General features: G+C 39.1%; 51 protein-coding genes and 1 pseudogene (1 of these 52 running past the window's edge). 29 read left to right on the plus strand and 23 right to left on the minus strand.

Annotated elements, in window-relative coordinates:
* Nucleotides 1-192: 192 nt before the first annotated feature.
* Both H8B06_RS11830 and H8B06_RS11835 read right to left on the minus strand, forming a co-directional pair.
* Complete coding sequence (locus H8B06_RS11830) at nt 193-1,749, minus strand: TlpA family protein disulfide reductase (protein WP_190994493.1); 1,557 nt, start codon at nt 1,747-1,749, stop codon at nt 193-195.
* Nucleotides 1,750-1,752: 3 nt separating this feature from the next.
* Complete coding sequence (locus H8B06_RS11835; RefSeq protein WP_190994494.1) at nt 1,753-2,136, minus strand: hypothetical protein; 384 nt, start codon at nt 2,134-2,136, stop codon at nt 1,753-1,755.
* Nucleotides 2,137-2,978: 842 nt separating this feature from the next.
* Here H8B06_RS11835 and H8B06_RS11840 point away from each other — a divergent pair.
* From H8B06_RS11840 to H8B06_RS11850, 3 genes are all read left to right on the plus strand, one after another.
* Nucleotides 2,979-3,491 carry a helix-turn-helix domain-containing protein gene (locus tag H8B06_RS11840; RefSeq protein ID WP_190994495.1) on the plus strand — a complete coding sequence of 171 codons (513 nt, stop codon included), beginning with the start codon at nt 2,979-2,981 and terminating at the stop codon, nt 3,489-3,491.
* A 364-nt stretch (nt 3,492-3,855) separates the two neighbouring features.
* Nucleotides 3,856-4,635, plus strand: a complete 780-nt coding sequence (locus H8B06_RS11845) for a hypothetical protein (protein WP_190994496.1) — start codon at nt 3,856-3,858, stop codon at nt 4,633-4,635.
* Between the two features lie 164 nt (nt 4,636-4,799).
* The gene (locus H8B06_RS11850) at nt 4,800-6,626 is read left to right on the plus strand and encodes a hypothetical protein (RefSeq protein ID WP_190994497.1); all 1,827 of its coding nucleotides are present in this window, start codon (nt 4,800-4,802) and stop codon (nt 6,624-6,626) included.
* A gap of 2 nt (nt 6,627-6,628) precedes the next feature.
* Here H8B06_RS11850 and H8B06_RS11855 read toward each other — a convergent pair whose 3' ends face one another.
* Nucleotides 6,629-6,916, minus strand: a complete 288-nt coding sequence (locus H8B06_RS11855; protein WP_190994498.1) for a type II toxin-antitoxin system RelE/ParE family toxin — start codon at nt 6,914-6,916, stop codon at nt 6,629-6,631.
* Between the two features lie 510 nt (nt 6,917-7,426).
* On the minus strand, nt 7,427-7,978 hold the full coding sequence (locus tag H8B06_RS11860) for a hypothetical protein (RefSeq protein WP_190994499.1): 552 nt from the start codon (nt 7,976-7,978) through the stop codon (nt 7,427-7,429).
* 671 nt (nt 7,979-8,649) lie between these two features.
* Here H8B06_RS11860 and H8B06_RS11865 point away from each other — a divergent pair.
* Both H8B06_RS11865 and H8B06_RS11870 read left to right on the plus strand, forming a co-directional pair.
* Nucleotides 8,650-10,254, plus strand: coding sequence for a DUF4062 domain-containing protein (locus H8B06_RS11865; RefSeq protein ID WP_190994500.1), 1,605 nt, complete (start codon nt 8,650-8,652; stop codon nt 10,252-10,254).
* Between the two features lie 74 nt (nt 10,255-10,328).
* A pseudogene (locus H8B06_RS11870) lies at nt 10,329-10,967 on the plus strand (AAA family ATPase).
* Between the two features lie 177 nt (nt 10,968-11,144).
* Here H8B06_RS11870 and H8B06_RS11875 read toward each other — a convergent pair.
* Both H8B06_RS11875 and H8B06_RS11880 read right to left on the minus strand, forming a co-directional pair.
* Nucleotides 11,145-12,074: an RpnC/YadD family protein gene (locus H8B06_RS11875; RefSeq protein ID WP_190994501.1), complete on the minus strand. Its 930-nt coding sequence runs from the start codon at nt 12,072-12,074 to the stop codon at nt 11,145-11,147.
* 113 nt (nt 12,075-12,187) lie between these two features.
* Nucleotides 12,188-12,361, minus strand: a complete 174-nt coding sequence (locus H8B06_RS11880; protein ID WP_190994502.1) for a hypothetical protein — start codon at nt 12,359-12,361, stop codon at nt 12,188-12,190.
* 159 nt (nt 12,362-12,520) lie between these two features.
* Between H8B06_RS11880 and H8B06_RS11885 the strand changes: the two genes are divergently transcribed.
* The 5 genes from H8B06_RS11885 to H8B06_RS11905 all read left to right on the plus strand — a co-directional run bounded on the left by H8B06_RS11885 (nt 12,521) and on the right by H8B06_RS11905 (nt 17,478).
* Nucleotides 12,521-12,697, plus strand: coding sequence for a hypothetical protein (locus H8B06_RS11885; protein WP_190994503.1), 177 nt, complete (start codon nt 12,521-12,523; stop codon nt 12,695-12,697).
* Between the two features lie 376 nt (nt 12,698-13,073).
* A complete protein-coding gene (locus tag H8B06_RS11890) occupies nt 13,074-14,651 on the plus strand; it encodes a CocE/NonD family hydrolase (RefSeq protein ID WP_317170897.1) in 1,578 nt (525 codons plus the stop codon).
* Between the two features lie 306 nt (nt 14,652-14,957).
* Nucleotides 14,958-15,524, plus strand: a complete 567-nt coding sequence (locus tag H8B06_RS11895) for a hypothetical protein (RefSeq protein ID WP_190994504.1) — start codon at nt 14,958-14,960, stop codon at nt 15,522-15,524.
* A gap of 65 nt (nt 15,525-15,589) precedes the next feature.
* Nucleotides 15,590-17,020, plus strand: a complete 1,431-nt coding sequence (locus H8B06_RS20670; RefSeq protein ID WP_223857644.1) for a hypothetical protein — start codon at nt 15,590-15,592, stop codon at nt 17,018-17,020.
* Nucleotides 17,017-17,478, plus strand: a complete 462-nt coding sequence (locus tag H8B06_RS11905) for a hypothetical protein (RefSeq protein ID WP_190994505.1) — start codon at nt 17,017-17,019, stop codon at nt 17,476-17,478. The genes H8B06_RS20670 and H8B06_RS11905 overlap by 4 nt, the downstream gene beginning before the upstream one ends.
* Before the next feature lie 270 nt (nt 17,479-17,748).
* Here H8B06_RS11905 and H8B06_RS11910 read toward each other — a convergent pair whose 3' ends face one another.
* Together H8B06_RS11910 and H8B06_RS11915 are read right to left on the minus strand one after the other, a co-directional pair.
* Nucleotides 17,749-19,146 carry a hypothetical protein gene (locus tag H8B06_RS11910; RefSeq protein ID WP_190994506.1) on the minus strand — a complete coding sequence of 466 codons (1,398 nt, stop codon included), beginning with the start codon at nt 19,144-19,146 and terminating at the stop codon, nt 17,749-17,751.
* 704 nt (nt 19,147-19,850) lie between these two features.
* Complete coding sequence (locus tag H8B06_RS11915) at nt 19,851-20,813, minus strand: RpnC/YadD family protein (RefSeq protein ID WP_190994507.1); 963 nt, start codon at nt 20,811-20,813, stop codon at nt 19,851-19,853.
* Between the two features lie 254 nt (nt 20,814-21,067).
* Between H8B06_RS11915 and H8B06_RS11920 the strand changes: the two genes are divergently transcribed.
* Nucleotides 21,068-21,631, plus strand: a complete 564-nt coding sequence (locus H8B06_RS11920; protein WP_190994508.1) for a hypothetical protein — start codon at nt 21,068-21,070, stop codon at nt 21,629-21,631.
* Between the two features lie 15 nt (nt 21,632-21,646).
* Here the strand turns inward: H8B06_RS11920 and H8B06_RS11925 are convergent, their stop codons facing one another.
* The 5 genes from H8B06_RS11925 to H8B06_RS11945 form a co-directional block, all read right to left on the minus strand.
* Nucleotides 21,647-21,865: a hypothetical protein gene (locus H8B06_RS11925; protein ID WP_190994509.1), complete on the minus strand. Its 219-nt coding sequence runs from the start codon at nt 21,863-21,865 to the stop codon at nt 21,647-21,649.
* 317 nt (nt 21,866-22,182) lie between these two features.
* Nucleotides 22,183-22,725 (minus strand): hypothetical protein, encoded by a 543-nt coding sequence (locus H8B06_RS11930; RefSeq protein ID WP_190994510.1) that lies wholly within the window; start codon nt 22,723-22,725, stop codon nt 22,183-22,185.
* Between the two features lie 4 nt (nt 22,726-22,729).
* Entirely contained in the window at nt 22,730-23,203 is a 474-nt protein-coding gene (locus H8B06_RS11935) for an RNA polymerase sigma factor (protein WP_190994511.1), read from the minus strand.
* Nucleotides 23,204-24,128: 925 nt separating this feature from the next.
* On the minus strand, nt 24,129-25,766 hold the full coding sequence (locus H8B06_RS11940; protein ID WP_223857645.1) for a RagB/SusD family nutrient uptake outer membrane protein: 1,638 nt from the start codon (nt 25,764-25,766) through the stop codon (nt 24,129-24,131).
* A gap of 77 nt (nt 25,767-25,843) precedes the next feature.
* Complete coding sequence (locus H8B06_RS11945; RefSeq protein ID WP_190994513.1) at nt 25,844-28,846, minus strand: SusC/RagA family TonB-linked outer membrane protein; 3,003 nt, start codon at nt 28,844-28,846, stop codon at nt 25,844-25,846.
* Nucleotides 28,847-29,217: 371 nt separating this feature from the next.
* On the opposite strand from H8B06_RS11945, the gene H8B06_RS11950 reads away from it, so the two are divergent.
* The 15 genes from H8B06_RS11950 (at nt 29,218) to H8B06_RS12015 (ending at nt 44,401) form a co-directional block, all read left to right on the plus strand.
* On the plus strand, nt 29,218-30,594 hold the full coding sequence (locus H8B06_RS11950; protein WP_190994514.1) for a porin family protein: 1,377 nt from the start codon (nt 29,218-29,220) through the stop codon (nt 30,592-30,594).
* 33 nt (nt 30,595-30,627) lie between these two features.
* On the plus strand, nt 30,628-31,896 hold the full coding sequence (gene urtA / locus H8B06_RS11955) for an urea ABC transporter substrate-binding protein (protein ID WP_223857646.1): 1,269 nt from the start codon (nt 30,628-30,630) through the stop codon (nt 31,894-31,896).
* 9 nt (nt 31,897-31,905) lie between these two features.
* Nucleotides 31,906-33,576: an urea ABC transporter permease subunit UrtB gene (urtB, locus tag H8B06_RS20675; RefSeq protein ID WP_223857647.1), complete on the plus strand. Its 1,671-nt coding sequence runs from the start codon at nt 31,906-31,908 to the stop codon at nt 33,574-33,576.
* A 34-nt stretch (nt 33,577-33,610) separates the two neighbouring features.
* The gene (gene urtC / locus H8B06_RS11965; RefSeq protein ID WP_190994515.1) at nt 33,611-34,708 is read left to right on the plus strand and encodes an urea ABC transporter permease subunit UrtC; all 1,098 of its coding nucleotides are present in this window, start codon (nt 33,611-33,613) and stop codon (nt 34,706-34,708) included.
* Nucleotides 34,709-34,713: 5 nt separating this feature from the next.
* Complete coding sequence (gene urtD, locus H8B06_RS11970) at nt 34,714-35,475, plus strand: urea ABC transporter ATP-binding protein UrtD (protein ID WP_190994516.1); 762 nt, start codon at nt 34,714-34,716, stop codon at nt 35,473-35,475.
* Complete coding sequence (gene urtE / locus H8B06_RS11975) at nt 35,472-36,185, plus strand: urea ABC transporter ATP-binding subunit UrtE (protein ID WP_223857648.1); 714 nt, start codon at nt 35,472-35,474, stop codon at nt 36,183-36,185. Before urtD ends, urtE begins: the two co-directional genes overlap by 4 nt.
* Before the next feature lie 37 nt (nt 36,186-36,222).
* Entirely contained in the window at nt 36,223-36,978 is a 756-nt protein-coding gene (gene ureA, locus H8B06_RS11980; RefSeq protein ID WP_190994517.1) for an urease subunit gamma, read from the plus strand.
* 43 nt (nt 36,979-37,021) lie between these two features.
* Entirely contained in the window at nt 37,022-38,734 is a 1,713-nt protein-coding gene (gene ureC, locus H8B06_RS11985) for an urease subunit alpha (protein ID WP_190994518.1), read from the plus strand.
* A gap of 103 nt (nt 38,735-38,837) precedes the next feature.
* Nucleotides 38,838-40,640 carry a sensor histidine kinase gene (locus H8B06_RS20915; RefSeq protein WP_190994519.1) on the plus strand — a complete coding sequence of 601 codons (1,803 nt, stop codon included), beginning with the start codon at nt 38,838-38,840 and terminating at the stop codon, nt 40,638-40,640.
* 1 nt (nt 40,641) lies between these two features.
* Nucleotides 40,642-41,316 carry a response regulator transcription factor gene (locus H8B06_RS11995; RefSeq protein WP_190994520.1) on the plus strand — a complete coding sequence of 225 codons (675 nt, stop codon included), beginning with the start codon at nt 40,642-40,644 and terminating at the stop codon, nt 41,314-41,316.
* A 2-nt stretch (nt 41,317-41,318) separates the two neighbouring features.
* On the plus strand, nt 41,319-41,456 hold the full coding sequence (locus H8B06_RS12000; protein WP_190994521.1) for a hypothetical protein: 138 nt from the start codon (nt 41,319-41,321) through the stop codon (nt 41,454-41,456).
* Nucleotides 41,453-41,626 (plus strand): AAA family ATPase, encoded by a 174-nt coding sequence (locus H8B06_RS20685; protein WP_223857649.1) that lies wholly within the window; start codon nt 41,453-41,455, stop codon nt 41,624-41,626. Before H8B06_RS12000 ends, H8B06_RS20685 begins: the two co-directional genes overlap by 4 nt.
* Before the next feature lie 45 nt (nt 41,627-41,671).
* Nucleotides 41,672-41,794 carry a hypothetical protein gene (locus H8B06_RS20825; protein WP_262891603.1) on the plus strand — a complete coding sequence of 41 codons (123 nt, stop codon included), beginning with the start codon at nt 41,672-41,674 and terminating at the stop codon, nt 41,792-41,794.
* A 630-nt stretch (nt 41,795-42,424) separates the two neighbouring features.
* Nucleotides 42,425-42,943: a hypothetical protein gene (locus tag H8B06_RS12010; protein WP_190994522.1), complete on the plus strand. Its 519-nt coding sequence runs from the start codon at nt 42,425-42,427 to the stop codon at nt 42,941-42,943.
* Nucleotides 42,944-43,129: 186 nt separating this feature from the next.
* Nucleotides 43,130-44,401 (plus strand): ATP-binding protein, encoded by a 1,272-nt coding sequence (locus H8B06_RS12015; protein ID WP_223857650.1) that lies wholly within the window; start codon nt 43,130-43,132, stop codon nt 44,399-44,401.
* A 295-nt stretch (nt 44,402-44,696) separates the two neighbouring features.
* Here H8B06_RS12015 and H8B06_RS12020 read toward each other — a convergent pair whose 3' ends face one another.
* Nucleotides 44,697-45,983 (minus strand): TlpA family protein disulfide reductase, encoded by a 1,287-nt coding sequence (locus H8B06_RS12020; protein WP_190994523.1) that lies wholly within the window; start codon nt 45,981-45,983, stop codon nt 44,697-44,699.
* A 445-nt stretch (nt 45,984-46,428) separates the two neighbouring features.
* Here H8B06_RS12020 and H8B06_RS12025 point away from each other — a divergent pair, with 445 nt between their 5' ends.
* Nucleotides 46,429-47,301, plus strand: coding sequence for an HD domain-containing protein (locus H8B06_RS12025; RefSeq protein WP_190994524.1), 873 nt, complete (start codon nt 46,429-46,431; stop codon nt 47,299-47,301).
* Nucleotides 47,302-47,420: 119 nt separating this feature from the next.
* Here H8B06_RS12025 and H8B06_RS12030 read toward each other — a convergent pair whose 3' ends face one another.
* The gene (locus H8B06_RS12030) at nt 47,421-48,377 is read right to left on the minus strand and encodes a lysophospholipid acyltransferase family protein (protein ID WP_190994525.1); all 957 of its coding nucleotides are present in this window, start codon (nt 48,375-48,377) and stop codon (nt 47,421-47,423) included.
* A gap of 371 nt (nt 48,378-48,748) precedes the next feature.
* Here H8B06_RS12030 and H8B06_RS12035 point away from each other — a divergent pair, with 371 nt between their 5' ends.
* Nucleotides 48,749-49,249, plus strand: coding sequence for an energy transducer TonB (locus H8B06_RS12035; RefSeq protein WP_190994526.1), 501 nt, complete (start codon nt 48,749-48,751; stop codon nt 49,247-49,249).
* A 92-nt stretch (nt 49,250-49,341) separates the two neighbouring features.
* Here the strand turns inward: H8B06_RS12035 and H8B06_RS12040 are convergent, their stop codons facing one another.
* Nucleotides 49,342-50,289, minus strand: coding sequence for an NADP-dependent oxidoreductase (locus H8B06_RS12040; protein ID WP_190994527.1), 948 nt, complete (start codon nt 50,287-50,289; stop codon nt 49,342-49,344).
* A gap of 85 nt (nt 50,290-50,374) precedes the next feature.
* On the opposite strand from H8B06_RS12040, the gene H8B06_RS12045 reads away from it, so the two are divergent.
* Nucleotides 50,375-51,205 (plus strand): AraC family transcriptional regulator, encoded by an 831-nt coding sequence (locus H8B06_RS12045; RefSeq protein ID WP_190994528.1) that lies wholly within the window; start codon nt 50,375-50,377, stop codon nt 51,203-51,205.
* Nucleotides 51,206-51,384: 179 nt separating this feature from the next.
* Here H8B06_RS12045 and H8B06_RS12050 read toward each other — a convergent pair whose 3' ends face one another.
* From H8B06_RS12050 to H8B06_RS12080, 7 genes are all read right to left on the minus strand, one after another.
* A complete protein-coding gene (locus tag H8B06_RS12050) occupies nt 51,385-51,849 on the minus strand; it encodes a MaoC family dehydratase (RefSeq protein WP_190994529.1) in 465 nt (154 codons plus the stop codon).
* 164 nt (nt 51,850-52,013) lie between these two features.
* On the minus strand, nt 52,014-52,970 hold the full coding sequence (locus tag H8B06_RS12055; RefSeq protein ID WP_190994530.1) for a TolB family protein: 957 nt from the start codon (nt 52,968-52,970) through the stop codon (nt 52,014-52,016).
* A gap of 209 nt (nt 52,971-53,179) precedes the next feature.
* Nucleotides 53,180-54,694, minus strand: a complete 1,515-nt coding sequence (locus H8B06_RS12060; protein ID WP_190994531.1) for a sensor histidine kinase — start codon at nt 54,692-54,694, stop codon at nt 53,180-53,182.
* A gap of 109 nt (nt 54,695-54,803) precedes the next feature.
* The gene (locus H8B06_RS12065; protein ID WP_190994532.1) at nt 54,804-54,971 is read right to left on the minus strand and encodes a hypothetical protein; all 168 of its coding nucleotides are present in this window, start codon (nt 54,969-54,971) and stop codon (nt 54,804-54,806) included.
* A gap of 397 nt (nt 54,972-55,368) precedes the next feature.
* Nucleotides 55,369-55,785, minus strand: coding sequence for an LIC_13387 family protein (locus H8B06_RS12070; protein WP_190994533.1), 417 nt, complete (start codon nt 55,783-55,785; stop codon nt 55,369-55,371).
* Between the two features lie 100 nt (nt 55,786-55,885).
* The gene (erm, locus tag H8B06_RS12075) at nt 55,886-56,686 is read right to left on the minus strand and encodes a 23S ribosomal RNA methyltransferase Erm (protein WP_190994534.1); all 801 of its coding nucleotides are present in this window, start codon (nt 56,684-56,686) and stop codon (nt 55,886-55,888) included.
* A 564-nt stretch (nt 56,687-57,250) separates the two neighbouring features.
* A protein-coding gene (locus H8B06_RS12080; protein WP_190994535.1) for a hypothetical protein crosses the window boundary here: on the minus strand, nt 57,251-57,671 show its end. It continues 602 nt past the right edge of the window; 421 of the gene's 1,023 nt are visible here — the last part of the coding sequence; its start codon lies off the right edge, out of view — the gene reads right to left on this strand; its stop codon occupies nt 57,251-57,253.

The following is a 57,671-nucleotide window of genomic DNA, read 5'->3' on the forward strand; positions in this document are numbered from 1 at the left end:
CCACCGAACCTCTAACAACGCTCAGATCCACCGCCATTATCTTAAATGAATCATCAAACTTTCTATGCATCTCTACAAATTTAAAATTACTTATTAAATCTGTCTCGCACTAAAGGTAGCAACTCCACTGTTTGACCTGTGCATAACCTAAGACACTTGTCAATAAAAAAACGAGTAGCAATATATTTCTGTTCATTTTTGTTGATTTATAGATTGGATGTCAGTCATATCCTGTATTCTGTAAACAGGCAGTTTTCTTTTGGCTGGTGCTATCTGTATTCCGTACCGTGAGAGCATCTGCTCCATTTTAGTAGGATCGTTAAGATCTGCTAGGGAAAATTCGTCCTTTACCAACATTTTGCCTGTGGTTTCATTTATGTAAATGGGGCTTGCAACGCCCGCTATCTTATTGTTGTACCTGTCCAGCAAATCGGCCAACGTTATCATCTGCTTCTCCGGCTGTACCAAACTGTCTATGCTGAGCTTTTCGGATGACTCCCGGATTATCCAGCAGTCCATTTCAATAGAATCCCATTTCCCGCACAGCCCGAGATCAAGATTGAGCGACCGGACGATATAGTCGTTTGTGCGGCTATCGGTATAATCTTTCGGCGCAATAAGTTGATAGCAAACGATGTTATCCGGGGCTTTCCCGGAATTGCCGGCAAACAGCTTCGGCCGACCGGTGTCTACTGTGATCCTGTTGGTCGGTAATCCGAGTGACTGCGCATAGAGCCGTATGAGCGGATAGTTACTGAAGGTGATCCACTGCCTATTGTCCGTTACTAAACGGGAAGCCATTGTCCCGACCCCGTCCAGTCGTTTACTTAACGTATGCGAGACGGTCCACACATCCGCCTCCAAAGTGAATGGAGTAAGCGGTTTTCGATAGTCATACGCTATCATATCTGCCTTTTTCTCCATGTCCACCGTTTCCCCTCTTAAAACTGCGGCAATATCTGTTAAAATATTCTGCGGATGTCCGGTTATTGCTTTGACCATTCCATCTGCTATCCATACCTGGTGGGGTACCATACGGTGTGGAAAGAAGCGTTTAAGTGATTCGTTTGATTGCGTATGGATAGAAGGCAGGTTTAGTTTCCGTTTATCCAGAAATGACTTTGCGACGGAAGCTTCCTCATAAGTAGCGGGTAGTATCGCTAGATCATCGCCGGAAACAGCGCTGGCACTATCCAGCTGGGTTAATGATTTAACGCAGGGTACACACCAGGTCGCCCAGAAATCCAGAATAATCAGTTTTTTATCCTGATAGTCGTTTAGGGTAATCGTATCCTTTCCGGTAGCGTGATTCACAACCTGTAAAGGCAAGTTCCAGAGCTGTTTGGGGATTGTATCCCCTATTTCCAGTGGCTTAATCTCGGTTTGCCTTTCGGCAGCCCGCGTTTCCGCGGACTGCGCCCAGGCTGTTGATAGATTAAACAACATGAAACATAAGAATCCCAGATGAAGGATTCTTATGTTCTTCAAGACCAAAAACGAAAATAATCTTCTTGAAAACCAAAGTAGTCCGTAAGAAAAGACTACTTTGTTCTTCGTTGCCTTAAAAAACAAACTCTTCGATAAAAACCAAATCAATCCCATGACAAAAGGAATTGATCTGTTCTCTGTCCCTTGATAGAATAAGTGTGGAAATTTTATTAATAGGCTTAAGAACGTCTCCTTATACATAGACGCTTGCTTTTCCCATAAGGTTGCATCAATACTTTTATGATTATTGCTATTGGTCATAATTTAACGGTTTAGTTTTTGTTCGAAATCACGAAGCCCTAGCATTGTATAAAGGATTTCACTATAGAATTTTTCCTCTTCGTTCTTTTCGGGAACTTCCTCAACAGGTATCTGTATATCTTCGGGCATTATTTTTTCTTGGTGAACTATATAATACGCCATAAACAAGGCCATTACATCTCGTGAAAACTGTTCCATCTCCTCCTCATTAAGTTCCTCTTGGAGTTCGGTTTCACCCTTGTAAGATAAAAACAGGTTTAGGACATGCAGCCGGCTATAATTAACCCCATATTTAATCCAGAAAGCCTGTATTACTTCTAGGGGGTCATAATTTTCTACTGTAATTTCCCGAACATTTAAAAGCAAGGGCAGATATCTAGCGTCCATATATAACCTCCTTTGCCCTCGTAAGCGTTGATCGCTTTTGTTTCTTAGGTAGGGTTGCGATCAATCGCATCTCTACAACAGGTAAGTACAGTCCTCTCCCCTTGTAAAAATTCTTCATTTTTTAAAAGTTGTGTAGGATGTAGCCTGGAGATTTTGTTCTTTCCTATTCTTCGTTATTTCTCCTTTGCGGCTAAATCTAGCTTAGGCCACACGCAGTTAATAAAATATTGTTGGAAATGATGCGAACGATACTGGATTTCATATTTGGTTTTATGATTCGGTTTTGCATTGTCGCACCTGTGAAAAAGCCAAAATGGCACACGCAACCACCTAGTCGGGTGGAGAAATAAGATTCTTGTAGAGCAGCTTATAAAAAAGAAAAACACCAAATACATTACAATTCTGCAATGCTATCCGGTGTTTAATTTTTTTAATTGATTTTTCCATAATTCGTAATTTTCAACGAACTAGCAGCAATCAATAAAAATGGGTTGATCACTTGCTGTCACCGCAAGGAAGGCTCTGGCGGAGCCTTCTGAAATATCGTCTAGGCCCAATATTCACGTAACACGATGCTTTAAGCAAGCGCCAACCCTATCCTAGAAAAATTTTCTAAAGATACGGAATTGACGCATCACTCACACCCGTGTTACTATTAAAAATCGCCAGATTTCCTTACGAGCGTTCGTTTTATTGTCTAATTCTTTACTTTATCTTATATAATTTTAAATTTTACTCCGATAAAAACTTTTATTGTCTGACAAAACAAACATAAAAATTATAATCTAAAAAAGAGAATTTATTTGCACTTTTTTAGATCATTTATATTATGAATTTGCCGCATGAAGAAATTCAATGCGGAAATAACAAGGAAAAACATATTGATGCTGATTCGTTATAGTGGTATAACATTAGAGGAATTCGGTAATATAATCGGAGTATCAAAGAGGTGGATGCAGTATTTGAAAAAAGGCAGATATGATTTCGACATCTCTGCAATTGAAAAAGCCAGTATCTTTTTCAACGTGTCCTTTGGAAGACTAACAACAACATTAATCGCTCCTCCAGATGATTACCGTAGAACCTTGCAGTTACATCACAAAAATAATACAGAATACAGTAAAATATTATCAGAAAACCCATCGATTCCGTATACCATTGAATTCATTCTCATGAAAGACAGCGAATTTACAACCAATCCCAATATGGAAATTAAGGATGTAAGGAGAATTTTAAAAAACTATAATCTTGTCTATAAAGGCAGTAGTTTATCAACTGAACTTCAAAAATCTGAGTTCGTAGAATGTTGGCCTCATTCAACGAAAAAGAATACGAACATATATAGGAAGAGATAAGAATGACCGATTTCTATTCTCGAATTAGACATATTATCCGTGAAGTTCGTTTCCCCTAGTGGTTAATGAGAAACAATAAAGTTGGTTTAAAGCTATAACCTCTCAATACCATTGTCTTGGAGTATCATTAGGTATCACCCATACTAGAGGTTTTACTTCCCCATGGCTCCCCCCTTTTTCATTTGACCTATATATCAATGCCATTTTAGAACAGTTATAGTGATTGCCGAGGGAGTCTATATAGTTGAAACAAAGATATTTACAGGCGATTTATATTAATAACTTGAATGTGCAATTATTATGTATATTTGAAAGTTAGCAGATATTCTCAGAAGACACAAAAACTACTTGACAAAACAGACTGATGAAACTTAATATCCCAGCAGAGGAGGCAAAAAAAATTCTACAAAGCAGACTTTCTGAAATCGATGCTTTTGATTTTAATTCGAAAGCTTGGAAAGATAGGACAGTTTTGGACCTAAGAGAAATATTCCCACTTGGTTCAACACAATGGTTACAAGTTAGCCACATAAATTTCGACACATTTGTCACATCAGAAAAATGGAGAGTTTTGTCCGAAGGAAAAACTATAGCTAAGAAACTTATATCCTCTTACATCGATTTTATTAATGATTATTCAAAAATTGCAGTCGTTAAAAAAACGATTTCAGAAAAAGACTTTGAACAAAAATATTATGACCTTTTAAAAGAGTGGAATGATTTAGTTCCGGGATATAATGACTTAGTAAAAAAGTATGACTCACATCTTGATACTACTGAAGGGCTATTAAAGGATATAGAAAATCGTGACGAAGAAATTGAACGAATAAAAAGGGAAACTATTCAGTTAGACAATGTTTCGTTAAAAAAATTGTGGATAGCATTAACAAACCTGCCAACTGGACAAATTATAGGTACTCTCACGTCCTTAAGTGCTTTATTAGTTGGAGCGTTTACTCTTGGAACACTTTATGAACGGACAAGCGCTAATAATGAATTGTTTGACTTAAGAAATTCAAATAAAGAAATTCAATTACGATACGATAATTTAAAATCAAGCTATGACAGCGTACGGTCGACAACTCATTATACAATCGACAGCCTTAATAATAGGTTAACAAAATCAAGCAAGACAGGCAAGTAAAATCTAATAGCACATCTGCTAACACAGGTTTTGCGTCTGGCGGGCTGACGTGCAAACTTGGAACTCTGTGCTTCTATTAAACATTAGTAATAAATTGAGGCTTTGTACTCCGAAACCCGCCCGAACACAAAGCTCTAAAACGTTAGGTGTAAGCTTTTAATAACATGGGTGCTACAAGAGAAAATTACGAAAATCTATTGACCTTATTTGAAAAGGTTTGCAGGACTGTGCCCAATAGCAATGGTATATTAGACAATATAAAAAAGGAAATTTCTATTGCAATAAAAAAAATCAAACAATTTCATTTGTTTGACTTGAGATTTTCGGACGAGTTCTTTCTAGTTCTTGAATCACCAACAACTGACTTTAATGAAGCACAAAGAATTCTCACCAAAGAATTATATGTCTGCTTAGGAGAACTTTTATACACTTTTGAGACTGCTAATCCCAGAATAGAATATTCAAAAATCCTTGAACTAAGCAGGATTGAATTGCCATTTGAAATATGTTCAAATTGGAATTTAGCGGAAAAGGATAATGGGCAATTTTCAATGGATACTCTCTTTTTTAGTTTAAATAAAAGATGGTTGAATTTAAAAACGGAAGCTGAGTACCTAGCATATCGAAAGAAACTTCAAGAAGAAAAAATTGAGAAAATAAAAAAGACAAAAGATGCGCCTATTTCTAAGCGACAATTTGAAGACATAAAGGAATATTTTGAGAGAAGGATTAACGAATATAGAGATTTTATACAAAAACAGTATCCCGAAATAACAGATGAATTTACTGCATTTAATTCCAGTATTCGAGTTTACATAATCCCACAAAAAAAATCTGATAGCGACATAATAAATCAAGTTAATATCTACAAGAATTACGACAACAATAAGGTGTTTATCTATCCTGATTACATTGACTTTGCTTCTCGATTTTCAAACCTTGAAGAAATTGAAAGGAAAATTGATGCTGGCTATATGGGCTTATTTAATGAATCTGATATTGATAAATATGGGCATCACTTTTCCAAAAAAGATATATTTCAAGAGTTGCATCAGATATTTATAAAAAAGGCCAATTTCAATGACTTACGTGACTATCTAGTTTATTTATTAAGAGGTCAAAAAACTAGAGTATACTTTTCTGATGATGACAAAATATTAAAAATTGACAAAGGAAAGGATACGAAATGCAAACTCTTTTTTGATTCAATTCCGAATTTGGAACTCTTGAAACAGCAACTAAAGAAAGAGACGGAAGGTAATTATGAATATGTTGCATTCAAAGTGCGGCCCGACAAAGAAACAATAAATTATTTAGAAGAAAATTCAATAGAATTTTTCATTTTGGAGTACCTGGGGCGTGAACAAGTAAATATAGATAATGGAGAAATGGTTCATTGGTTTATTAAAGATAGAATCAAAAACATATCTTATAAGACAACAAATGACGACTATTCCACAGGGGATAATTTATTAAAACGACTTGAGAACTGTCCTCATGGAACCAATGGTTGGTTGGAGTATGAAAATCTTTGCACTGAAATCTTTAGCTTTCTTTTTAAAGACGATTTTCGCAACTACACTTACCGTACTCAATCATATACTCACGACAACATTTTTAGACGAGATTTAATAATCAATAATAACTATGTTGACTCAACTGGAATTTGGGCACAGGTTAAGTCAGATTTCAGCTGCAACCTAATAGTAATTGATTTTAAAAACTATTCCAGTCCGTTGGAACAAAATGAATTTTATCTACCATCTAAGTATCTTAACTTAGTGATTGGTAAATTCGGAATAATATTCTCACGTAAAGGACTTGGCAACTCTGCGAAAATATTACAAAGGAGAATGTTTAATCGCGATAAAGAGCTAATACTTTGTCTGGATGATACTGACTTAAAAGAAATGATAAGAGAAAAAATGCTTGGACAAGATCCAACTTATAGATTGGAGAATCAAAAATTCTTAATGTATGAATTGGAATAAGCCTATAAATTACTGCCAAAATGGTTCTTGACGGCTGTCCACGATATATAGCAAGGTAAGTTGTTCGTCGCTAAGAGTGAGCTCAACTTTCTTACCTGAGCTACGCGAACATTTTTATCAAAAGAACTTGGTTTATACATATTTGGAAAAGACGCGATCAAGTCGATTATTTTCTCTGTTTCCTTAACAAAATCTTCCACGACTGCTTCGCCCCAATTCTCCCGTATAAATTCAACTAAAACCTTGAATGTGTACTCAAAGGTTTCTGTATATTGAATTTTTAATGCCATATAAATGTCGCCCCAATATAGCTTTGAGTCCTTTGTAGTCTTTCACACGTCCGGCTCATTACTTTTCCGCAGACGAAGCCTATTCTTTTCATATGGGAATTACTCAAAGATTAACGAACAAGAGCTAAACGAATTAACTGAAAAAGGCGTCAACTTGATTCTTCTTAAACAAAGACCCATAGTGACGGAAGCCGGATGTATACATCTCATAAATGGCAAGACGTATCATATTCATTAGGTCGTTCACTAGGTTTGCAGGGGTGGGAAATCTAAAAATGAACCGGTCATGGGCATGTGTTTCCGAAAGTGTACAGACGTTGCATGCAATGTTTCGATAGAAGGATTTCATGTCTGAAATATCACATCCAACAACCGACATTTGGCAAATTTGAGTATTAGACATACTTTGGGCGGACATATTTGCGAAATTCCGATTAAAAAAAGGATTAAAAAACCCTAACTGGAGATGTTTATTATATTGCTGAAAAAATTATTTATTTTCGCAAATATCTATCGGGAAAACAAACCTGGATATATTTTCGTAAACATATCTTCAGAACACTTCTTTATTTCTTGAACATTATTTTTGTTATTTATAAGAAGGTAGGTACTGGTATTTTTATCTGGGAAATGTGAGTATGTCTTCGGTCCAAAAAAATCTATAAATGCCTGCGCGTATATCCTAAATCTCTTTGTCAACCTTAATTCTTCCTTGTAGTCACCAAGTGCATCACTAGTTCGAGAAGCCAAAAATCCAATATTTGCAAAAGGATCTCTATTTACTATATCAAAAATAATATGCATACAAGTGGCTATGATACGGTTAGCTTTATGCTGCTCAGTCAAAATGTTATATTTATATTTATGCTGTTTTAATACTTTGGGATAGTACTTTATAGCATAGATGTTATAGTCATATAATTCTGCCTCGACGATATAGATATATTTTTTTTCAGTAATATCGTCAAGTTGAAATACATACTTGATTATTTGCTTTATAAAAGGCCTTGTCATATCACAGGAAACCGATGCCTTCCGGAATTTGTAAGGTTTATCAAGCATTAATTATGGGTATACATAAGAGTAGGAAGATCTCCTATTCTTTTTAATATACTTGGGTTGCAATTTTGTAAACTTAATTTTAACCACAGGATATAGCTCAAAAGATTTCTCCAACGAAGGTTTCTGATGATCTTGTGTTAATATCAGATTGTTATTTCCCCCAAACTGACAGTTTAGATTATCGAATAACTTTCCCATTTTTGTATACCGTTAATTGTATGTATTTATACTTCTATTTTTACACTTATTAAACTCTACTTACCAACGAAATGTTTAAAAGTATCATTAAATAAATTATACACTCCTCACATCTTTTTCTATCTTTGCGTCCTTTTTGAGCGCTTGTTCAAGCAATATTACTAATACTTGTACGACAATTGCAAATTTGTTTTACTTTTATTTTTACCTTAAAAACTGCAAAAACAGGCATATATCTATGTATAATTAATATATAATGCGCATATAAAATGCATCACAATACAATATTTTATATTAAACATAGTGAACGCGTGGTTAACATTATTTTAATTGATTGTAGGGCTTTGTTTCAAGTGTAACAAATATGGCGACATTTAGTGGATTGTAACGAAATGTAACAAGAAATATGACGTGGCACAAATCTCTGTAACGAAATCCATTTTTACTATCTTTGTTCATGAAAATCTAAACCTATGGATGTTAAATACCAAGTTTTTATTAGTTCTACCTATAATGATCTAAAAGAAGAGCGTCAAGAAGTTATCAAGGTCGTTCTTCAGATGGGACATATTCCTGTCAGTATGGAATTTTTTTCAGCAGCTGATGAAGACCAATGGTCTTTAATTAAAGGACTTTTGGATGAATGCGATTATTATGTGGTGATCATAGGAGGTATTTATGGCTCAATTGAAGAAAAGAGTGGCAAAAGTTATACGCAACTAGAATATGAGTACGCAGTAGAGAAAGGAATTCCAGTAATTGGTATTCTGAACAGAGACGTTAACAGATTGTCTGCCGAAAAACGTGAACGTAAAAAGGTCAACCAAGAAAAACTAGCTGGTTTTTCCGAATTAGTTAAAAGGAAAATGTGTCAGTTTTGGTCGACTCCATCTGATTTGGCAAGCAATGTGGCCACCAGCTTACATAAATTAATGAACAAAAACCCACGATTAGGCTGGACGCGTGTATTACCTAAAGAGCATCCTATTGAAGAAATAGTACAAACCGTAAATGTAGATATACCAAAACCCAAGAATGTGGTTTCAAATGGAATTCTCACTGAAAGGGATATTCGAAAAGTGCTAAAAAAGGGTTTGTTTGACTTTGGATCTTTTATAGATATCTATTTTATAATAGAAGGTTTGTATAGTCATTCCAATACAGAAACAAAACTGCCTAATAGTCAGTTGGAGTGGATACGAAAAAATGAAATACCTGCACATCTTCAGCAGGTGAAAGAAATCTGGACACGATCATATAGATGTATTTATACGTTTATCAACATTAGAGATCTTGCTCAAAAGCGGGGAGTTCCACAGGATGTAATTTCAATCGGTAATATATTTATAAGCTATATTTATTATGTTCTTACTGAGGTCTGGGGCGATGTGCCATACTTCAATAACAAACCAGAATTAGAGATGGCTCCGAAGGGAAGCAGCAATGTAAAAGAAATTAGAACGCTGTCTCTAGCTAATTTGCAATCCGTGCTACATGACAGCACACTTTCGACCCAGCATGTTGATCTGGCGGTTGGCGTTGCTGTCCGATGGGAACTGCAAGCAAAAAACTATTCCAAAGCTAAAGAGTATATCGACAAGCTTATTAATAGAGATAGATATAAGCTAGCTCCTGTCCATGAGATTTTTAGTACTGATGTGGAATCAATTGGTTATTTCGATACCGATCAGGAGGGCAGTCAATTTCATAACCCGGTATTCAGGGTATTATGTAAAAAAGGGAGATTCGTCCATTACCTTCGTTATACTGAAGTATTGCTTATGGCGACTGAAATTTATTTTCATCTGTCAGATCATCAAAAGGCACTATACTATATAAATTTGGTTAGGATTAGAAATAATCAGCCTCAGCTGAAAGAGACAGGAAATAACTTTATTGCTACTCTGCTGGATGACTGGAAAGCAAACCTAGGTATGGAAGGTTCGTATTTTTCTGCTCTCAAAAGGAATGGATATGCTGAAAAAGTTCTTGGAATTCCGGCATTTAAATCGGTGCTTCCGATACCTGCACAGGAAATAGCCCTAAATCCGAATATGCAGCAAAACGAAGGATATTAAGGAAACCAATGCGACAAAAATACTACTAAAGTTTCGATACTCGGAATATTCAACTACCGATATCCCACAAGCTTCTGCTTTATGGTCCTTCAGGATGTGGCAAGACCCTAGCATCATATGTGATCCCGGGAGAGTTACAGAAAATGATGATCGTCGGCAATTTGGGTGCTATTGTTTCGTCTAAAGTCGGTGAGACCAGTAAAAACTAGGCTAAGATATTCCGCAAGGCGGCACAGGAGGACTGTATCATTTTTATCGATGAGTTTGACTCATTGGGCAAGGTACGCGACTACAGCCAAGATCACGGAGAGATGAAGCGCGTGGTAAACTCTATCCTGCAACTCTTCGACTACCTGTCGCAAAGCAGTATGGTGATCTGCGCAACAAATCAAAAGGATATGTTGGACGAAGCATTGCTACGTCGATTTGACTTAGCCATTTCTTTGGAGCTACCCGACCAACAACAGATACACGAATTGATACGGTTGGTACTAAAAGAAGGAAAGTTTGCGTTTGACGGCAAAGTATCTATGAAAAAGTTAATCGAGCAGGCGCAGGGTCTCTCCTACTACAGTATACAGAAAACACTGATCAACGCCATTAAGCGTAGTCTTTTCGCATTGAAAGATTCACCGGCGATTAAGCCCAAGATCAATACGCAAATCTGGCAAGATCTACTGGTACAAGAAAAAGAAGCCTTAGCTACTACATAAGCTAAGGCTTTTTATTTATGCTTCGGCTTCGAGGTTCTGGTCGAGATCGGCTATATTATTGTTAATCACTTGGATGGCTAAAACGTCCTGTACGATTGTAGTTCAGGTTGTAAATTAACACAGGCGCTTCCTTTATCAGAAAGCGCCTGTGTTATATATTATTTTATGGCTAAAAAACTATTTCAGTTTTTCGACCTGTTCAACGGTGAGCCCCATACCTTTAGCTATATCTTCTACCGGAACGCCCATCTTTTTAAAATTTAATGCGGATTCCAGTTTCTCAGTCTCAGCTTTGGCACGCTCTTCCAAACGTCCTTGCTGCCTCCCCTGTTGTCTTTCCTGTTTCTTTACTATCTCTATAACACCCATATCGATTGTACCTCCTGTCAATTGAATGATCTCTTGATCAAATTTACTATTTATTTTCGGATTATTAATATACAAAAAATTTTTGAGAAAAATAAGGAAATTCGTGATGCGATCTTTATCGTAATTATGCCCGATCAATGTTTTCGCTATACTCAGCCTATCCTCACCCAATTCCTCATCTGGCACCTTACCCTCCAGCAATGCTTTTTGGCATGCTAGGACGATAAAAGCAAAGATATTGTCCATAGCCAACAATTCTTCCTCACTATGATCAAAGATGTGGTAAGTGCGATACTGGAAACGGATCGACGTATCCAATACCTCGAGGTTGTACTCGCAGGGTTTAGGTTGGTCTCTATTACCTGTATAGACGGCAATAGTCGCTACAGATATATCGTACCTGTCCCAAATGCGATAGTTATACTGATAGATGCGTTTTGCAAACTCCGCATCCCGCCCACCCTCGATCTCCGTATTGAGCAGGATATATTTTTCTGTACCGTCTTTTACAAAGACCTTTGCCAGAAGATCGGCTACTCGTTTACCTTTCTTCCGCTCTCTGTCAGGCACAATCGCAAGCAGCTCTTTATCCATGAACTGTATGCTCTTGGAGAAATCAAATATATCGTCGGCGCTAGGATAGAGAAATCTTAAGAAATCAGCAAAGTTTTCTTCAAACGCTCCTTTGAGCAATTCATCGTTTTGCTTGGGTGGTTTTGATAGTTTCTTATTGGTCATAATAAATATGGGAGCATGTTATAATTGTTATTGGCTCAAATATAGCATTTCTTAAAATAAAATCGAACATGTTCGTTTGTAAGGTAAGTCCAAAACGCCACGCTGCTGCGATTCTATCGCTCAATAATAGCTCTTATCTCCTCCGCAAAAGCTTTATCAATATGGACAGCATTGAAACGCTCGATGAACCAATCTTCATAATTTGCTGGGCTCGCGATAATTTCCGTATTATTAATCATTCTATTGCCGGCCTCCACATCAGATGGGAAGGATAATATTTTATACATCAATTCATGTATTATCTACGTTTTATAATGATTAGTTATTTAAGTTTTTGACAGATATAAATACGATTTATTTTGACTTTAATTATTTTTGCCGTCATAAGATTTACTATATTTGCTTAACGACTAGCTGATTATGAATTTAGAACATTGCCGTTTGATATGAAAAAACTTGAAAATAAAAAAGACAGGGACAGTTTCCAAAATACAGTGGGTGATTATGGAAACGACCCATATTTTGTCAAAAAAGCAAATAAGTCGAAAGTTTTCTTAGAGAAACACGGTTCCCCCCAAGAACTCCTTGACAAGAAAAATAAGAATTCTAGCCTTGTTGGATAAAATAATTTATTAACAAATTAAAGGTGTTGCAACGTCCGTTTGCTGATATGTAGCATTTCGAAGACCTGTTCGCCTGACAGGTAGATTTCCGCTTGCGTGCGATCGATTGCATTTTCCCACCCACCGACCCTACGCAAAAATTCAATCGCTGTCGGGCTTTCCGCTCCTTTCCTTCAAGTAAACAAATGGCAGAAAATATTTATGTATTTTTGTTGCATAAGTAAGGAAGTTTTAGGAAAGCGTAAGGAACCAATACTACAAAAATGAACAGACCAACAATGAGATTTTTTTATCTATCCTTTTAATACTGACTTACAGCACGACATTTACTCAACAAACAACACACAATGATAGTATTTATACTATTCAAGATAGTGTGCTAATCCCTACAAAAAGTGGAATTGATATTTCTGCAATAATTGTTCGTAAGAAAACAAACACAACACCATTACCTGCAATCCTATTTTATACGACATATCATCAAGGAACAGGCGATGCGATATTTGGCAAAAGGTCAGCCGACAGAGATTATATCGGAATTGTAGCGTATGCTCGTGGAATAAGAACAGACATCAGCAATTATAAACCTTATGAAAACGAAAGAACGGATATTTACGACATTATTGATTGGATAAGTAAGCAACCTTGGTGCAACGGAAGTGTAGGAATGTTTGGAGGAAGCTATACAGGTTTTTCCCAATGGGCAACAGCTAAAAATATCCACCCTGCACTAAAAACAATCGTTCCACAAGTGGCAGTTATGCCCGGTTATGATACCCCAATGGAAAATAATGTACAGATGAATTTAGGGTTATATTGGTCACACGATAATATTTATAAAAAAGAGCCTATAAGAAGAAGTCTGCCTTTTGAATGGTTTGAAAACGGTATTGCCTTTAAAGAAATGGATAGTTTAGCAGGATATAAAAATCTTGTTTTCCAAAAATGGCTATCCCATCCTGATTATGATGACTATTGGAAAGATATGGTTCCCACACCCGAAGAATATACAAAAATCAACATACCAATTCTTACAACAACGGGTTATTATGACGGTTCTCAAATTGGAGCTATTCAATATTTTAAATTACATAACAAATACAATAAAAATGCAAACCATTATCTTGTCATTGGACCTTATGATCATTGGGGAGGACAACGCAAACCTGCCAAGAACTTAATGGGATATGAAATTGACAGCGTTGCTAATGTTAATATGATGGAACTAGCTTATGATTGGATTGATTTCATATTAAAAGGGAAAGCGAAACCCGAATTACTTAAAGACAAAGTAAATTATCAGGTTATGGGAACAAACGAATGGCAACATTCATCTACTTTGCAAGAAATGAATAACGACACATTAACTTTTTATTTATACAATAAAACGCTCACCCCCCAAAAACCTAAACCAAGAAAATTTGAAAATCAAACAGTAAATTTTAAAGACAGGGAAAATCAAAATAACTATTATACACCGGAAATAATTTTTGATACACTTGATGTAAGTAATGGGTTAATGTTCACATCAAAACCTTTTGAAAAGGAATTTTCAATTAATGGTTCGTTTATAGGAAACCTGTTTGCAACCATCAATAAAAAAGATATGGACATTTCTTTGGCATTATATGAACTAATGCCTAACGGTAAGTATTTCTTCCTTAGTCGATATGTTGGCAGGGCAAGCTATGCAAAAGACAATACTAAACGGCAACTGTTGCAACTCAATAAAAAAGAAAGTATTCCTTTTGCTAATACACGATTCGTTAGCAAGAAAATTAACAAAAACAGCCGTTTAGTGATTTTACTCAACATCAACAAACATCCATTTGAGATTATAAATTATGGTTCCGGTAAACCTGTAGTGGACGAAACAATTAAAGATGCTGACATACCATTACAAATAAAGTGGCACAATGATAGTTATATAAAAATCCCTGTTTGGACAGACTGACGACATACCCGTCTCTTTGCAGGATATCATTACGTTCTTTCTCGCATTTAGCGTGAAATAATTGGACTTTTTCTGAAATAGTTGTCAGGTATAATCAGTCGCGAGTGGCTTGTGCTCCTCGGCAAGAATGCCCGTACCGAAACCATCCGCAATAATACCGGAGGCACCACCGTCCAGTTGTTTATTCCGATTACCTGACACTCCGACAGTACGGATTGTAAACAGATAATCCCGTATCTAAAACCGACCATGCGCACATCACTTTATTGCAGTATCTTGTGCTATATCAAAAAAAGGGAATTCAGTATGAAATCGATTTACGTTATCTTGACCCTGGCAATTGCCTTATCTGCCTGTACCAGTACCCGCCGCCTTTCCAATAAATTTTCGGAGAAACCAGCGGTGATTTTTCGACAGTTTTCGGGAGCCATGTATGCGAACAGCCCCACACCCATCCCACCCAATCGGAGCACAACCTCTTTGTGGACAAACCTAGCACATTTTCGGCAAGAGAAACAAAATCTACCAGAGGTAGGCGATAACGCTGTCATACAACTAACTCTCGAAAAAAGTAATTCCCTGACGGTTACTGCCTTTCAGGACGAACAACAAATTGCCCGTTTTGATACCCCCGTCCGCAAACGTGGCAAGTACCTTATCCTCGAAAATAAAACCCGTACCATTCCTATCCCCGTCCTCTTTTTCAGTCTAGATGAACACAAAACCATCCTCGCTCCATTAGAAAATGGTTCCATTGGCTTCTACGGTTATGAATCCGAAACATTAATGATTCTGTTTATGGGCGCAAGCAAGAGTGGAAACTTCATCCATGAATATCGACCGATCGAACATATGTCATGCGTACACAAATAATCTATTTCGACAATAAAAGGAGCTCCAGACGTTTGTTAATAACCACATGCACGACATATATACTTATGATCATTTTACGCACGACTTGTATGCCCCGGAGCGTTTCACAATACCTCCAGCTAAGTTTCTTACTTGTTTGTCTACTATCCTGCGGAAATCCTTCCAAACAACAGGCGGACGAATCCCCGACAGATTCGGTCACGCTGGAACAAAACCAGCATCTAAGTGTCGAACAGGCTAGTTCGACACATCAGGATACCGAACTTCAAGCGCTCGTGCAGCAAAGTAAGCAAGTACTGGAAAAGCAATTAATCGAAGGGGCAACTATTTACAATGCTGACCACGAGCTGCAAAAAGATCCTTTTACGATGGTCGAGCTGAAAGCGTTTGCATTTGAGGCAAAAAACATCCTCTGGAACAACGGGCAGCTGGAGTGGGATAATGAAGATTTCGCTCATACGATCAAGGAAATATTTGGCGTAAGCATCCCTGTAGATAGCAGTACGGCATACATCTACGTCAACTTATTTGATCCCTGTTACTCCAAACCATCTTACCATAGAAACGACGGTATCGATCATCATGGACTGTTTATCATCAAGCCAGAGAATTTTATCAGTGACTTTTACTACCTTCCGGAAATCATCGATTACCGCAACGACTACCCCGAAATAGCGGAGAAAGAAGCCCGATTTCCAGATCGCTTTACAGGTGCAGCCAAAGCAACTAAAGTCCATATCGAAAAATGGATGGATCTGGAAAACCGCCATGACGAATACAGCCTCTCCAAACGACGCCAGCATAACCGTATTCGACTGTTATACCGCAACCGTTTTTTACTCGGCAAAGATAATAGCTGCCTAAATTGGCTGCTGCAAAATGACGCTTTTTTCATGGAGAGTCTCGTTAAAAAATTCGGTTGGACAAACAACGACAAACTATTGTATTGGGTCATTACCCAATCGCCTCTAGAGATTGGAAGACCTGATAATTTTGGAAGCCTTTTCTGGCGTAAAGACTGCAGCGGAAAAGTGAAAATTCATGCAAACACGTTTAAACTCTTGCAGAAGCATTATGCACCCGATGCGGAACCTAAAATCAGGCAGGTGCTGGGTCACATGGCCGAATATTTGGACTATATGATGGGAGGCGGAGCGTACAGCAAGCGTACCCGCCCCGATATTACCCGCGAGCAGCAACTCGAAATTGTGGCCAATATGGTCTACTTCGCCGAACAGTATAAGTATAAAAAACTAGATAATGGACTTCGCTGGTCCGACCTTCGTATGATGGGGCGTCTTCGTTATTACCTGTCGCTGACAGAAAATGCGCAGGAAAGTAAGATGCTGAAAGCACAGAACTATTTCGGCTTACCCAAATTCAAGGCCTGGTGGGATGCCGCCGATTACGACGAATACTATATCGATGGCGAATGGAACGGTCCTTGGGGTCGAGACAATGAGCCTCTTACAGAACAAGAATGGAGAAAGAAATGAGTACGATAAATAAAAAGCGTCCTGTTACTATCTTAAAGCGATTTTCGGCTATCGCTATAATATTATCCGTGGCCACATTTACCCAGATTTATTGGGCTATGGGACAATTTTCCGATCTCATGTCCAGTGCCGATCTGGAGCGAGGATTTATCGAGGACGCCCTTTACATGTCCTTGTTGACAGGGCTGCTTTTGGGTACGCTGTTTTTCTTCATCGTCCGTATCAGGAACAGATACATCAAATATGCCTTACAATGGGTCTTGCTGGCCGCTATCTGGTTCTTCTGGAACGATACCATATTCGTGGAGCGGGAAGCTTCGTGGAGTACCTATCTTTTTCACGAAGAAATGTATTATGTCACCTACCTTTCCTTTTTTCCGATAACAATCTTATCTACACTAACCCTATTGGCTATAAATTATAACATCTTCTCCTCACTTACCGGTTTACCAAAATAATCACGTAACCAAGCCTTTGCCTCTTCGGCATCCATGCCACGGACGCTATTCTGCAACATAATTATCCTGTAGGTCCTTGTACCGCGGATCGTAGTAGGTACCCAGCTGCCACCTAAGGACTAAACGATAATAAACACCTCTCCTTACTGTAGTATTGGGAAAGTGTCACCAAGGAAATGTACAGGAAGTGGACACTCCATAACGTAAAAAAGAACACGTAAACAGCATATTCCGTGACAACATTTTTATATTTTGATACAGCGCTTATTTTCATCTCATACTTTTAGGGTGATAATTCCGGGAGTTGATATGGAAAACCTTTTCCTTTTGGTGGATGTCAGCGAGGTCCGCTCTAGTCAGGGAATACACGTTATCCACTTGACCTGCGGTCAGGTAATAAATGCCGCGGCTGATAGACAACCTATTTCCGTAGCCGTGTACCGAGACGTATTGCCTTTCGCCGTCCGAAAATATTTCGTAGCCGTCTCCGTTTTCCACCTTTTTAAAGTTCGTGGTCAATACGTTTTTTAACCGGTACAGCGTCGTTTGTATCCCTATGCTATTGAAGCTGCCGCTCCGGTGTCTTGTCCCCAGTCTTCTCCTTTCGGTAAAGTAAACATGCGTGCCGTCTGTAAAGATACGTTCGCCCAGTTTGCGTAGCGTCAGCTGATGTCGAAACGTTTTGATGCAGTAGAATGCCTTCTCTTTTTCGTCATAATAGTACATCCTGCTGCCGTCAAAAAAAATCAGGTGCGCGCTGCTGCTATTTTTCTCCTGGATCAAACGTAGATGAGACAAATCGACGTTGCTCTTCCTACCCCAGATAGGATCAGCCACTCGATCTGGAAACGCGATATCATTGACAAAATGTCTAGACTGATGGTCTGTACTGTACAGAAGGTACTGGTCTATCCTGCGGATATCCAGCCCATCCGCATCCAGTCCACTCATTAGTGTATCTTGGTCGTGCACATCACCATGTACCCTACCACTTTCACTGTTATCCATCCACAACATCAGGCTATACACAGACAGCCCAACCACGGCCAGCCAACTAAAAATCCCCGCAATGATCCATCGTTTGTTCTTTTTCCTTTTACCCTTCAGGTCGTATGCAGGCACATACAGGTCATAAAGCCGATTATTCATTTTGGATGCTTGTTGGTAGGTCTCTGATACCTCAAAAGAAAACTCTTTTTGCAACTTACTTTTCAGCTCGCCAACAAACGGCTGAAACTGCGCTTCGGGCATTCCATTTATTATACCTCCTACATTCAAGTAGCGTCTCTTCTTATCATAAATGGTGATGCGGCACAGCTGCTGATGTCGATACACGAAATTGACCCGTTTGAGTTCGCTTAGGGGAATGCTGATGAAAAGAAACCGGTCGTGTACTAGCAGTTGCTGTCCATCCAGCTGCACCTGCACCTCATTTGGGAACAGACCACTAAACAGGAAATGGGTGAGAGCCAGTACAGTCAAACTACCGATCAATAATTGTAGAATCACAGATGACTCCTGCCACGAGCCCATGAGCTGCAGCAGTGCGTAACTCCAGTGCCAGAAATATAGATAGCACAAAGCCACCAGCAGTGCTATGAACAGTAAGGCGTAAATAGCTATCCGTGTTGCCGTCAGTATATTTCCCTTAAAAATAACGTTCATCATTCACTTATTTCTTTCGTTCCCCGGTACCAGTAGAACTGTCCTTCCCTTTCGTTGTATCTAATGTGATAGGGACCTCCATTCAAATATATCTCGTAAAAAGATAAGATCAGCGATTCAATTACAAAGCACAGCGTTTGGATTATAAAGCGTGAAAATAATAAAGTGGAACAAGGTATCTTGATAGAATTTTTGGGATATATGTAGGAGATACTATAATCTTAGCAGTCTTGTTTGTACCGATTCGGCAAAAGATCAACTGTTTAACTGTTTGGAAGAACACAGCAACAGTGATCTCTTATCGAAATAGCAACTACCGATATCCAACAAGCTTCTGCTTTATAGTCCTTCCCGCTGTGGCAAAATCCTGGCGTCATACCGGATCGCAGGGGAGTTACAGAAAACACTGATCGACGCTATCAAGCGTAGTCTCTTGGCTATGAAAAATACACCGGCGATTAAGACCAATATTAATACGCAAATCTGGCAAGATCTGCTGTTACAAGAAAAAGAAGCCTTAGCTACGAAATAAGCTAAGGCTTTTTATTTATGCTTCGGCTTCCAGATCTTGGTCGAGATCGGCTATATATTGTTAATCACTTGGATGGTTAAAACGTCCTGTAAGATTGTAGCTCAGGTTGTAAATTAAAACAGGCGCTTCTTTTATCAGAAAGCGCCTGTGCTATATATTATTTATGGCTAAAAAACTATTTCAGTTTTTCGATTTCCTCAATAGACAACCCAAGTATATCAGAAATCAGCTTCGCATCAAATCCGTTCTGCAACATTTTGATTGCGGACTCCCTTTTTTCGACTAATTTCTCAGCCTCAGCTTTGGCACGCTCTTCACGCAATAGCTTTGCCGTTTTGGCACGTTCTTCCAAACGCCCCTGTTCTCTTTCCTGTTTTTTTACTACTTCTATAACGCCCATATCGATTGTACCTCCTGACAATTCTATAATCTGTTCATCAAATATACGATTTATTTCTGCATCATTAATATACAAAAAATTTTTGAGAAAAATAAGAAAATTCTTGATACGGTCATGATCGTAGTCATGACGCAACAATGTCTTGGCGATGGTTAACCTATCTTCACCTAATTCCTCATCCGGTATCTTTCCCTCCAGTAATGCTTTTTGGCATGCCACCACAAGGAAGGCAAAAATATTGTCCATAGCCAACAATTCTTCCTCACTATGATCAAAGATGTGGTACGTCCGATACTGGAAACGGATCGACGTATCCAATACCTCGAGGTTGTACTCGCAGGGTTTGGGTTGGTCTCTATTACCTGTATAGACGGCAATAGTCGCTACAGATATATCGTACCTGTCCCAAATGCGATAGTTATACTGATAGATGCGTTTTGCAAATTCTGCATCGCGCCCACCCTCGATCTCCATATTGAGCAGGATATATTTTTCTGTACCGTCTTTTAGACAGACCTTTGCCAGGAGATCGGCTACACGCTTGCCTTTCTTCCGATCCCTGTCGGGTACTATCGCCAGCAGTTCCTTATCCATGAACTGTATGCTCTTGGAGAAATCAAATATATGATCGGCATTGGGATAGAGAAATCTTAAAAAATCAGCAAAGTTCTCTTCAAAAGCTCCTTTGAGCAATTCATCGTTTTGCTTAGATGGTTTTGATAGTTTCTTATTGGTCATAATAAATATGGGAGCATGTTATAATTGTTATCGGCTCAAATATAATATTTTACGCTCAAAAAAGCGAGCATTTTCATATGCGAAGCAAGTTCAGAGTGTCACATCGCAGATTTCTCCGTAAGGTTGCCGAAATTTACTAGATTAGTATTTGAGTTAACGGAGTTTGTAAATATAGATTTAGGTTAAAATAAAAAAGTATCTCACACCGAAGTCGCAAACAGATATTACAATGCTCAACAAAAAGACATTCAATAATGAATATTAAGAGGATAATATTTACTACATTGTGTTGTACCCTATCCGGACTCCTATTTCTCTATATGCTCAAGTGGGATTGGTCATTTTTCATTATCCCAACATTGATGGCGTTAAGTGTATCTCTCACGAACTATGATCTGATATCTATACGCAAAAAGTGGTTCGGGATTCTTCTACATTTATCGCTCTCTATCATACTATTCTTCGTTACGATCTTTGTGACCTTTACGTTATCAGCAAAAATTGGTGGTTATATTATTTTCTACATCGGCTGCGCGTTTGGTGCAATCCTATTTGCGCTGCTTACCAATATTATTTTGCCTCTCCAGCATTTCTGGTCGAGTCTATTGATCATTACGGGGGTATCATTAATATGTTTTCCTATAGCCACCTATATCCATGAGGCATCATGGAATATCGCACCCATTTTGAAAGGAAGAGAGAATATAGCTATCGTATGGATGATATTAGTGGGTTTGGGAATCTCTACAGGTATACATGACAAAAGGCCGTATATAGGGTGGTCGACAACTTGTCCTTTGCTCTTAGATGTTCAATAAAAATCCCTGTATCAGCTACCATTGAGGAGGTGTAAGTTTGTCAAATACTCGCTTGTTTTCTTCAAAAACCTCAAGATCTCTATCTGACCATACCGAAATATTGGCCAACTTTGCCCTAACATCCGATATACTTTCCTTCTTACTAGCAGATTGAAACACAACCCCAAGCTCTTTGAGAAGCTGCTTCACCAAAGCACTTTTTGTTTCTGGAATATTAATAGTCAACTTTTCCATATTACTAATTTGCGAATATTTTGTGATAATTCTCTTGTTCTGAATACTATGATATGATTTTTCATTAATAATGACAAAAGCTTTTCTATAACATCATCACCTCTTAGATTTCTTCGCATATCGCGGTCCAGTTCGGGATTCATCTCTATCTGTAGTGCTTCTAAATCGACAGATCTTACCTCACTTATATGGATATAATCCTAGCTGGATAAGTGCTCGAGACCCGCAGAAAAAGGCTGAACGGAAGAAAAGTGGGGGTTTGGGCGGTAGGAAGTAAATTAAAATAGGCGTTTCTTAATACAACTTTCTTTTGGATATCAACAAAACGTCGCTATTGTATTTTCAAGACTTTTCAGTCGTTTTTTCCAAATATTGAACAAAACAACAAGCTGAAGCAGAAAAAATGTGATAATAATAATTAAGGAGAGATATTTATTAGAATCTATGTTGGTTCCATATGTTAAAAATATCAGAAGCCCCATTAAATAGATTTGTCTTGAAATTATAGAAACTATTGCGTAAGCTTTAACTTTGAATAGGAAATTTTTTAACGATTCATAGATATTGCTACCATATACAAGGTTCTTTGACAAACGATAGCCCATTAAGTTATGGACAAAAGGCAATAGAATTGAAAAAATAAGCAACAGATTGATCCACAATGGTTTTTCGGCACCATCAAGCATAGAATAATAGAAGGCTATAAAAATGAACCATCCTGCTATTTCAATAGCAAACTGTTTTCTTAAAGCTTTCAAGACGGGATGCTTATTCTCCGAGAGCATATTTTGAAATTTGATAGCTGAAATAGCGGGAGTTTTTACAGCGTCCCAAGTTGATTTTAATTCGTTGAACTCCATTTTGTTAAAATATTATTTTTTGAATTTTTGCCTTTATCCTATTTAACTTAACGCCTACATAGGTTTCGCTAATACCAATTATGTCAGCAATTTGTTGGTAGCTCAAATCTTCAAGATAGAGAGTTACTATGGCCTTATCGCTGTCGTTAAGTTGTTTTAACGCCGCAAATAGGCGCTCTTGCCTTAAAACCATATCTTCGTTGGGTGTTTCTTCTGGAAAATCCGGCAAATGAGGAAGATATTCCACTGCATGTCTTTTTTTACGAAATGTAGCTATAGCAGTATTCAAGGCAATGCGATATACCCATGTGCTTATTTTTGAGTCGCTCTTAAAGGTTTGACGGGATTTCCAAAGTTGAAAAGTAATCTCCTGAAAAAGATCTTCACGATCCTCTTTTATATCACGATAAAGTTGACATATTTTGTAAATTATTCCCTGATGGTCTTTAATAAGGTGTAAAAATTGTGATTCATCCATATTCATTCTTTATTAAAGATAAGAACTTGACCTCTACCTTCTGCTACAAGACCAGTTATTTGACCATCAGTATTTTTCAAAATTCAGCTTCCCTTCTTTTACACCATTAAAACCAATTCTTTTCTGTTGAATTGTTAAGTACGCTTTTAACAATTTGATATTATTATCATCAACGATTTGAGCCATGCAATACTGTGAGACGCTTAAAAAGCCAACAAAAAGAAGTTTTATATATCCGTTCATATTTTCTTTTTTTGTACTATAGGTAGTCGAAATCTCCAAAAACTTACAGATCAACCCGATTTTTTATTTTATCCTAACTTGGATTAACTCAATAGGCACAGAATATCGGAGCTTAAAAATTTATAGGCTGTTTAACAGCTATTTACACAAAAATTTACAATCACGACCTAACTGAATGTAAGTTTTCATTTAATCACACAACTAATGACATAAACTAAAAAATGAAACAACTATTGTTTATTATTTCCCTTTCATTAATTGCCTGCAATAATGCATCATCTCCAGAAGGAAGATCTAAAATACGAGATCAGAAAATGCAAGAAGAAATCGACTACTTAAAAGATCAGAACCGAGCTATACTTGATAGCATTTCAGTTATTAATGAAAAATTAATACGACTAAAGTAACGGGTTTTCTTACTATTAGAGAATGGAGTGTAGGCAACAAATGTCTTATTGGACAAAGAATTTGTTGGAACCAAGGAATGAACTTTACGCTCCCGATCGTAAAGCACCGCATCGTAATAATACTGATTACTCACTTCTCTATCCACTGCAAAATCAAGGAACCTGGGAATGTTTTAGAACATGAATTTGAATCGAAACAGCAACTAACCTCAATCGGCTAGTCGCTGTTATCCCATAATGATCCTTTTATAATTTGTTAAGTGGGTATTTGTACACTAGTTGTATCCAGGGTTCGGTTGTAAATTATTATTGCCCGAGATTGCCTGTGTGGGTACCGGAAAACGGTTAAGATGGGCAGATTGGCTGGGTTGATGATCCCACCAAGATTCTGTAACAAAGGCGTTCCAACGGATTAAATCAGTTCTACGCCGCCCCTCGCCCAAAAACTCTATGCTCCACTCGTCTAAAAGTCTGTATTTATCTAAATTAGTCGATGTGACCGGATTAGGGTCGACCTGATCAGCAAAATTTCTTTTCCTAACTTGATTAACTAAAGAAGCTGCTTCCGCAAGATTTCCTTCTCTGAAATGACACTCAGCGAGTATATAATAAATTTCGGCTAGTCGTATCACAGGGTTATACGCCCCCCACCTCTTATCGTTATTGCCGATATTTGGTATCGGAACTTTCACCAATCTGACACCCGTATTTTCCTCCCCTTCTGACATTTTTGAGGGTAACTGCTCAATTGAATTATATTTTTTATCAGGCCCCACTTCTGAAAAACGCCCTACTTGGTCGACAAAAGTGAGGGGTTTATCCTTATATTCTTCGCCTCCATTAATAGGTCTGCCGTCTGGAGTTTTGTGAGGCCCGATGATAAACATACCTTCGTAATCGTCGCCTCCATTATATACGTAGGGTTGTTTTCTCACGTCACCCGCTGTAAATTTTTCGTATGGTTTACCTAATTTAAAGGAGGTATAAACGTTTCCGTTTGGTTGCCGCGATGGCGTTAAATGTGCTCCATTATTTCCGCCCATATCTTGATCAAAATATTGGCGTGTATTATAGTGATAGAAATCAGCATAAAACCAGTCATACTGCAAATATTTGAATTTGGAGGGTATAGCCCAAAGAAGTTCCGGTGATTTGTTGTTGTTGAAACCATGCGGCCCATTCCAATCGCCGTCTAAAGAATACGTTCCGTATTTATTATCGATGATATCAGTGGCTATAGCTTTCGCCTCGGTATACATGGGCTTGGAGATATAAGACTCGGCATTGAAGTAAAGTTGTGCCAACATAGCGGCAGCAGCAACTTTATACAGTGAGCCTTCCGTTTCCTGGTCTTGCGCTTTCTCTGGAAGGGCCTCAATTGCATTTTGCAAAAGTGTCTCTATGTGCTTGAAAAGTTCTTCATCGGTATTTCGTGGTAATGACTCTCCCTCTAACGAGGTAAAGATGGGCATTCCGCCGAAGTAGTCTAATCCTCTCATATAAAAGAAGGCGATTAGCGCGTCTAGTTGTGCCAAATGTGCTACTTGATCTTCAGCCGTCATGGTAAGCTTCTCGTAATCTAACTGAGCTAAATCGGACTTCACGTCTAAGCAAAGTGCTACACCCATTAACGTTCCTCGCCATGTTCCCCATATCCAATTGTCGTCGGGTGTCCAGCGATGGTAATGGTAGCGTTCATTTTCACCCCCATTATACCAGTGCCTCCCTTTTGTGGTGATAGCAAAATTATCCGCAGTATATTCCTGCAATCGCCATCGATCTTCACCCACATACCAACGGGCGTGAGTAAATGGCCTATACAAAGCCGCATATACGTCACTTTTATTTTTGAAAAAGGTTGATGGAGTAACTTCACTATAAAATTCCTGATCCAATTTTAAACAGCTTTGCATTAGGAGCAAGCTGAAACAAGCTGTGATTGTTATTATTATTCTCATAAAAATCTTATCGTTAAAATAATTGCTTCATTTTAGAAATTAGCCTGAATACCAAACATGAATGTTCTGGTTTTTGGATAAACATTTAATTCTTCAAACCCAGGCTCAAGTCCGTTAATGTTTACTTCAGGATCTAGACCCGAATAATTTGTAAATGTAAAGAGATCTCGACCTACCGCGTATAGCCGTACAGACTTCAATGGTTTAATCATACTCGTGGGAAAGGTATACCCAAAGTTAAGCGCGTCAACTTTTAGAAATGTCCCTCTTTCTATCCAATAATCACTTAATTCTTTCTCTCCTTTGATATCCTTATGCTCCTGATAGGCATCTCGCAGTACATTCTGTTCACGAACTGTGGGTAAACTATAGTACATATTGATCATGTTAAAAACGTCATGACCTACCCAGCTTCTCATATATACCGAGGCATCGAAATTCTTATATGTAAATTGATTGTTCCAAGAAAGCTGTAATAAAGGAATCGCGTTTCCTATAAATCTTTTATCGTTTAAAGATTTGGTTGCACTATTCTTCATTTCTATAACCTCGTTGTTTTGATCATATAATTTCCAATACCCATCATCGGTGAAACCGGCGAATTGCCAAACATAAAATCTACCGATAGGCTCGCCAGGATATAAGCGTACAGCTGTTCCCGGTGAACCTGGCGCAGGGAATCCCTTTCTATCTTCAAAGGTTTGGCTCCCCCACAGACTGACAAGTTTACTTTTGTTTTGCGACGCAACAATTGATGTCGTGAATGTAAAGTCGTCCTTACGTATGGCATCATAAGTAAGCTCGAATTCAAAGCCTGTATTTTGTAAGCTTCCGACATTCATAGTTGTTTTATCGTGGATCGCTGGAGGCTGCGACACGGATATATCATAAATTAGGTCATCTATAACTCTTTTGTAAAGGTCGAAGCGGCCACTTAATCTATTATTTAAAACAGAAAAATCTAAACCGATATTATATTCCTTTTTCACTTCCCATTTGATATCCTGATTTTGATTGTGTCTTACGCCAAACGTACGGAACCATTTGCCATCCTTAAGATACCAGGTATCTGCGCTATACATGCGTCTTGCGACATTTGCATCGAACCCTTCGTTTCCTGTTTCTCCATAACCACCTCTTAATTTAAGGTCATTGATAAATGTCACATCCTGTAAAAACCGCTCTTGCGATACGCGCCAGGCCGCAGAGATCCCAGGAAAAAAGCCCCATCTATTGGATGGATCGAACTTAGAAGAGCCTTCGTAACGGGCTGTAGCCGTGACGATATAGCGATCTAAATACGAATAATTAACACGGCCAAAAAAAGCGGCAAGCTTCACCCAAGGGTTTCGATTGGAGCCCATCCCCGCTCGCCCATCAGGAAGGTAGTATCCAGAGCCTAAATCGTTCTCCCCAATACCATCAACAGGAAAATCAGAGTTGGAAGCATTGAATTCTCTACCATTGAAATCTTGGTAGCTGTATCCACCGACCGCGTTGATAGAATGATCAGCCCATTTTTTCTCGTAATTAAAACTCAAATCAAATACACGATCCAACCAACGCTTGTAATCCTGGTATGCGAAGCCGTCAATACTATTTTCACGACTTAGGCGATGTTGTGCAGATTGGTAAAAAGAACCATGTTCCGAGTTACTTTTAATTCCGACTGTTGCCGTTCCATAAAATGATGGTGTAAAATTAACTTTTAAGGTACTATTAGCCAATAAATAGCGATACTGCCGATCGTGATTTCGGAGCATAACCTCCGCTAAGGGATTCCATTGGTTATACCCGCCCTCAATGACATTAAACCCGCTAATATCATCTGGGTTATATGCAGATATTGTGGGGTTTAGCGTCAGCGCTAGATTAAAAATATCACTTTCGTGTGGTTGGTTATTAAAAGTATGATTAAAACCAGCATTCACTTCATTGTAACTTACATTGTTGCTCAGCTCAACGATATCGTTAAAAAACTTAAAGTTGCTATTAATCCGACCAGCAATTTCTTTACGTTTAGATTTGATGGCCATGCCGGTTGCATCTCGATACATAAATGTAGCGTAAACGTTAGCATTTTCTGAGCCACCGCTAATATTGGCAACTTGTCTGTTGCTAAATGGGTTGTTGTTTAATAGTAAATCGTACCAATCTGTTTGATAACCATAGTCCGTTCCTTGGTTATATTCAACATATTCGCTTGCGCTTAATACTCGAGGACGTCTTCGAACGGACTCCATAAAATATTCGGATGTAAATGAAACCTGCGCTTCTCCTGCGCGCCCTCTCTTGGTTGTTACCAAAATTACGCCTCCGGACGCTCTTGTGCCGTAGATTGCCGCAGCGGACGCATCACGCAGCACGTTGATGGACTCAATATCTTCCTTGGCTACTGAATTGATATCCCCTCCTGGAACACCATCAATAACAACTAATGGTCCCTGCGAAGATTTGACGGAATTCACACCTCGTAATTGCAACGAAACGCCTGCGTTGGGATCCGAACCATTTGTTGATGTTATACTTAAGCCCGGCACCTTACCTTGTATAGCGATTAAAGGAGAAACAGCACCGGCTACAAAATCTTTTTGATTTAGTGACGATACCGCGGATGTTAAATCTCGTTTAGCCATAGTCCCATACCCCACAACAACTACCTCACTTAGCTCCTTTGCATCGTCTTGAAGGGTAACGTCCAATGAGCCTTGACCCGTGTAAGTCCTTTCCGTTGTCGTATATCCAATAGCATTGATAACAATGACATCATTTTTCTCGATGTTCGGTAGCTGAAATTCCCCGTTCGGACCGGTCGCGGTGCTCATTGTTTTTCCCCTTATCGACACGGTGGCGCCAGCTATTGGCTCACCATTATTGTCGGTGACTTTCCCAACAAGCTGTTGTTGGATTACCAGACGAATCACCGGAAAGTGTGTTCGGTTATGCACGGAAAGCGTCGCGTGTACCGATCCTATGGGTAGAAGAATAAGTACAATAAGACCGATACTCAACGACTGAAGAGTTTGTTTAATCATTCTAATTACAATTTTTCGTGAATGTTTATATAGTTTATAAGTCAGATCCGATATATTTAACAAAGAACCGATGTAAATGTTTAATATAATGATACTTTTTCTCCAACAGTTGAGTATTCCTTGACCGAACATATCTTTTACTCCATAATAGTATAAAATATCTCAGAAAATGAGGTTTATATTAGTAAATTCCTCTATAAAAATTTAAAACAAGCAAAAAAAATCGCTAAAAATCCAATTTTTTATAAATTTCATACCAATAAATATAAAAATAAAACAAAATAATACTTCAAATATTTTGTTTTTAACAATACTTAAGTATATTTGACCACACAAAACAACCACTTAAGTATATTTATTATATAAAAACTATGGAATTATCGAAAACAACAACTAAAAAACTTAAAAAATTATCAATATTTATCATCTTAAACCTATTGTACACCTATTCAGTAGCAAATAATATAGAAAAAATAAGAGAAGAATTTTTTTTTGACATAAAAAACTCAAAAATTGAATTAAAATCTGACTCATCAAATAAAAAAAATGCAACACTAGATATTTCAGACCTTGAAAACCTACGTAAGTATACGTTACTGGATAAAAAACACAATGAACATCAACCCGCAGGTGATACGATATTTAAGCCATCGATTCAAGTTGGCGCATTACTGCATATGTTTGCTTACGCGCAGCAAGACGGTTATTCGGCACCGCAAACTGCAACGGAACCAACGGCATGGGGCAAGGGGTTTTCTCTATATCGTGCAAGGGTATTAGTGGGGGGCCAATTATCAAAGAAAGGTAGTTTTTTTATAGAGACAGACCTCCCTTCGATTATTGGTTCGAGAAATGCCGACGGTACAAAAAATGTAAAAGTATCTCAGATTATTCTAGATGCGCAGTATCAGCATGAATTCACCAATGCGTTTCAACTTGTTGTGGGAAAACAGCTCGTCTCTAATAATCGAAATGGCCTACAAAGTGCAGCGTCTTTGCTAACTAATGATTTTTCTTACTTCCAATACCCCTATAATATGTTTGAAGACAGCCCTTTGCAGGGTAACTTCGGCCGGGATTTAGGTGTTAATGCGCGCGGATTTCTATTCAAGGATAAATTCGAATATCGACTCGGCGTATTCACCGGTCGCATTGTAGACGATAAAGATCCTTTACGGTACGTTGGACGAGTCGCCTATAACTTTCTTGACAAGGATAAAGACTACTATTATGCCGGTACTAACCTTGGTCAGCGGAAATTACTTACGTGGGGCCTTGGATATGACACGCAAAGCAGTTACCATAACTATAGCAGCGACCTCTTTTTAGATTATCCTGTTTCCAGTGACGGCTCCCTTACATTCAGTGCAGCTTTCCAATATATGTCTGGAGGTACATCAACAGAAAAGTATTCTTTTGCAACATTGATTCCTAAACAAACGGTACAATTTCTGGAATTGGGATACTACTTCAAGAACGCCCGCCTACAACCTTGGGTCAAATATGAAAATAACCAAGTGAAAGCAGAATCTATACAAGCTGGCGCCATGGACATCGACCGATTTGACAAATTGAACTCCGGATCGGTGTTTGGCGGAGGGTTAAATTATTTTTTCAACGATTTCGGAACCAACCTTCGTCTCTCTTACACAACGCGAAGTTATAATGTAGAGAATACCGCTACAGCAAAATTCGACAAACAGACATATGGGCAGTGCTGGTTGCAACTACAGTTTTTCATTTTCTAAATAAACTTTGATACATCTTAAAATATAAACGACATGAATGTTAGATTAAAATCGCTATTTAAGCCCGCCTACCTGCTAATGGGAACAGGTATAATGCTCCTATCAGCCTGTAATTCCGGAAGTAACAACAATTCCGCTACTGATCCAAGCAATGAAAATACGGTAAAGGTTGGTATTTTGCATTCGCTAAGTGGTACGATGGCCATATCGGAGGTATCGCTTAGGGACGCCGTTGAAATGGCAATCGACGAGATCAATAATGATGGCGGTGTATTGGGAAAACAGATTGAACCGGTAGTGGTCGATCCGGCATCAGACTGGGATCTATTTGCAGAAAAATCGAAAGAACTGCTGATCGACAAAAAGGTATCGGCCGTCTTCGGATGCTGGACTTCCGTTTCCAGAAAATCGGTGCTTCCCGTATTTGAACAGCAGAACGGCTTGCTTTTCTACCCTGTACAATACGAGGGTGAAGAGAGTTCTAAAAATGTGGTCTATTCAGGTGCCGTACCCAATCAGCAATTAATTCCGGCGGCGCAATATCTGATGAGCCCCGAAGGTGGCAGCTATAAACGTTTCTATTTGCTTGGAACTGACTATGTTTTTCCTCGTATAGCAAATAAAATACTAAAATCGTACTTGTTGACAAACGGTGTTCCACCAGAAAATATCATCGAAGAATATACGCCATTTCACCATCAGGATTACCAGACTATCGTGTCTAAAATTAAAAAATTTGCACTGGGCGGCAAAGCCTGTGTATTATCTACCATAAATGGTGACTCCAATATTCCTTTTTATAAAGAATTTGCCAATCAAGGGCTGACGGCAGCGACATGCCCTATAATGGCATTTTCGGTAGCGGAAGATGAACTACGCTCTATGGACACGGAATTTTTAGTAGGCCACTTGGCGGCTTGGAACTATTTCCAGTCGATGGATACACAGGAAAACAAAAAGTTCGTAGCAAATTTCAAGAAATTTTGCGAAGCAAATAAACTACCTGGAGGCAGTAGCCGTGTTGTAGATGATCCAATCACATGGGCTTATACCAATGTTTATCTATGGGCAAAGGCAGTAGAAAAAGCGGAGTCATTTGAAGTGGACAAAGTACGCGAAGCGCTTTTGGGTTTATCTTTTGATTCTCCGGCAGGAAGTGTAACCATGGATAACAAGCTAAACCATCTCGCCAAACCGGCGCTTATTGGCGAGATTAAACCTGATGGGCAGTTTGATATTATATGGGAGTCCGACGGATTAATAGAACCACAACCTTTCTTCGATTTTAACGGATCAAAATAAGATTTCATCATGATCAACAATGTACAAGCACTAAAAATTTTTATCTGGGGATTATGCTGTTGTTTATTCTACGTTGCTGCATACGGCGGCTCATACTCACAGGATTCGGTCGCGGTCCTCATGCAGCAAGTAGCAAATCCTTCCGATGAGGCCGATAGATCCGGGGCAATCCAAAAATTGCTGCAGAACGAAAGTCCAGCTATTTTACCTTTTTTGGCTGCTGTACAAAACACGGCTCTCTATGAATGGAAAGGCGAACTCGTATCCGCTCATAAAAATCCGGATACACCGGAAGGTTATATGCTGCTAAAAAAGTTGTATCCGACATACGCAACGTTATTAGATGACGAACAGCAGCCTTTATCGGTTTCGCAGGAAGAATTAGAGAGCGTGCGTATAGCACGTCCTGACCGCCTGCTGATATCAGGGTTGGGGGTTCGAACAAACTTGTTCAATCCTAATGCGCAGTTACGGGCTGCAGCTTACACAGAGGCGTCGCAATCTGATGATATAGCGCCAGAGCTTTTATCCTGGGCACTAGCGCATGAGGACAATCCAAAGGTATTATTGGCCGGCCGGGAAGCATATTGCTATTTTCAGATGACACAGGCAACAACGACCAGCGAAATAAAGTTATGGGGCGATTCTCTATACAACACCGGTGGCAGCAACGCATTTCAGCTCTTACAAAATTTTGCGAAACGAGACGGAGTGGCTGAAGAGGCATCAGCCTACCTCCTATCCCAAGCAGAAAAACTAGCAGCAAAATCTGCATGGATGCAGCGCATACAAAACGTTTTCAGCGGGCTCAGTCTGGCAAGTATCCTTATACTGATATCACTAGGGCTGGGTGTTGTCTACGGCTTGGCTGGCATCATCAACATGGCGCATGGTGAATTTTTGATGATCGGTGCTTATGCTACCTTTAGTGTACAGCTCCTTTTTTCGAATGTATTTGGGATACAATCATCCGACTGGTTCTTTTTGGCAGCCCTTCCCCTATCATTCATTGTAGCTGGATCAGCGGGCCTTTTATTAGAAAGATTGGTCGTTAGACGACTTTATGCAAAACCTCTCGATAGTTTATTGGCCACATGGGGCGTGAGTTTAATCCTTATCCAGATGGCAAGATGGATATTCGGTGATATGACCGCCGTCAAATTACCGGCAATACTTTCTGGCGGAATCCACGTTAGCCCACAACTTGTACTTCCGTATAACAGGTTGTTTATCATCGCGCTGACGTTAATCATCGTAGCTTTGGTATACTGGGTTTTAATGCATACGCGGCTCGGCCTGCAGATTCGCGCGGTAACACAGAACCGCAGTATGAGCGCCTGTTTGGGTATAGATACCAAACGTGTTAATGCGATCACTTTCTTCATAGGATCGGGATTGGCTGGTTTAGCTGGTTGTGCGATGACTTTGATTGGCAACGTGGTTCCCGATATGGGGCAATCTTACATCGTCGATTCTTTCCTGATGGTTGTGATCGGTGGTGTGGGAAAAATTGTAGGTATCATCGTATCAGGATTGGGAATTGGTATATCGTCCAAGATCCTCGAGGCCTTTTTTGAGGCTGTGTATGGTAAGGTTACTATCTTATTTATCATCATGATCTTTATGCAGTTCAGACCCAAGGGGTTATTTCCTGACAAGGGCCGATCAGCCGAAGAATAGAATCAACATATAGTCATCATAAATTCAATGCAACATGCTACTAAAATCGGATAAAATCATTCCTGTTATATTTTTACTGTTCTTTGCCATACTCCTTCCTCTAGGGTATAGTACCGGGCTGGTATCCATTAACAGTATATCATTATGGGGTCGTTATTTTTGCTTCGCTATAGCCGCATTGGGCATCGATCTCATCTGGGGGTACACCGGCATTATGTCCATGTGCCAAGCTATCTTTTTTTGCTTGGGAGGTTATGGTATAGGTATGTATCTTACGCTCCAGACAGATTCAGCAGCTACGTTTCTGCCTGACTTTATGTCGTGGAACAACTTAACTGAACTCCCTTTCTTCTGGACGCCTTTCCAGCATTTTCTCCCTACTTTACTATTGGGGCTTCTTATTCCCGCGGCGGCGGCATTTATCATCGGATATTTTATCTTTAGGAGCCGCATCAAAGGTGTATACATGGCGATCATTACACAGGCCCTCGCTCTTTCTGTTTACCTACTATTTTTACGTAATGAAACGAATATGGGTGGCACCAATGGTCTTACTAATTTTAAGACATTGCTGGGTTTTGATCTAAGCGAGCCTTCTGTGAAATTAGGTTTATATATGGTGTCGCTCGCGACACTCGCCGGTGTATACCAAATCTGCCGACATATTGTCGGGTCAAAGTTCGGGAAAGTATTGCTCGCCATCCGAGACAGTGAATCCAGGGTGGGCTACACGGCCTATAGGGTACTCCATTATAAGCTAACCATTTTTATCATTGCAGCCGTAATAGGTGCCATAGCCGGAATGCTATATGTGCCGCAAACGGGAATTATAACACCCGGAAGAATGGATGTAAAGGCATCTGTCGAAATGCTGATGTGGGTAGCACTTGGCGGACGGGGACATCTGAAGGGTGCCATACTAGGAGCAATATCGGTCAATTGCCTATATAGCATCTGCACGTCGGTATTTCCGGAAGGCTGGCTGTTTATTTTAGGTGTATTATATGTACTGACGGTGCTGTACTTTGACAAAGGATTTTTAGGATTGTTCGAAAAGTTGGCTATCCGCGTAGGGTTTAAGCCACGAAAAACCGAAACAGCTCCCTACCCTAAATCAATAATCATAAAATGATGGATATGTTATTAACAGTAAAAGATCTTTCGGTGTCTTTTGGGGGATTACAGGCATTGAATCTCCAGAATTTCTCTTTAGCACCCCGGGAACTCCGCGTAATAATAGGCCCTAACGGTGCCGGAAAGTCTACCTTTATGGATCTGCTGTGTGGTAAAACAAAAGCTGATCGAGGTACGGTAGTTTTTGATGGACAGTCGATTTTAGGTAAAACAGAGATCGAGATTGCCGAGCTGGGCATCGGACGCAAGTTTCAGAAACCTTCGATATTTCCCAGTTTGTCGGTATACGACAATATGTTGTTAGCTACAAAAATGAAAAAGAGTGTGCTCACCTCTCTTTTCTTTAAAATGGACAGCGCGACCGACGATAAGATACATGACACGGCCAGCCGAGTTGGGCTGCACGATGTACTCAACAAATGTGCAGGAGAGCTTTCACACGGACAGAAACAATGGTTGGAAATTGCTATCGTGGTACTACAGGATCCAAAACTCATGCTGATTGACGAGCCCGCAGCAGGGATGTCTGACAGGGAAACGGAAAAAACTGGAGAACTCCTTCTCGAATTATCGAAGCGACATGGTGTTATCGTTATTGAACACGACATGCATTTCGTCAAACAGATTGCAAAACAAACCGTGACAGTACTTGTCAATGGAAAACTGCTCACAGAGGGCACATTTGAGGAGGTAAAAAACGACCAACGCGTGATCGATAGCTACCTCGGACGAGCTCATTCAGAACGAATAAAAGCCACTATATGAACGAAGCAATGATATTGTCTGTTGACAAGCTGAAAGCCGCGTACGGGCAAAGCACCATATTATGGTCTGTGGACATGCAGGCGAAAAAAGCAGCGGTTACGACGGTAATGGGGCGAAATGGTGTCGGAAAGTCTACGCTATTGAAAACCATTATGGGCCTGGTCAAAGCACAGGAAGGAAGCGTATTTCTTGAAGATATGCCCATCGTAAACAAGCCTTCTTACAACATTGCGAAAGCTGGTGTAGGTTACGTGCCACAGGGAAGAGAAATCATACCTAAATTGACGGTGCACGAGAACCTGATGCTCGGGCTGGAAGCAACATCAGACTACAAGGCAAAAATGCCCGAGGAAGAAATCTATGATCTTTTTCCTATACTCAAAGAATTTAGAAAGCGACTTGGAGGCAATCTCAGCGGCGGACAGCAGCAGCAGCTCGCCATAGCCCGAACGCTGATCAGTGCTCCTAAACTATTGCTGTTGGACGAGCCTACGGAGGGCATCCAGCCTTCCATAGCTTATGAAATCGGGGACATCATACGGAGGTTAGTATCCGAAAAAAATCTATCCGTTTTATTGGTCGAACAGAAAATAGATTTTGCTAAGCATGTTTCCGATCACTTTTATCTCATGGATAGAGGAAAGATGATAAAACACGGCGTAGCGGGTCTATTTGATTTCGGAGAATTACAGGAACATATTGCGGTATAACATATCATATTAACAGAAATTTAAAAACGGTAAAAGCATGAAATTATCCCCAAAAGAAATAGAAAAGCTCATGCTGCATAATGCAGGATTTGTAGCGCAAAAACGATACGCAAGAGGTATCAAATTAAATTATCCAGAATCTGTGGCGCTGATAGCCACACAGCTGTTAGAGTTTATCCGAGAGGGCGAATCTGTTCTGACCTTGATGGAGAAGGGTCGGGAAATTCTGGGTCACGACGACGTTATGGAGGGTGTTGCTGCGCTGCTGGACACTGTTCAGGTAGAAGGAACATTTCCTGACGGCACGAAATTGGTCACCGTACACCAACCCATCAATCGATCTGCAATCGAAAATGGCTATGCACTCTACGGATCCGGACTTACACGAACTGGCACGGAAAAGTTTATTAATAACGGCACCATAGCGTCTCCGGGTGAGTCTTTTGTAAAAGCAGGAGAAATAGAACTTAATGCTGAAAGACCTACTATAGAGATAACCGTATATAACGCTGGAAATCGCTCTGTACAGGTCGGATCTCACTATCCGTTTATTGAAACAAACAAGGTGTTAAAATTCGATCGCTTGGCGACACTGGGTTATAGATTGGATATTCCTTCTGGTACAGCTATCCGTTTTAAACCGGACGAAACCAAAACTGTACAGCTGGTCGAAATAGGTGGCGAACAAAAGGTATTCGGCGCAAATGCACTGATTAATGGTTCGATCGAGGGCAGAGAGGGAGAAATCGAAACTCTTCTCCGAGATAAGGGCTATATGGAAACAACACTATAAAAAATAATTTACAGCAACAGATTATTCAAAAAACATTATTGAAATGGCACACAAAATATCAAAAACAAAATATGCCGAACTGTTCGGGCTAACGACAGGTGATAAAATACGTTTAGGCGACACAAATCTCATTATTGCTGTGGAAAAGGATATGACCGTGTACGGCGAAGAATGTATTTTCGGTGGAGGTAAGTCCGTGCGCGACGGTATGGCTCAGGCTACCGGGTTTGATCCTGATGACGTATTAGACATGATTATTACGAATGCTTTGATCGTAGATTATACAGGTATATATAAGGCCGATATAGGTATTAAAAACAACCTGATAGTCGGTATAGGCAAGGGTGGGAATCCGCACATCATGGATGGTGTTGATCCGCATATGATTATTGGCGCAAATACAGAAATCATTTCAGGCGAAGGAAAAATTATCACTGCCGGTGGTGTAGATACGCACGTACATTTTATCTGTCCACAGCAGGCCGATGAGGCACTATCCAGTGGTATCACAACGCTTATTGGAGGTGGTACCGGCCCCACTACCGGTACATTGGCGACCACCATAACCCCTAATGCCACCTATATAAAAATGATGTTGCAGGCGACAGATACTTTTCCCTTGAATATCGGTTTCTTAGGCAAAGGTAGTTCTTCCGGACCGAAAGAATTGGAAGCACAGATAAAGGCCGGCGCCATGACACTTAAACTCCATGAGGATTGGGCCTCATCAGCTTCCGCTATCGACAATTGCCTGTCTATAGCTGATCAATACGACGTACAGGTATGTATCCATACGGATTCCCTAAATGAAAGTTGCTACGTAGAAGACTCGATCAAAGCATTCAACGATAGGGCAATACACTGCTACCATATTGAAGGAGCCGGAGGCGGACACGCACCGGACACGATTACCATGTTGGGAGAACCGAATGTATTACCGTCGTCTACATCACCTACTAATCCATATACGATCAACACGGTCGACGAACATCTCGATATGTTGATGGTATGTCATCATCTGGATAAGAGTATAGATGAGGATGTAGCATTCGCTGCGAGCCGCATCCGAAAACAGACCATTGCTGCTGAAGATGTACTGCATGATATGGGCGCAATATCCATGTTTACTTCTGATTCGCAGGCCATGGGCCGTGTTGGAGAGGTAATATGCAGGACTTGGCAAATCGCTGACAAAATGAAGATACAACGTGGTAGCCTTTCTGAAGATAGCGGTACAGATGCTGACAATTTTCGGATTAAAAGATATATTGCAAAATACACCATCAATCCAGCAATAACACACGGATGCAGCCATCTCATCGGTTCTGTTGAACCGGGAAAACTGGCAGATCTTATCGTTTGGGATCCTAGGTTTTTTGGTATTAAGCCAGAACTCACACTTAAGGGAGGGGCTGTTGTACAGGCACAGATGGGAGATCCAAATGGATCGATTGCAACAACGGAGCCGATTTTCTCTAGGCCGATGTACGGCGCATTAGGTAGTGCGGTTGGTAATACCTCTATTGCTTTTGTATCACAAGCTTCAGTAGACCACGTGGCGTCCTATGGATTGAACAAAATAATCCAGCCTGTTCGAAATACGCGAAATGTAAGAAAAAAGGATATGATCTTCAACGATGCTCTTCCAAAAATAAAGGTTGATCCAGATACGTATGAGGTAACCGCAGATGGGTTGCCTATCAGCTGTGAACCGGCAGAAAAACTTCCATTGACACAGTTATACAGCCTGTTTTAGAAAAAAAACGTTTTTCAACAGAAGCCCTATAGGCTTCTGTTGTGTTAAAAAGCAATAGGCATGACATCAATGCTGACGTGGGCTTTTACTAACGAAAAATATCGTGGAAAAATCTGTTGAAGGAAAGCTTTTTAAAAAATTCACATCGCGTTATATGATCGCGTTGTCCATCATCGCATTCTTAACCATTGCGAGCCAATGGCGTATACAGCAACACTTGAGCCGATCCCTGGATGATTCACACGTAATCAATTTCACCGCACGTCTCCGCACGCACAGCCAGACGCTAAGTAAGACTGCACTAATGCTTCAAAGTGGTTACGACTACGAAAATAGTAAGAAAGAATTTCGGAATACGCTTCGTCAGTGGGAAAAAGTACAGCAGAGCCTAGAAGATGGAAATAAATTCCTCGAACTGCCAACATACAACTTAGGTGAAATAAAGGAACTGTTTGAATTGGTCAGTCATCCCCGCGACGAAATGATGCTGGCCGCGGAACATATCCTATCCATTATAGATACATCGAGCTCCGCAAACCCTACTCTTTTACAGCCGTACGTAGAAACTATACTAAACAATGAACAATCCTATCTACTGGGAATGGATTTAATTGTATTCGAATACGATCGTTTTGCCAGGGAGAGAATCAGCCGACTGAAAGATACTGATTATATCATGTGCGCGATACTTCTCCTCACTATTACATTAGAGGTGTTGTTTATCTTTTATCCGTTATCGGTATATATCAGACGGGTTGTCATCGGATTAGTAAAATCGGAGGAACATTCATCCCAACTTTCCGAAAAGCTGCAGGAGGCACATGTGGCCATGGAGCATTCATACAATGAAATCCGCGAAATAAATTTTGCATTAGACAAAGCCACCTATCTTGTTAAAATTGATCCGGAAGGAAAAATTCTCTATGCAAATGAGAAGTATTGCCATGTTACGCGGTACACAATGTCTCAACTGCGGGACAAACTCATATTTTACAATAACACGGCAGCAAGCGAATGTATTATCTATGAACATATACGCCATCCGAAAAAGCGCTTTGAGGTGTGGCAGGACGAAATCTTTGACTACGCATCTGATGGAAGTGGATTCTGGCTGGATGTTACGTTGATACCTGTGTTCGATAAAACGGGAAACTTATACCAATACTTGGTTATTGCTAACGATATTACCAAACGAAAGAACGCCGAACGCGAAAATAGGCTACTCATTGAAGAAAAGCTCAAACGCGAAACACAGGATAAACATATACGCTCCTATGCTATTATCAACGGCCAGGAGAAAGAACGCAAGCGTGTAGCTACCGAAATACACGACGGTATTGGGCAAATGCTGACCAGCCTTCGTATGAAATTGGAACAGATAACAGATGAAAAAATTGATAAAAATGAGGATATGCTTAACGTTAATTCCATGCTTAATAAGCTGATTATCGAAACCCGCCGGATCTGTGCCGACCTACTGCCAAGTGTATTGGAGGATTTCGGGCTGCTATCTGCTATCGAAGATCTTATTAAGACGTGCAAGGATGCCGATCGTTCGATCTCATTTGTTTTGGACAGCAATATTGGAGAGACAATACTTTCACGGGAGTTGGAAGTGACAGTATATCGTATTATGCAAGAAAGCTTAAATAATATTATTAAGCACGCCAAGGCTACTGTAGCGGAAATATACGTTGATACTTCTCCAGATTATCTTAATTTGATCATCAAGGACAATGGCACAGGCTTTTATTTTGAAGAACAATTCTTATACGACCCTAATCGAACACGTAAGATGAACGGCTTAAAAGGCATGAAAGAGCGGGCCGAATTGTTAGGCGGTACATTTACACTTAATACAAAGCCCGGTAAAGGGACAATTGTTGTATTAGAAATACCATGTTAATATGAACACACCGATTAAAGTTTTTTTGGTAGACGATCACGAAATATTCAGAAATGGATTGAAACAACTTATAGACCGTGAAGAAGATATGGAAGTGATTGGCGAAGCTGGCGATGGCGAAACTGCTCTTGCGCATTTGACAACGGTAATTCCAGATGTAATTATTATGGATATCCGAATGCAAGGAATTAATGGTATCGAAACTGCACAGGCTATATTACGGCTGCGTCCTAACAGTAAAATAGTTTTCTTTAGCCTGTATGATAGTCCAGAGTACGTAGCAAAAGCTTTAGATATGAGAGCCAGCGGATTTATATTAAAAGACACCAGCAATAAAATTTTTCTGAATGCTATACGTTCCGTTTATGCTGACCGGTTTTATTTCATTGGTGAAGTAACTGATATCCTGGTAAAAAAATACCTCGACTCACAAAAGAGTACAAATGCAAACAAGACGCCTGCTAACGGAAGCATATCCCTTTCCCGAAGAGAACATGAAATATTAAAGATGATCCGTAATAATCTAAGCACAAAAGAAGTCGCTGAAATTCTGCATGTCAGTGTACGCACGGTGGAAGCCCATAGGCAAAACATTCTACGTAAATTTAATACGAACAATATGGATGATGTTTTACAAGCTTTGAATTCAGAACCAAACGAAATCTCAACGGAATAATCATGGCTTCATATTTACCTCCATTCAAAACGCTATTTGATCAAGCAGAGCAACTGGTATACCGATATCCAACAAGCTTCTGCTTTATGGCCCTTCCGGATGTGGCAAGACCTAAGATATTCCGTAAGGCAGCACAATGAAGCGCGTGGTAAACACCATCCTGCAGCTCTTCGACTACCTGCCGCAAAGCAGTATGGTAATCTGTGCAACAAATCAAAAGGATATGTTGGACGAAGCATTGCTACGTCGATTTGACTTAGCCATCTCTTTGGAGCTACCCGACCAACAACGGATACAGGAATTGATCTAGTTGGTACTAAAAGAAGGAAAGTTCACGTTTGACGGCAAAGTATATATGAAAAAGTTAATCGAGCAGGCGCAGGGTCTCTCCTACTACAGTATACAGAAAACACTGATCAACGCCATTAAGCATAGTCTTTACGTATTGAAAGATTCACCCCTAAAGCATCCAGGATAGCTTTTATTGCCTGTTCGGATTTTTCATTGTCCAGATGTATCGTTAACGTTGTCATAAACATACAGTCTTAATAAATACTAAGAGACGATTTTTCATTAATAATGACAAAAGTGGGAAAGTTAAACCTAATAATCTTATCGATCAACTTAAGTGATAGTTCAAATGAATTACTCGATATGGACGTGACAAAAAACAGGTAGCGTGGACAGCCGAAGATATACCCGCCAACCTTCGATTTGGCATCTAGTCCAAGGGCGGCAAAAGCTGGAATATGATCATCATCTAGAATACTACAGTTAAAATCTGCTTAAGGGATTTTACCCTTAGCGCTTCCATTTTCTCAAACTGGCCGGGTACTGTATGTGAATGGAGAGTTCCAAAAAAATGCTGAACAGTAGAAAAATGGAGGGAGGTGGGCGGAAGGAAGTTTATCTGATCAATAGATTTGTGGTTGTGTAGTGACAAGGATTTCTTAAATTTAGACCGGAAATTAACGCGGAATCTTTTGCTAAAGATATAATGGATTGATGGGGAGCGCAGTAATACTAAAACATGAGCAGAGAAACTAAATATTTATTTTTCGCTATCAGCAGGAACAATGGATAGTAGCGTCACGGAACTGTAGCGGTTATGGATATAAAGAGAATAACGTTCACCACATTATGTTGCGCCTTATCGGGCCTTCTATTCCTTTATCTGATCAAATGGGATTGGTCATTTTTCATTATCCCAACATTGATGGCGTTAAGTGTATCTCTAACGAACTATGATCTGATATCTATACGCAAAAAGTGGTTCGGGATTCTTCTACATTTATCGCTCTCTATCATACTATTCTTCGTTACGATCTTTGTGACCTTTACGTTATCGGCAAAAATTGATGGTTACATTATTTTCTACATCGGCTGCGCGTTTGGTGCAATCCTATTTGCGCTGCTTACCAATATTATTTTGCCTCTCCAGCATTTCTGGTCGAGTCTATTGATCATTACGGGGCTATCATTAATATGTTTTCCTATAGCCACCTATATCCATGAGACATCATGGAATATCGCACCTATTTTGAAAGGAAGAGAGAATATAGCCATCGTATGGATGACATTCGTTGGATTAGGAATTTCTATTGGAATCCATTACCGAAATTCCTAGACAGTGCGAAATCAAGATTAACCGGGAGTGATTACTCCTATGCAGTCTTTAATTCAATGTAGTCATAAACATACAGTATTAATATTAACATTTAAAGCTAATCATCTCCAGAAGAAAATACTATAAATTTTAGTAAAAAAAGACCTAATAAAAGATATTATTACTAGATTTGATGCAAGGTTTACAATGATGAAGAATAGTACGAAGATAACAAATGCAAGTATAGAGGCGGCAGGTCTACCAAAGGATGCAAAGCAGGTTATTGCGGAATATGTTTGGAATGGATTTGATGCGAAGGCTACTACTGTATCTATCGATATAAGCAGTAATGAGCTGGGGTATATTGAACGTATTGGTATTAGTGACAATGGTGAGGGCATAGCACCTGATACGCTGGACTATTCTTTTGGCAACTTTTTGGATTCGCTAAAAAAGGCACAACCTAAACGGACATCTTATACTCGGGGTAAAAAAGGCAAGGGGCGGTTTTCTTTTTCGTTATTCGCAACACGTGCTACCTGGAATACGGTAGTGGCTATTGGTGATGAGTTGATGCAGTATAAATTGGTGATCGACAAGGACGCTAAAGAAACTTACGAGAGTACAGAACTGCAACCATCGCATGTTGATCATACAGGTACTACCGTTGTACTGGAAGGTGTATTCGGCCTGAATGCTTTCGGCCTTGACGCGGATGAGTTTTTGGATTTTCTGGCGCAAGAGTTTTGCTGGTTCTTGCATCTGAACAAAGACATGGGTTACAGCATCAAAATAAATGGTAAACCTATCTCCTATCAACAGCTAATTCAGGAAGCCGACGAGATTGCTTTTACAGTTTATGGCCCGGAAGAGAACTCGTTTGCATTTAGGGTTAACTATATTCGCTGGAAATACCCTATTGGTGACCGCTACTATTATTATTTTATGGACAGCCATAAGGTGGAAGTGGCTAAGCTGCTAAGTAGCTTTAACAATAATGCGATTGATTTTCACCATTCGGTTTATGTTGAGTCGGCTTTTTTTAATGGCTTTGAGCAGTCTGATATGGCATTGTCGTCCGAGGGGAATCTCTTCAGTGAAAAGGAGCATTTGGTAGTATATCGGAAGCTATTGACGGAACTCCGTGATATGCTGGATCGTAAGCAGAAGAAGTATGTGCGCGAACAAGCCGTGAATATCAAGCTACAAGAGTTAATGCAAAAGGACTTGTTGCCTCGATATAGCTCGTCGGATATGGACATAAAGCGTAAGAATACGTTGCTACTACTGATTCAGGAACTTTATATAGCTGATCCACGTGCCTTTGTGGGCATAAAGGCGGATCTGATCAGGACGTATTTAGGGTTCTTGGACTTGCTGTTACAAACTGACCGCAAGCTGGAAATATTGCCTATTATAGAGCAAGCTATACCCTTATCGGATAGGGAACGGGAAAGAATAGGTAGGATATTAGGTTAGAATAAGCTTAGTGCTGTCTTATATTGAATTTTTAACGTCATCTTAATATCGATCCAATATAGTGTTGAGACCTTCGTAATCTTTCACCCGCCCAACTAAGTAAAAATCAATAACCAGATAAAAAATGTAACTCCAATCGGTTTTGAAAGCAAAAAGTAATCCTCAACAAAGTTTACAAATGGAAAATACATGAAGAACCATATAATTATTATTCGTAGTACAAACGCATTTTTTTCTTTCTTTGAAATGCGAATAGTTTTAGTATTTGCTTCCATTTTCGCCTACCAACTAATATTTAAAGTATATTCTCTATTATAAACTCCTCTAATTGCGCTGATCTCATATCTACCCGCTGAATGACCCGCTCGCTGTTTACCAAATATGATGATGGATATTTGTATATATTGTATTTGTTTACTTCCGTTTCAGCATCCTGAAGTTTAATCATCGTCCAATTTATGTTATGCTTATTCAACACTGCGTTGAGATCAGTTCTTACATCGCAGATTCCTACAAATTCTACCTTATCCTTATATTTGTTCGCAATGCGTGTTAGATTTGGTAAGTCTTGTAAACACGGGGCACATGTCGTACTCCAAAAGTAAATAAAAATCAGTTTGTCCTGATCCACACTATCCAACGTCCACAGATCGCCGTTTAATACATTTCGTCCGGATAATGCAGGAGCTAAAAACCCTGCTTGATCGGAAGCTTGGTGAACATTTCGATTATCTTTTACTGTCTTGATGGTATCAGTCAACATAGCAGCGCCTTCAATCTCTATAAATTTCCCGTCATACAAAATGCGGGATAGTTTGAACGTATCGTCTCCCAAATTAAAATATTGTCCTTCTAAAACTCTCTTTTCCGGCGGTAACGCAGAAAAATAAGGTCTAGCAGGCACAACGAAAGCACCTCTATCCATTATATTTTTACAGAAATAATATGTATTGTTTTGGTATTTTAAAGTTGATAAATAAAATTGCGGGAAAGAAAAATAAACATTGTTATTAATCTCCGATACGGAAATAATTAAGCTGTCGTTATGAACTTTGCCACCGTACCAATATTGATAAAAAACATAGTCTGGATTATTTGGTACGGAGGATGAATTATTTCTTCTACCAAGAGGCCTCACCACATCATCGCCAAAATCGTTATTCTGATTTCTATCAATTATATAATGCATTCCCAGACTATCTCTCCCTATCACGACATTAATCCCGCAAGCCAGAGGTTCTTCTGCGTAATTCAACGAGTCTTTTAGGTCAATTTCCTCCGTTTCCAGTAGTTTGGCTAGACTTGAGCTCATCGTATCCAATCGCTGTACTGATTGGTAGATTAACTGCTTCGGATTTAATTCATAGTAATATTCTCGAACATCGGTCCAGTTTTCGGGAATATTTTTAACAGCAGGATATAATTCTTTTCGTTCACTATCTCGTTTCTCACTTATACCGAACGAGGTAATTCCATGAGGTCCGTAGCCATCAACTTTTTGTAATTCGATAGTAGTCTTCTCTTGAGAAAACAGCAATGTTATGTTAAAAATGCTATAAAGTAACAGGAATATCTTCTTCATTCTCAAAAGTTCAAGTTTGTGGTAATAGCTTATAACGGTATAATATACAACAATAATAAGAATTATTTCCTTTACTCATTTATTATGAGGCATTTTTGGTTTCAAGCATATAATATTTATTTCAGTGTATAATGGGTTATATCCATCTTTTTTGGAGTTAAGATATTGCAAAGTTTATTATATATTTCAAATGTTTGGTCAATAAAGTTAACAAGTTGAATAAAGTCAGGGTTGATGTTTAATGTTCGGTTATTGTTATAAAAATGTTAGTCTTTTTTTAGCATTTTATATACTATGTTAAGGTAAGTTTTAGTTTATTTGAGATAATTTATCTCAGACTAAATAACGAAATACGAACACGCAAACGAATAGAGAAATACCATTTACATTTTCCCATCCATTAATCATCTTGACACAGGAAAATTATATAAGATACAAGCTAACAATGACATACGTAGATAAAATATATGGAGAAGTTGAATTTTCAGGGGTAATTGAAGAAATTATCAAGACCAATGTTTTTCGGCGGTTGAAGAAAATTCATCAGGGAGGTTCTATTTTTTTAGTTAACCCCAAAATAAATCATACAAGGTTTGAACATTCGATTGGCGTGATGCTCATCATAAAAAAAGTGGGTGGTAGTCTTGAAGAACAAATCGCTGGATTGATTCATGATATTTCTCATACGGCATTTTCCCATTTAATTGATTATATACTTGAAATCGAAGGTGAAGATTACCATGAACATAGATATGCTGAAGTTTTAAAAGATCGTGAATTGGCTGCTGTATTGAATAAATATCGAATTGATGATACCCTGTTGGCTGATTTGGATAAATTTAGACTATTAGAATATCCACTACCTTACTTGTCAGCGGATAGGATAGATTATACACTTAGGGACATGTTTCAAATTGGGAAAATTTCACTTGCAGAGATTTCTTGGTTTATAAATGGTTTAGTTGCTTTTGATAATAGAATTGTCTTGAAATCCAAAGCGTATGGAACATGGTTTCAGGAACAATACAGCTTCCTCACAGCTGAATATTTTGAAGACGTAAAAAATATAGAGATAAATATGATAATGAAGACGATCATTAAAGATTGTCTACAAAATGGAATTATTGAAGAAAGGGACTTTTTCAAGGACGACTTTTATCTTATTGACAAAATAAATCAAAAATCAGATTTAAGGCAATGGATTGATCGGATTAGAGTTAATGGGTTAAAAAATGAAAAGCTAACAACTAAAAAAAGAATAGTAGACCCTGAAATTATGGTAAATAATAAAATTTTGAGATTATCAGAAGTGAATTAAAATAGTTCCACAATGGTCATAATCCTGCCCCATATTGAGACTTTTTTTGATAGGGAGATGGTCGTTTCAGTCCTCAGAATGCAAACGGAATAACTTATTGTTCTATAAATTTAAGGTTATTAAAATGGCTTAAGAAATTCCTGCCTCAGGGCATCCATTTTTTCAAACTGTTCCGCGGATACTTCTACATATTTCCCGGAGACAATATCCAGCAGCATGTTTTTCTCTTTTGCGTAGACGGGTAGCCATATTGGTTTTTCAGCAGCGTGTCGCATATCGCGAGCAATCTTGTCGAATAGCCTAGGAATACACTCCCACTGCAGGATTTCCTCCGCAGGGAGTTCTCCCAACATCTGATAACAGTATTGCATAGCGGCGGAATATTGCTCCCGGTTATTTACGTATAGGTCTCCCCTGCTCCGTACCATCAGTTTTTCGCCTTCCGTTGTAAGAACAACCGGACGGATCGGTACGCCGCTCAATTGACTTAATATGGCCATTCCCATGCGTACCTCCAGAGGTTTATTATATAATTGAACCTGCGTCCATCCTCTCTCTCCACTACCTCCTTCTTCTCCATCGACATAACAGATAACGTGATATCCTTTTTTTAACAGTTGTTTTAGCTGTATAAGGGATTTTGAGCTGCTGGACCTTACAAACTGCAGTTCGCTCGCATTCGGCTTCCGCCCGAAACTTCTTTTGAACTGCTGCATATACGTCGGATATTGCTCTTCAAACACCTCGTCTTTCAGCAAGATGGCAATACCATATCCGCGCCGGATAAGTGCTCGCGCCATGATCGCATAAGGGCCGATATGGAAACATGCCCATATCCGGGGACCATCCACTTTGGGCAGCTGTTTTTCCAATTGTGGAAGAAAGATATTGTCGTGTTTGAACGGTTCTTGTCGGAGATATGTTTGATGGATGTATATGATCGTCAATATCGATTCGTAACTATCCACTAATTTCCAATGGTAGAGCATTGAAGCTAGTTTGACGCTCTGGTTCCAGAAGATATGATTCTCTTTTGCCACAGGTGTTACCGATAACGCACTTGATGTGCTGTTCATGTTTGATTTCAGTTAGTGAAAAGGGTGTCCGGATCACCCTTGATTTGGGACTAACTTGATTTAAATGTAGTAAAGATTACATTTTCCATCGTTCTCAGTCAGTAGTATAAGACCTTGTTTTGCATCGAGTATATTCGAGGCTGTCTCTGCCACATTTTGGATTTCATGAATGAATTGTTCCATGTTCAATTAATTTATTTGGGTTTATGAAAAGCATCTATCGATCCTGGATAGATTGCCCTGTGATCACGGAACAAATATGCTGTATGTGGATGGAGAATTCCAAAAAAAACCGTGGACAGTAGTAAAACAGCGGTTTCGCCCCGGCGGAAAAAGCCGAACGGAAGAAAAGTGGAGGTTTCGGCTGAATAATGAAAGGAAAAGTAGCACGAATATTTTTCGACATATCTTACCAGCCTCATAATGGTATTAGTGTACGAACTAAGCAGAAAATCCATGTACCGATCGATGTCAAGAAAACGGCGGAGAAAAGATGGATGACCGAGCAACTCGGTCCTAGATCCGTAGAGGCACAGCCTAATATTCCGATCGATAATAACATTATAGACACCTTCGATATTGAGCCAGAGCCTCCAGGAGGTATGGGTGCATTCAGAAATTGGATCGGACAGAATTATAATTACCCTCTGGAAGCAACTAGAAATAATGTGAATGGTACAATCATTATCAGGTTTGTCGTGAATAAAGACGGCAGGCTTAGCGATTACGAGATCGTTAAGAACCTCGGACATGGTACCGCCGAAGAGGCCATAAGAATAATAAAAAAATCTCGCCCTTGGAAACCTGCCATTGCTGAAGGTAAACCCGTCAGAGCCAAGTTCACCTTACCAATTATATTAAACACGCATTAAATGACAGAAATTTGTATCCCTATATGGTGCTAGCAATAGAAAGTAAAGATCTAGACCGGAGGTGAAAATCTTCAACGATATGTTTTCGCTGATTACAGCGTAACTACCACTTTACCAACAGTATGTCCCGTTTCAATCTGTAAATGTGCCTTTGCCATTTCTTCAAAACTGAACACGTGCGAAACGTAAGGTTTTAAAATGCCTTTTTCTAATAGTGAGGCGATCTTCTGCATATCAGTCCCACTGGAATATACGGACATGAAATAGCAGGCATGTAAATGTTTTTCCTGAGCTTTGCGTTCATCTTCTTTTGTATGCCCAGAAGGCAAGGTAACTATTGTCCCAAACGGCTTGAGTACCTGCACTGACTTTTGAAAATTCTCCCCGCCAATGGCTTCCAAGACAAAATCAATATTAGATAGCTTCTCTGTAAAATCGATATGTTGGTAATCGATGTGTTCATCTGCGCACAAACCGAGAACAAAATCCCGATTGGTAGTAGACGAGGTAGCAATAACATAGGCCCCGATATGTTTTGCAATCTGCACAGCAAAATGACCGACGCCCCCCGAAGCCCCGTGGATAAGAACTTTGTCCGTAGGTCTTAATTTTCCATAGCTGTCAAAAGCCTGCCAAGCCGTTAACGCAGATAGTGTACTGGCAGAGGCTTCAATATGATTAATATTCCGAGGTTTCAAAGCAAGTTGTTCTGCCGGAGCGTTGACATATTCCGCGTACGCCTTACCATGACCAACAAAATTCACCATACCAAAAACCTCGTCACCAATTTTAAACTTGCTAACCCCACTTCCGACTTCTGTCACTTCACCCGAAATATCCCATCCCAAAATCAAAGGGTCATAATGGGCTAGATCTTCAGCCAACGGAGCCTGTCTGCTACGAACTTTCACATCCACCGGATTAACGCTGATTGCTTTTACTTTTATCAGCACTTCATGCACTTCAACATGTGGTACTTCAAGATTTCTGTAAACAAGATTTTCGGTGTTTCCAAATTTATCCAATACGATTGCTTTCATCTGCATTATATTTATTATGCAAATATAGACTGATAAATAAGCTTTAAACAGGTACATTTCAAGTGTATTTCGGTATCTTTGCAGTATGTCGAGGGAAAACATCCATCAATCAATCGAAGTGTTCTATGAGAAAGTGGACGAATGCCCGCTACGTGACCGGAAGTTTAATTTCTTTGAATTTGTGTACGTTATTTCGGGGACAGGTTACCACGTTGACAATGGAAACAGGTTTGCTTACCACAAAGGTGATATGTTCCTGATTACGCCAAACGACTGCCACGAGTTTGATTTGGAAACTACGAGTGAGTTTATGGTCATGCGTTTTGGTGAAAACTATATAAACGAATACCAATGGAAAAGTATAGACCACATAGAATGTATCTTATACTACGCATCGCATTTATCGGGATCCGTCCTTATAAATAAGGAAGATGCACAGATGGTTGATTTACTTATACAGAACCTTCAACAAGCGATAAAGCATCAATCCATATACAACGAAGACCTTATCCGCCATTTGGTCAACGCTATCATTGTAATTACAGGAAGAAACATTGCAATGGTCAAACCTAATGGCGTTTCTTCTAATTCAGACGGACGGATATTACAGATACTGGACTATATACAGGAAAATATCCGGCGACCGGATTTACTTAAAATCTCAGTAATCGCCGACCAATTTGGTATATCTCCTACCTATCTCGGCAGTTATTTCCGAAAACAGTGTAACGAGAGTATTCAGCAATATATATCCTCTTACCGCATTCGGCTGATAGAGCATCGATTAAAGTTCAGCGATAAAAGGATTCATGAAATAGCTGATGAATTTGGGTTTGCAGATGAAAGCCATATCAATAAATTCTTTAAAAGGCATAAAGGAATGAGTTTAAGAAACTTCCGCCTGAACGCTCAATAATCTTGATATTGGTCGATCTTAGATATTCAATAAAAGTCGTAAAGTCCAAGATCTTCATCCAGATTCGTCATGTCTACATTTATCGCTCTCTACCATACTGGTAGTTTGACACCGGACTTTGAGTTCATCTTATTCAAGAGCAGATGAAATGTATCTCGGTAAATATTCGAATTATTGGATTAATTTTCATGAAAATGATAAAGGAAAACGACATCTCCCAAATAAGCTGGCTTGACATGCCCTTTAATGGCTAATTTTGCCTGGATGACCGCTTTTATAGTACCTCTGAGATTGGTAATTGACTTTACGGTTGCCTCAAGCCGTACTTCACTGTCTACTGGCACAGCCTGACCGAACTTAAAATTCTCAATCCCATAATTGATTTCCATTTTTACATTTCTGACATCCGCAATCTGTTTCCACAGATAAGGGATAAGGGATAATGTTAGATAGCCATGTGCGATGGTCGATTTGAAAGGTCCATCATTTTGTGCTCTATCTTTGTCGACATGTATCCATTGATGGTCCAACGTTGCGTCAGCAAACCTATTGATCTGTTCCTGATCTATCTTATGCCATTCGGATACACCCACCATCTTTCCCTCATAAGATTTATACTCTTCAAAACTGTTAATAATCACCATAAAATAATCATAGATTGATAAATACAAGAAAGTTATTGTCGCAAGTATAAAAAAAGAACTTATAAAACGGAAATTTCAAAGGACAGAAATATGATCCTCCGAAAAGTTCATCATTTTATTTTAAAACCATGAAGAAAAATCTTAATTAAAATATAACTTTCACGCTAACGCCATAACATCTGATTCGTAGCTGTCTCTACGTGTTCCGAACCCGTATGCCGAATCACTAAAACACCGTTTCCAGGATTTTTCCCTACTTTATACCTTTTCCCATCGGTAGGAATAATATTGAGATCCCACTTGCCAGGATGGAAAGTGCCAGGATAATAATTGGCTGCTACCAAAAGATAGCGACCATCTGGTGAAAAGACGGCCTCCCTTTCTTCACGGTCGCTTTCGGTAACTTGTACTAGATCTGTCCCATCAGCATTCATTAAATAGATGTGCTTATCAATACGAAGCGCTATCTTGCTCCCATCTGCATTTACATTTATATTACCCCAATCCGAATAGCTTAATTCTTTTATGGGGACTATTGATGTATAGGGTGGATCACTTTTGAGAATAAAATTTTCGAAAGTAAATAGTATACCGCTATTCGGCAACCACACGGCCTTGTTGCCTAGCGTAAGTGCAGTATTATTTACCCTCGGGAGGTGATGTTTTACATTGCCGTCCGTATCAAGGATAACGATACCGTGTTCAAAATCTGGCTGTATAAGGATAAGGGACTTATCAGGCGAGAGTAATCCACTAATCTGGCGATCTTCTCCATTGGGATTGTTGTAAACAAACTCTTTCGCGATACTATTGTTCTCTGAGTTGACAAGTTTAAAGTTGACTCTGTCAAATTCTCCGGTAACAATTCCAGTTTCAAGCCGGATGTCTCCATCCCAACTGACGTCCCATCCATTTAGGGCATAGTTGTTTCGGTTGAAATATATACTTCGTGCATTGGTGTTAGGATCTAGTTTGTAGGTATGCTCTCCAGAATCGTACAACAATACGCCACTGAGATTATTATTTACTGGATTCTCTGACTGTCCGTCATTCTTCGAACAGCCTGCGATGCTCAACCAAAGCCCCACCGACAGTAATAACCATATATTTACATCTTTCATAACAAATACATCTTTGTTTATAAATCCGCATTCTTCTTTTATACAAATAAACACAAATCCAATCTTTAAGGGAATAACGGAAAACCAGTATTTTTTGCCCAGAAGAATCTATTACATGCCCCAAATCACACCATAACGTTCATTAATGGTGAATAAAAAAGCCTCTGTACCAGGTTATGCTCACTAGACTCAGCTTGCCAATCCTTGCGCTAATTTAAGTCGATATGAAAATAAAAAACAGATCCTTTACCAGGCTCACTTTCTACTTCAATTCTGCTTCCGTGCAGACGTAACAGTTCTGAAACCAGATAGAGTCCTATTCCAAATCCAGCAATATTTTTACGTTCAACCTCTTTAGCACGATAGAATCTCTTGAACAAGTTGGCTTGATCCTCAACGCTAATCCCTACTCCTTCATCCTTTACATAAATCCGTAGTTTGTCAGTATGACCTTCCCAGCCTAAAATTACGGATCCGCCCGAAGGTGAATATTTAATCGCATTGCCGACTAGATTTATTAACACCTGTCTCATTTTCTCAAGATCCGCATAAACCTCCACGTCCGCAGAACCAACAATTTCAAGCCTATGCTTCGAACTGATCAGATGTGCTTCTTCTATGACTTCGTCGGCTAATGATTTCAAGTTAAAGCGTGTCTTCCGTATATCGATCTTCCCCTCTTCGATACGGGATAGCCCAAGATAATCGATAATCATGGAGATCATTCTTTTTACGTAGGCTTCAATCTTCGTGCTCATGTTAAAGAAAGAAGGATCTTCCGCATTCTTGGACTTTTTTACCAAAAGCTGCGTATAAAGCAATATTGATGTTAGCGGTGTTTTGAGTTCATGGCTTACCATCGCAACAAAGTCATTCTTGCGCTTATCTTCCTGCTTTTTTTCGCTGATATCACGTGCTATCTTTGAGATACCGATAATACGACCGTCACGATCTTTTATGGGTGATATGGTCAGCGATACGTCTATCAGCATTCCGGATTTCGTTAGCCGCTTCGTTTCGTAGTGTTCGACACTTTCTCCATTTCGTAATTTAGATAAAATATGGTATTCTTCTTCCTTCCTGTCATCAGGTATAATTTTCATAATAGATTCTCCGATAATCTCCTGTGGAGAATAACCGAACAACTTATGTGAGGCACCGTTCCACGTCGTAATTATCCCGTCTAAGGTTTTGGCTACTATAGCATCGTTGGATGACGTGATGATGGCTGCAAGCAGTGCATTTTGCTCACCAGACCGGATAGTATCGGTAATATCTAACATGGTACCGATAAACCGGCTTAACGTCCTGTTTTTATTAACAAAGATTCTTCCTTGGATTCTGACCCAACACGGGCTGTTATCTTGGAACTTTCTGATCTTATATCTCACATCTATATGCCCTTCGCGTGAACCCCTTATAATCTTCTTTATCTTGGCCTCAACATCTAAACGATCCGCTATATCTATCCTTTCAATAAACTCCTGAAAAGAGATATGATCGTCAGGCCGAAGCCCCAGTATTCTTTTACATTCATCCGACCAATAGATAGTGCCCCGCTCCCGGTTCCAATCCCAGGTACCCAACTTTGTGGCATCGATTGCCAACCGCAATCTTGATTCGCTTTCCTGTAACTTTACCAATAGTTCTTCAGCAGGGCGAAGTTTAAAATTGTCACCCTCGTTTTCATTGCTGATATTTGTATGCTTTTTTCTATTTTTCATACTTTGTCATGACACATATGTATTCAGGGTCAATAAAATTAATACTTTTTCCTGTTATGGCAAACGCTGTTTTTTAGCGTGCTGTACGACGGTATGTATCCAACTGAGTTTAATGCATAGGTCGATTTAAAAGGTCATCTGCAAATTCATTGTCGTTAAATCCTTTAAAGTCTTCCGTATCCATCTTTTTCAAATTGCCAGATATTGTCCAGAACTTTCCGACAAGTCCCAATACAATTTCATTGTTCTCTTGTACTTCCAATTTTATAAATCCCATTTTTTCCAAACCTATTATTGTTAAGCTTTTCGGCACTGCGATGCTCCGTAATTTAAAAAGCCAATAGATAATCTTTCAGTTTCTGAAATCCAGACCCTTAATTAAAGGGAACACTTTGCCTGCAGAACTATTTATAATAATTTGTTCGGACGTCGAAACATCAAAAATCGGAAGATATTTCTCCTGTAAATCCATACCTAAGCTATCTTTTTTTATCCATTCATTCCATGTCAGACTTTCTTGACTGGACTCATTTGTTGTCAACGCTCCGTTCTTGGCTGTCGGGCACATAAAATTAATGGAAATCCTTCTCCTAATATTTTTATCAAATGTTGGCCTAACGAACTACTCGCTCCTGTTATCAAAATTTTTGTTTTCATTTTATCTTTATTTGATGTTAAGCTACCATAATAAGTATATAAGCAGCTAGATAGCATAAAAATGGCAGACAAAGTGCATAGAAAGCTGGCTTAATCAAAAACCGATACGCTATGAATGCAAAAACTCCACTGCAAAAAACCGTAAACATTAAAAGTAATCGCTCCGTTTTCAGGAGTTCAGCATGTTGGATTGCGAGATATCCGCCGATTACGCCCATAAAGAAAAGACCTACGCCGAAACCGACATTAAATCCAATCCAGGCTTTCCATACATTTGAATTCTCATCAACTTCCAGTTTGGAATTCTTCATCGTATCCATCAATTCTCGACTTTTTGGATACAGTTCTCGCGTAAAAAATATTCCTCTCACATGGAGCAGGCCTATCAATGAAATTGAAATTGAGCCAATAGCCCAAAGAATTATTTCTGTCATTAGTATAATCTTTAAGTTTCCTATTTTTTTAATTAAATTCATTACACAGTTTTCTTTTGAAATAAGCTGGTGTATTTAGCCCTCTAGGCAAATTACAATATCAAGGCTGAAATCTATCGGGAACCACTAATATCATTTGCTGGAAACATGCTGCAATTTTATCAGCTGATAGCTCAGATATCTTGCTATTTTTCTGTAAATAAAGTTTTTTTATTATACGCCTGGCTTGGCTCTTCCTAAATATTGTTTTTAAAACAGTCAATACATTTGTACTAGGGTTTCTAAATATGAAATAAAGATATCTGAAATACCTTTCCTTCATTTCTATCCCGATGCTACAGTTTTTCTTCTTAATAATCCCTAAAAGGGCTGATTTTACCGTTGGTGGAGGGGCAAAACTATGAGGAGCTATTTCGCATATTATTTGGAAGTCGTAAAATGTACGATAAAATAATTTAAGGGGATCCGAACCACCCTTTGATGTTAATTTGTAAGCAGGTTCAAATTGCATAATAAGGGATGCTCCTGCAAAATACTCCATATTAACATACATCAGGTATTTTAAAACTTTAGATGTGAGACAATAGGGAATATTAGCAACCACTTTAAAATTAACTTTTGGCACGTTGAAATTTCGGAAATCTCGGTAAATTATTTCAACGCATTTATTGTCGCCAAATTTTTGTTTTAAAAAATTAGCTAAAGTTTGATCGTTCTCAATAGCATATATTTTGTTACAACGTGCGAGTAAATGAGTAGTTATAAAACCTTTTCCAGCGCCAATATCTAAAACCGTATCATGTTTTCTGATATCAATAAAATTAATTGCGTCTGTTATCAGTATATGATCTATAGTGAAATGTTGCCCAGTAAATCGTACGGGTTTTCTGTTTTTTTTCATGAAAATTTCTTAGAAATGAATACAAAGACTCACATCGCGAAACAGCGATGACGGTAGTATTCGATCCAAGAAAATTATAACAGGAAATCATGCACACAAAAGCATATTGCTGAGGCGGCAATAATATTAATATTTACTCGTGAATAAGCTACCGATTGCTAAGCTGTAGCCCAAGGTCTATAAAAACCAAAAAATGATGTCAGTAACATATTATATTTTTTTGCATGAATAGTACAAATGTATAGATATTTGAATGATTTTAGAAAATTTACGCAGTATATCTTTTAGAAAAAACCACTGACTTGCAGGTTTAGGAATCATTTAACGCACATCAGATAGTAAAACTTAAGACACTAGCATACCTGATTTTCTAGTCTACCACCAGCATGGCTAACAAGGAGATGATCGAACTTGGTCGCGTTTCCTTATGGAAAGAGCGGGTACTACACGATCCGAAGAATGGTTTAACCGCATGCTAAGCGACTCAACAACCATGGAATCGGTAAAGCTGGAACATCTTATCCCCCTAACAAATATCGAATGATAAAATAGAATATGAGGCAATCACTGAATATACAAATGATTTAGGTAAATATTATCTTGCTCCGTAAACAGTGCTTTTGGGGTACCGTCAGTCCATAAAGTCGGAATCGACTTTCCTGCATTCAAGATATTTCCTAAAATATATACCTTATTATTAGAAATAGTAATACTCATAGCTCTAACACTTTGCCCATGGGTACTCAACTCGTATAATAGTTGTGTATTTCGGTATACTTTCGCAACGTTTATACCACTCTCTGATATGCTATTAGTTACAAAGTAATAATCATTTCCATTCACTGTTGCTAATATATTACTAACTCGCGCTCCAATGGCATGAGAAAATATTTCGTCGGTACCTTTCCAAACCTTCGCAGCATCTGTATTACGATCTACATTTCCGTAGCCCATAGTCAATACCTCTCCATTTTCAACGTGTATA

The sequence above is a fragment of the Sphingobacterium micropteri genome (genome assembly GCF_014692515.1).
GTDB classification, from domain to species: domain Bacteria; phylum Bacteroidota; class Bacteroidia; order Sphingobacteriales; family Sphingobacteriaceae; genus Sphingobacterium; species Sphingobacterium micropteri.

Coding starts and splice junctions, on each gene's coding strand:
- H8B06_RS11830 (WP_190994493.1), bottom strand. CDS start 1,749: ATGACCAATAGCAATAATCATAAAAGTATTGATGCAACCTTATGGGAA.
- H8B06_RS11835 (WP_190994494.1), bottom strand. CDS start 2,136: ATGGACGCTAGATATCTGCCCTTGCTTTTAAATGTTCGGGAAATTACA.
- H8B06_RS11840 (WP_190994495.1), top strand. CDS start 2,979: ATGAAGAAATTCAATGCGGAAATAACAAGGAAAAACATATTGATGCTG.
- H8B06_RS11845 (WP_190994496.1), top strand. CDS start 3,856: ATGAAACTTAATATCCCAGCAGAGGAGGCAAAAAAAATTCTACAAAGC.
- H8B06_RS11850 (WP_190994497.1), top strand. CDS start 4,800: ATGGGTGCTACAAGAGAAAATTACGAAAATCTATTGACCTTATTTGAA.
- H8B06_RS11855 (WP_190994498.1), bottom strand. CDS start 6,916: ATGGCATTAAAAATTCAATATACAGAAACCTTTGAGTACACATTCAAG.
- H8B06_RS11860 (WP_190994499.1), bottom strand. CDS start 7,978: ATGCTTGATAAACCTTACAAATTCCGGAAGGCATCGGTTTCCTGTGAT.
- H8B06_RS11865 (WP_190994500.1), top strand. CDS start 8,650: ATGGATGTTAAATACCAAGTTTTTATTAGTTCTACCTATAATGATCTA.
- H8B06_RS11875 (WP_190994501.1), bottom strand. CDS start 12,074: ATGACCAATAAGAAACTATCAAAACCACCCAAGCAAAACGATGAATTG.
- H8B06_RS11880 (WP_190994502.1), bottom strand. CDS start 12,361: ATGTATAAAATATTATCCTTCCCATCTGATGTGGAGGCCGGCAATAGA.
- H8B06_RS11885 (WP_190994503.1), top strand. CDS start 12,521: ATGAAAAAACTTGAAAATAAAAAAGACAGGGACAGTTTCCAAAATACA.
- H8B06_RS11895 (WP_190994504.1), top strand. CDS start 14,958: ATGAAATCGATTTACGTTATCTTGACCCTGGCAATTGCCTTATCTGCC.
- H8B06_RS20670 (WP_223857644.1), top strand. CDS start 15,590: ATGATCATTTTACGCACGACTTGTATGCCCCGGAGCGTTTCACAATAC.
- H8B06_RS11905 (WP_190994505.1), top strand. CDS start 17,017: ATGAGTACGATAAATAAAAAGCGTCCTGTTACTATCTTAAAGCGATTT.
- H8B06_RS11910 (WP_190994506.1), bottom strand. CDS start 19,146: ATGATGAACGTTATTTTTAAGGGAAATATACTGACGGCAACACGGATA.
- H8B06_RS11915 (WP_190994507.1), bottom strand. CDS start 20,813: ATGACCAATAAGAAACTATCAAAACCATCTAAGCAAAACGATGAATTG.
- H8B06_RS11920 (WP_190994508.1), top strand. CDS start 21,068: ATGAATATTAAGAGGATAATATTTACTACATTGTGTTGTACCCTATCC.
- H8B06_RS11925 (WP_190994509.1), bottom strand. CDS start 21,865: ATGGAAAAGTTGACTATTAATATTCCAGAAACAAAAAGTGCTTTGGTG.
- H8B06_RS11930 (WP_190994510.1), bottom strand. CDS start 22,725: ATGGAGTTCAACGAATTAAAATCAACTTGGGACGCTGTAAAAACTCCC.
- H8B06_RS11935 (WP_190994511.1), bottom strand. CDS start 23,203: ATGGATGAATCACAATTTTTACACCTTATTAAAGACCATCAGGGAATA.
- H8B06_RS11940 (WP_223857645.1), bottom strand. CDS start 25,766: ATGCAAAGCTGTTTAAAATTGGATCAGGAATTTTATAGTGAAGTTACT.
- H8B06_RS11945 (WP_190994513.1), bottom strand. CDS start 28,846: ATGATTAAACAAACTCTTCAGTCGTTGAGTATCGGTCTTATTGTACTT.
- H8B06_RS11950 (WP_190994514.1), top strand. CDS start 29,218: ATGGAATTATCGAAAACAACAACTAAAAAACTTAAAAAATTATCAATA.
- urtA (WP_223857646.1), top strand. CDS start 30,628: ATGAATGTTAGATTAAAATCGCTATTTAAGCCCGCCTACCTGCTAATG.
- urtB (WP_223857647.1), top strand. CDS start 31,906: ATGATCAACAATGTACAAGCACTAAAAATTTTTATCTGGGGATTATGC.
- urtC (WP_190994515.1), top strand. CDS start 33,611: ATGCTACTAAAATCGGATAAAATCATTCCTGTTATATTTTTACTGTTC.
- urtD (WP_190994516.1), top strand. CDS start 34,714: ATGTTATTAACAGTAAAAGATCTTTCGGTGTCTTTTGGGGGATTACAG.
- urtE (WP_223857648.1), top strand. CDS start 35,472: ATGAACGAAGCAATGATATTGTCTGTTGACAAGCTGAAAGCCGCGTAC.
- ureA (WP_190994517.1), top strand. CDS start 36,223: ATGAAATTATCCCCAAAAGAAATAGAAAAGCTCATGCTGCATAATGCA.
- ureC (WP_190994518.1), top strand. CDS start 37,022: ATGGCACACAAAATATCAAAAACAAAATATGCCGAACTGTTCGGGCTA.
- H8B06_RS11995 (WP_190994520.1), top strand. CDS start 40,642: ATGAACACACCGATTAAAGTTTTTTTGGTAGACGATCACGAAATATTC.
- H8B06_RS12000 (WP_190994521.1), top strand. CDS start 41,319: ATGGCTTCATATTTACCTCCATTCAAAACGCTATTTGATCAAGCAGAG.
- H8B06_RS20685 (WP_223857649.1), top strand. CDS start 41,453: ATGAAGCGCGTGGTAAACACCATCCTGCAGCTCTTCGACTACCTGCCG.
- H8B06_RS20825 (WP_262891603.1), top strand. CDS start 41,672: ATGAAAAAGTTAATCGAGCAGGCGCAGGGTCTCTCCTACTACAGTATA.
- H8B06_RS12010 (WP_190994522.1), top strand. CDS start 42,425: ATGGATATAAAGAGAATAACGTTCACCACATTATGTTGCGCCTTATCG.
- H8B06_RS12015 (WP_223857650.1), top strand. CDS start 43,130: ATGATGAAGAATAGTACGAAGATAACAAATGCAAGTATAGAGGCGGCA.
- H8B06_RS12020 (WP_190994523.1), bottom strand. CDS start 45,983: ATGAAGAAGATATTCCTGTTACTTTATAGCATTTTTAACATAACATTG.
- H8B06_RS12025 (WP_190994524.1), top strand. CDS start 46,429: ATGACATACGTAGATAAAATATATGGAGAAGTTGAATTTTCAGGGGTA.
- H8B06_RS12030 (WP_190994525.1), bottom strand. CDS start 48,377: ATGAACAGCACATCAAGTGCGTTATCGGTAACACCTGTGGCAAAAGAG.
- H8B06_RS12035 (WP_190994526.1), top strand. CDS start 48,749: ATGAAAGGAAAAGTAGCACGAATATTTTTCGACATATCTTACCAGCCT.
- H8B06_RS12040 (WP_190994527.1), bottom strand. CDS start 50,289: ATGAAAGCAATCGTATTGGATAAATTTGGAAACACCGAAAATCTTGTT.
- H8B06_RS12045 (WP_190994528.1), top strand. CDS start 50,375: ATGTCGAGGGAAAACATCCATCAATCAATCGAAGTGTTCTATGAGAAA.
- H8B06_RS12050 (WP_190994529.1), bottom strand. CDS start 51,849: ATGGTGATTATTAACAGTTTTGAAGAGTATAAATCTTATGAGGGAAAG.
- H8B06_RS12055 (WP_190994530.1), bottom strand. CDS start 52,970: ATGAAAGATGTAAATATATGGTTATTACTGTCGGTGGGGCTTTGGTTG.
- H8B06_RS12060 (WP_190994531.1), bottom strand. CDS start 54,694: ATGAAAAATAGAAAAAAGCATACAAATATCAGCAATGAAAACGAGGGT.
- H8B06_RS12065 (WP_190994532.1), bottom strand. CDS start 54,971: ATGGGATTTATAAAATTGGAAGTACAAGAGAACAATGAAATTGTATTG.
- H8B06_RS12070 (WP_190994533.1), bottom strand. CDS start 55,785: ATGACAGAAATAATTCTTTGGGCTATTGGCTCAATTTCAATTTCATTG.
- erm (WP_190994534.1), bottom strand. CDS start 56,686: ATGAAAAAAAACAGAAAACCCGTACGATTTACTGGGCAACATTTCACT.